Below are 53,997 nucleotides of genomic sequence, written 5' to 3' on the forward strand. Positions count from 1 at the left end.
AAACTTCCGCGGGAATTTGTTCTAGACCGCTCGCCCCCCTCTCTTCGCAAAGTCGGTAAAAATGAGGGAGGGGGGGTATCAAGGTAAGGGGGTATTTTATGGCCGGAAATGGAAACTCAGGGCGCCCCGGAATGCCGGTGGCGCTCAAAATTTTGCAGGGAAATAAGGGGCGGGAAAATATCGATGACCTGCTCGCCCAGGTAGCGCAGCCGGCTGTCCCGGTGGGCGCGCCGCCAAGGCCCGATGTCTTGTCTCCTGAAGCAATCGCCGAGTGGGACGAACTGATCCCCGCGCTGATTTCTCTGGGCATCGTTTCACAGCTCGACGCGATGGCGCTGGCCACCTACTGCCAGGCCGTTGCTGATTGGCGCCGCTACCAGCGTCTGATCACCAAGCGCAACGCTGAGTCCAATGACGAATTGGGCGGCGATATCCAGACCTTCAAGACCGGCGCGCAACAGATGCACGTCCTTCGGCAGCTCGCGAACGACGCGGAGAAGCGTGCCAATGCTGCCGGCGCCCAGTTCGGCATGTCGCCAATGTCCCGGCGCAACCTGAAAACTGCCCCGGCCCCGCAAGGTGATCTATTCCCAAATGCCCAACGAGACGCCGCAGAGAAGTACTTCAGCTGACGACCGCGTCACTTGCTTCGCCCACGCCGTCCTGGCTGGCGAAATCGTCGCCGGCCCCAACGTCCGTAACGCTTGTAAACGCCACCTTCGAGATCTTGAGCACGGACCGTCTCGCGGTTTGGTCTGGGATCTTGAGCGCGTCAACCGCGCTCTTGGCTTTTTCGAAGAGGTCCTTTGCCTCAACGGTGGCGACTACGAGGGCATGCCTTTCATGCTCGCGCCCTGGCAGGCGTTTGTCGTCGGCAGTTTGTTCGGCTGGATGACCATTGACGGTTATCGCCGCTTCAGACTCGGCTACATCGAGACAGGGAAAGGGTCGGGCAAAAGCCCGTTGGTTGCTGGCATCGGCCTTTATGGGTTGGTGGCCGACGGTGAGCAGCGTGCTGAAATCTACGCGGCTGCCACCAAACGCGACCAGGCGATGATCCTGTTTCGGGATGCCGTGTCGATGGTCGACATGTCGACGAAACTTCGCTCGCGACTTGTGCAGTCTGGTCGCGATGAAAAAGTCTGGAACCTGTTCTACCCGAACACCAACTCCTTTTTTCGGCCCATCAGTGCCGACGAAGGCAAATCCGGCCCGCGGCCGCACATTGGTTTGCTCGACGAGCTGCACGAGCACAAGACCGCTTCCACCGTGAACATGATGCGCGCCGGTACCAAGAACCGTCGCAAAGCTATGGTGGTGATGATCACCAACAGTGGCTCCGACAAGAAGACGGTCTGCGGTCAGTATCACGACCTGGGTGTGCGGATCTGCGCGGCCATCGAAGATGACGACAGTTTCTTCGCTTTCATCTGTTCGTTGGATGAGGGCGACGACCCGTTCAAGGACGAGGCCTGCTGGCCCAAGGTCAACCCCTCGCTGGACTACATCGCCGAAGGGCAAAGCGACGGCATCCCCGGTCGCAAGTACTTGCGTGAGCAGGTCCAGTCGGCCCGAGGGTTACCGGCTCAAGAGTCGGTGGTGCGCCGCCTCAACTTCTGCGAATGGACCCAAGCCGATGCCCCATGGATTTCTTGGGGCGTTTGGAAGCAAGCCGAAGAGCGCGTGCCAATGCGGCTACTGCGCAACCGCCGATGCGTCGGCGGGCTCGATCTAGCCAGCACCACGGACTTGACCGCATTCGTCCTGATCTTCTGGCCCGCCCCGCACGATCCGCACTGGCGTCTGCTGCCGTACTTCTGGATCCCGGACGACGACCTTCAAGGGCGCGAGGATCGCGACAAGGTGCCCTACGCGATGTGGGTTAAAGATGGGCACCTTGAAACGACCCCAGGCCGGGCCATCAGCAAGCTGCATGTGTTGCGGCGCTTAGTCACCATCTGTGCGTACTTCGATGTCGAGCGCATTGCCTATGACCGTTGGCGCATCGAAGACCTGCTGCAACTGATGTCCGAGTACGACATCTCGTTGCCGGAAATGGTCGGCTTCGGTCAGGGCTACAAGGACATGGGGCCGGCAGTCGATGAGTTTGAGCGCCGCTTGCTGGGCTTGGCCCCCGAACAGGAGGTGATCGACCTCGATCCCGCTGATTGGGAGGTCGTCGAAAGCGAGACAGTTGAAACCCTGCGTCACGACGGCAACCCGGTAATGACCTGGTGCGCCGGCAACGCGGTGATTGTTTCCGATCCAGCCAACAACCGTAAGGCCGACAAGGCCAAGGCGACGGGCCGGATCGACGGCATCGTCGCATCCATCATGGCCGTCGGCATCAGCAGCAAGGCAGCTGGGCAGAGCGGTAAATCCATCTACGACGAAGGGGCGGGTATATGAAATTGGTCATCCTTTCATGGCTGGCCGGTCTGCTGGGCTTCGGTCTGCTGGTGTGCGGCGTGGCAATGATCAGCATGCCGGCTGCCTGCATTGTCGCAGGCCTGGGCTTGATGGCCTGGTCATTCCTTGCCGATCGCGCATCCGCCGCACTGAAAGCCAAATCCAAACCCCAAGGAGGTTGAGCATGTTCTTTTCAAGCGCGCTCGGCGAGGGGCGCGGAAATCTGACAGAAACGGGCGGCGGCTTTTGGCGCGGTCTGCTGGGTGGTGGCCGCAACAGCACGGGCATGAGGGTCACGCCCGAGTCGGCGTTGGGCCTGCCGATCCTGCAAAACTGCGTCACGCTCCTGGCTGAAACCATGGGGCAACTGCCCTGCGAGATGTATCGCCGGCTGGACAACGGTCAGCGCGAAGCGGCCATCAATCATCCGGCGTATGACGTCCTTCGGTACCAGCCAAACGGATTTCAAACGCCGTATGAATACCGGGAGTGCACGCAAGGTGCTGCCGGTTTGCGGGGTAACGCTTACAGCTTCATTGACCGACGGGATGACGGCAACGTCGCGGCGCTCTGGCCGTTGTGCAACGACAAAGTGCAGGTGCTGAAGGGCGGCGACATGCTGCCGTATTACAGGATCAGCGGCGGGGAAGCGCTGCCGATGCGCATGATCCACCACGTGCGATGGTTCAGCACCAACCACTACGTGGGTCTATCGCCGATTGAAGTACATGCTGAATCGATAGGCTTGGCTCAAGCTGTGCGGCAGTACACCGGGAAAAGCTTCGCCAATGGGGCAACCGTCTCGGGGGTAATTCAGCGGCCGCACGAGGCGCCGGCAATCAAGGATCAGAACAGCATCGACAAGATCGTCGATCAGTGGGGGCAGAAGTTCGGCGGTATGGACAACGCAAAAAAAGTCGCCCTGCTGCAAGAAGGGATGACCTTCAAGCCCGTGTCGATGAGCAACGTGGATGCCGAGGTATTGGGCATTCTCAAAACCAGCGGTACCGACATCGCCCGGATCTACAAGATCCCGCTGCCCATGGTCAACGACCTGGAAAAGTCCAACTACAACACTCTTGAACAGCTGATGATTCAGTTCGTCGTGTTCGCCCTGTTGCCGTGGGTCAAGCGTCACGAGCAGTCGATGATGCGCGACTTTCTATTGCCTGCTGACCGGCGCGAGTACTTCATCGAATTCAACCTTTCCGGCCTTTTGCGCGGTGATCAGAAGAGTCGTTATGAGTCCTACGCCATCGGTCGCCAGTGGGGCTGGCTCAGCGTCAACGACATTCGCCGGCTGGAGAACATGCCTCCGGTTCCGGGCGGTGAGATCTATCTCCAACCGCTAAACATGGTGGACGCAGGCAAGGGCGTCCCTGACTTGACCAACCCTAACGTGCGAGCGCAGCTCGAACTGCAGCACGCTGAAATAGAGAGGATTCTCGCGCAATGAAAAACTACCTGCGAGCCTCCAGCCTGCTGTTCAATCAGCCGCTGTTGGTGATGCCTGACATGTTGGACCTCGGCGTCCGTTGGGCCAACCAGGCAATGAGCCTGAACATCGTCAACATCGGGGCCGTAGCAGGCGCCGGTCTCTGGTCTGACGATGGCCTGGACCGCATCGCCCAGCGCGAAGAAGAACGCCGCACAGCAATTGCGCGAACCGGTATTGAAGTGATTCCGGTCAGCGGCGTATTGGTCAGTCGCGGCAGCCACGTCAGTATGTGCGAGACGATGACCAGCTACGAAACGCTTCGGGCTCAGATTCGCAACGCTGTTGCGGATCCGATGGTCGAGCGCATCGTGTTGGACATCGACAGCCCTGGCGGTTCTGCCGTCGGCGCGTTCGAGCTGGCGGCCGACATTCGTGCCATGGCCCAGCAAAAGCCCATCACCGGCATCGTCAACTTCATGGCCTACAGCGGCGGCTACCTGATCGGTGCCGCCTGTAGCGAACTGGTGGTGAGCCAGACCAGTGGTGTCGGCTCTATCGGCGTCATCGCCAGTCACATGGACCGATCCAAGATGGAGGAGGGCATGGGCGTCAAGGTGACCACTGTGTTTGCTGGTGCCCATAAAAACGACCTCAGCCCTCACGAACCGTTGAGCGACCAGTCGCTCAAGTACCTCAACGACGTTGTGCAGGAGAGCTATCAGCTCTTCGTTAATGCGATCGCCGACTACCGCGGGCTCTCGGTGCAGCAGGTTATCGCCACCGAGGCTGGCTTGTATCGAGGGCAAGCCGGAATCACCGCGGGTCTCGCCGATCGCATGCAGAGCCCGCAACAGGCCGTCGATGATTTATCCAACTCGGTGGCAGTGAGCCGAGCCAACCGGCAGCAGGGCCGCCTTTCGGTCCGTGCAGCAGCAATGGATTTTCAAACCAAGATCTGACCGCGTTCGCGGCAGTCGTTCGAAGCCCGCCTTGTGCGGGTTTTTTTATGCCCAGGAGGCAACATGTCCCTCGTACTTCAATTGCGTAGCGAACGCGCCAAACTCAATGAGTCGCTTCAGGCTCTGGCAAAGCTTGAGTCTGGCGGTGAAACCCTCTCAGCTGAGCAGCTGACTCAATTCACCAGTCTGGAGGCTCAGTTCAATGCGCTGACTGACAAGATCAGTCGAGCGGAACAGGCCGAGAAAATGGCCGCCGCCAGTGCGGTCCCGGTAAACGAGTTGGCGAAAGGCCGTACTAACCATTCACCAGGTTACATTTCTGAGTCGGGTCCAGCTGGTGCACCAGGTGTGCGTATGGCTCAGATGGTCCGTTTGTTGGCCGCTGCGGGAGGCAATCAGCAGCAGGCCGCTCAAATGGCGGAACAAGGTGGTTTCTCCACTGATGTTGCCATGGCTCTGAGTACAGTGACGCCGGGTGCCGGCGGTGTATTGGTTCCTCAAAACTTTGCGACCGAGATCATTGAGGCTCTGCGCCCAATGTCGGTTGTGCGCAAGATGGGCACCCGAAGTCTGCCGTTGAACAACGGCAACCTGACCATGCCACGCATCACTGGCAACACCGTTGTGACCTACATCGGTACCGATACCGATATCCCGATCACTGGCATGACGTTCGCAGATACGAAGCTTTCCGCGAAAAAAGCGGCTGCGATTGTACCTATCTCAAATGACCTGATTGCCAACGCTGGCACCAGCCCGCGAACCGATGACATCGTTGTCAGCGACCTTGCGGTATCGATGGGACTCTCGGAAGACCTGCACTTTGTCCGGGCAGATGGCACGGGCTCGTTGCCCAAGGGCATGCGCTATTGGGCACAGGCATTCAACGTGTTGCCCGCTCCCGACACCGCTGGCATCACCCTGGAAAAAATTGACCTGTTCTGCGGCGGCATGATGCTTCGCATCGAAACGGCCAACGTGATGATGAAGGACTGCGGTTGGTTGATGCATCCGCGCGTGTTCCGTTGGTTGCAATCGCTGCGTGATGGCAACGGCAACAAGGCCTACCCGGAAATTGAACAGGGTCTGTTCAAGGGTTACCCGGTTGGTCTGAGCAACCAGATCCCGGTGAACCTTGGCGCGGGCAGCAACGAGACCGAATTCTACTTCGTCAACTTCGCCGACATGATGATCGGTGAGGACATGGACCTGACGATCTCGTTCAGTAGCGAGGCCTCGTACAAGGACTCCGAGGGGAACATGGTCAGCGCCTTCCAGCGTGACCAGACCCTGGTCAAGGTCATCGCCAAGCACGACTTCGGTCCGCGTCACGTGGAGTGCATCGTGGTCGCCGTCGCCGTGAAATGGGGCGCTGGCATGTAACTCTTTTGCCCCGCTTCGGCGGGGCTTTGCATATCTGAGGTTGAAGCGATGAGCGATAAAGTTGTTGTGCGGTTTCTGAAAGCCTGGCGCGGTTACTCGGCTGACGAGTTGGCCGGATTTGACCAAGAGGTTGCAGAAGGCCTGAAATCCAAGGGTTTTGCTGAGGCCTACGAAAAGCCAAAAGCCGGCAAGGCAGTGGCAGCCAAAACCGGTGGTGCAAAGGGAGCTGGTGAAACGGGCGCAGCAAACTCTTCCTCCGAGCCATCGGGTGCGGCGGAAACCGGTGCTGAAACTGGCAGCGATAACGCGGGTACCGATGACGACGCGAAGCCGTAAGTCATGGCCCGTCGAATCGAGTACTTCGGCGACCCTGCACTGACACTGGATCAGGTAGCTTTCCAGTGTCGGGTTGAACCGGAGGACATGGAGCCAGCGCTGATCGAGCAGATCATCATTCCCGGCGTCACTGCTCAGTGCGAATCGAAAACAGGTGCTGCAATTCGCGGTGCCGTTTACGAGGAGGAATGGCCAGCAGATCGGGTAAGTGGGCACGCCTTGGATGTGGGGCAGGCCAATGAGGTCGTCTCTATTTTCGCGCAACAATCAGACGGCACATGGTCCGAGGTGGTCGGACCGTTCGAACTGCGACAGGAGCAACGGGAGAGTTTTTTGTTCTTCCCCGCAGCTCGGCCCAGCGGTCGACTTCGCATTCGCTACAAGGCCGCGCTTGAGCTTGACCTTTATCCTGGTGTTCGCAACTGGCTGTTGATGGCTGCAGCGACAATTTACCGCCATCCGGAAATGTTTCTGGTGGGCCAGACCCTGGCCGAGCTGCCATCTACTTTTCTTGATCACCTGGTGGCCGAGGTCACCGTCCCGCCGAGGTTCTGAATATGGCGATGCGCGAGCCGAGCGCTGGTGAACTGGACCGGCGCATCACGTTGCGTTTGAGGTCGGACATTCCGGCGCCCGATCAGGGGCTCGATTCGTTGTTCACTGATCAGAAAAAACGGTGGGCAAAGATAGAGCCAGTCGGTACCGCCGTTTACGCCGCCGGGGTCCAGACCGATGTGAAGATCACTCACAGGGTGACCTTCTATTACCTGAAGGGTATTAGCGAGGCGCACGAAGTCGTTCACGGCGCAACGATTTACCGGGTGCGCAGGGTCGCGGACATGAACGGTAGTCGCCGATTCACCCTGCTTGAGGTTGAAGAACTCGGACCGGTGAAAGCCGCGGGAGGTATTTTTGTCTAACTCAGCTTCGATTGACGGCTACCTACACGTCGAGGGCTTCGACAAATTCGAGCGTGATGCCTTCGATAAGCGAAAAATCCGCGCTGCGATGCGTAAGGTCGGCCTGCTAGTCACGCAAAAGGCTCAGATGAACCTCGCGCTAGGGCATGGCCAGGATGGCTACCCGGTTAATCGTACCGGTGCCACTGTGGAGTCGATCAGCTTCAAGGTGTCCCGGTCGGGTTTTCTCGTTCGGATATCGCCTACTAAAACTTCGGCAATGGAAGCTTTCTATCCGGCCTACCTGCACTACGGCGTAAAGAAGGGCAAGAAGCTCGGAAAGTTGGCGCCCGGGAAGGGTAAGGGTAAATCGAATCGGCGTGCCCAGGGCGCGCGTGCCGCTGCTCTAGCCGAACGTGCGGCAGGTGAATGGAGAATCAAGCCTCGCGACAACTACATGGCAGATGCGCTGCAAGATTCGTCATCGCAGGTCGAGTTGATTTTGAAGGCTGGGTTCGCAGGAGCGTTGACGTGACTCCCCAAACCGCTTTGGGATAGGCTCACTGTTCTAACTACAGGGAGTTCCCTATGAAAGTGTTGACCTTACTCGCTCCTTTCGCCGTGTCGGCGCTGATGATGAATGCCAGCGCAGTCGAAGCTGCCGATAAGGCGCCAAGCGCTGCGATTGATCGCATTACGCTCATCTACCTGAACCACAAGATTTACCCGAATGGTTCTGTTCAGTGCGACTCGAAAGTGATTGGTGACCGCTCAATGATCGGATGCTGGAACGTCACGCTGAATGGCAAGAGTGCACCTCACATCTGGCTTTACGAGGCGGGTACCTTTAAGTCGGTGAATGGCAATGCTCGCCAAATGGCGGAGACAAAATTTTCCAACGAGTCCGATGTTGCAGTTATGAAGCTTCCGCTGCCAGCTGATATCGACATTGGGTCTGCTTTGGAAAGTTTCAAAAACGGCTAAAAGCCACCTCAAAAAAAGAACCTCGCTGATGCGGGGTTTTTTTATACCTGAGATTCGATCAATGAAATTGAACCCGATTGTTGCTCACCTACGAGCGACATGCCCCACCTTTGCCCGGCGCATTACCGGCGGCATTGATTGGGACGCCGTAGTGGAGAGTGCCCAGCTGGCCCTGCCCGCCGCCTATGTCATTGCTTCGGCAGACGCTGCGAGCCCGAGCAAAGCCCAGAACTCCGTCATCCAGGACATCACTGAGCAATTTGCTGTCGTTATTGTCCTGGACACCGGTGATGAGCGAGGCCAGCAAGACAATGATTTGTTGCATGACCTGCGGGCGGAGCTCTGGCGTGCGTTAGTTGGATGGTGCCCCGGACCCGACTACGACCCAATTGAATACGGCAAGGGAGCGCTGCTCCACATCAGTCGGGCGCGGGTGGTGTACCAGTTCACGTTCCTCTCGAGTTTCCAGCTCGGGCGGCACGGTGGCTACGGTGCTGGCGACCCAATCCCCCCCGCTGAAACCTGGCAAGAGCTGGTGCTTGATGGCTTGGCGCCGCTGGAAGGGGTGGATATGGACGTCGATTTTATCGACGTGTTTGTCGACCCGAACCTGTCCCCGAAAGGCCCTGACGGCCGTATCGAAATTAAAACCCGCGAGGATCTGCAACCGTGAAACGAATCTATCTGAAGCCGGTCGCCGGTCGGGCGTGCCCCGATCCCGACAAGGGTGGCGCCCTGCTGCCCGACAAAGGCGCGGACGTGCCGCACACCGTGTATTGGCAACGCCGGATTAGCGCGGGTGACGCGGTTCTGGCTGAGCCGGAAGACGTGCCGCTGGTCGAGACGCCGCCCGTGAAAAAGGGCGGCGCCAAAGCTGCCGCCGCTGCCAGCGCTGGGGGTGAGCAATGAGCGTCAGTTTTAACAATATCCCGTCTGATATCCGTGTCCCGCTGTTCTATGCCGAAGTCGATAACTCGATGGCCAACAGCGCCACGTCGACCCTGCGCCGGCTGATCGTCGGCCAGGTCAACGACGACGCCACCGACGACGATATCGGTCGCCTGGTGATGGTATCGCGCACTTCGCAAGCCATCGCCATAGCTGGTGCGGGCTCGATGTTGGCGGCCATGCACAAGCTGCACAAAGACATCGACGTGGCCGGCGAGGTGTGGTGTCTGCCGTTGCGGGTGACCACTGGTGTGTCAGCCAAGGCCACCGTTACCGTAACGGGCACCGCCACCCAAGCCGGTTTGCTTAACCTGTACGTGGCTGGCAAGCGCGTGCGCTCGATTGTGCCGGAGCAGGCGACCGCGACCGCCACGGCGGCGGCGCTGGCCACCGCGATCAATGAGGCGCGGGATCTGCCGGTTTCGGCGGTCGCGCTTGCCGGGGCGGTGACGCTGACCAGCAAGTTCAAGGGTGAGTTGGGCAACGACATTTCGTTGTCGCTGAATCGCCTGGGCCGCGTCAATGGCGAAATTACCCCGGCCGGCCTGACGGTGGCGGTCACGCCGATGGCTGACGGTGTCGGTACGCCGGATATGGCGGTGGCCTTGGCCGCCTTGGGCGACGAACCGTTCGAGTTCATTACCCAGCCATGGACGGATGCGTCCACCCTGGATGACTGGCGCGACGTGATGAACGACAGCACCGGCCGTTGGTCCTGGGCGAAACAGATTTACGGCCATGTCTACAGCGCCAAGCGCGGCAGCCTTGGCCAGTTGGCGGCGGCCGGGCGTTTGCGTAACGACCCGCACATCAGTATCGGCGGGATGGAGGCAAGCATTCCCCAGCCGGTCTGGGAAGTGGCGGCGCAGTTCGGTGCGCGTACGGCGGTGTTTATCAGCGCGGACCCGGCACGACCGACGCAAACGGGCGCCATGCCAGGGATCGACCCGGCGCCGTCGAGTGATCGCTTCCTGATCGATGAGGCACAAGCGTTGCTCGGCAGCGGTATCGCGACCTTCAACTATTCCGGCAGTTCGATGCGGATTCAGCGGGCCGTGACGACGTACCAGCGTAACGCCTATGACCAGCCTGATAACTCGTACATGGACAGCGAGCCGCTGCACCAGTCGGCGCACGTGCTGCGCTTCCTGCAAAACCGCATTACCAGCAAGTACGGCCGGCACAAGCTGGCCAATGACGGCACCAGCTTCGGCCCCGGCCAGGCCATCGTCACGCCGCTGGTGATTCGTGGCGAGCTGATCGCGGCCTATGGCGAGCTGGAGCGGATGGGCATCGTGGAGAACATGGAGCTGTTTAAGGCCAACCTGATCGTTGAGCGCGACGCGACCAACCCGAACCGCTTGAACGTGTTGTTTCCGCCGGATCTGGTCAATCAGTTGCGGGTGTTCGCGCTGCTGTATCAGTTCCGTTTGCAGTATTCCGAAGCGGCGTAAGCCGATCCAAGTAACAACTAAGCCCGCCCTGTGCGGGCTTTTTAGTGGGGGTTATTCATGGGCCAGAAAGTTGCTGGTACTTGTTACATCAAAGTGGACGGTGATCAGTTGGTGATTACCGGCGGCGTCGAAGTTCCGGCTTCGGACGTTAAGCGGGAAACCGTCGTCAAAGGTTACTTCAAGGAAGAGGACGTAACGCCTTTCGTCAAGGTGGATGCGATTAAAACCCCGGGCCTGGATCTTTCGAAGATTACCAAGGGTACTAACTTGACCGTAACCGCCGAGTTTAAAGACGGCAGTAGTTATGTGTTGAGCGGCGGTTATGCCGTAGACGACATCACCTTCACCGGTGATGACGGCAAGCTGAGTTTGAAATTTGAAGGCATTAGCGGGGATTGGCAGTAATGGAAAAGACAGAATTTAAACTCGCGGCCCCGATCCAGGCGCACGGCGAAGAAGTCAGCGTGTTGAACATCCGCCGCCCAACCGTGGCGGAGATTCGCGCGCTTAAGGTGCTGCCGTACACCCTCGGTGAAACCATGCTGCCGGTGCTGGACATGGAGGCCGCGTGTAAGTACCTGGCGATTTGCGCGGCGATTCCGGCCAGCTCGGTCAATCAGCTGGAGTTGTCCGACCTGAACACCCTGGCCTGGCAGGTGGTCGGTTTTTTCATGCCGAGCAATACGGAAGCCCCCACGACCTGATCGCGCTGGCTTATGACCTGGCGTACTTCTGGAAAACCGACCCTGAACTAATGATGGGTCGGCCTCTCGACGTGGTGTTTGAAAGTTACGACCACGCTTACAGGATCGTGCAAGAACAGCGGGTGGAATAATGGCCGATAAGTTTCAGTTAAAGGCGCTTATTACCGGCGTCGATAAACTGTCGCCCATGCTCCAGGGTGTTCGTAAAAATGCCATGGGGTTGCGTAAGCAACTTAATAGCACGGGCCTGGGCAACATCACGTTTATGGACGCTATTAAAGGCGGCGCTTTGGCGACCCCTTTTATTATGGGCGCCCAAGCGGCAATGGGCTTTGAAAGCGCCATGGCCGACGTTAAAAAAGTGGTCGACTTTAAAACGCCGGACCAGTTCAAGCAGATGAGCCAGGATGTTCTGGCGCTGTCTGAGCGGCTGCCGATGTCGGCCGAGGGTATCGCGGCCATTGTCGCGGCCGGTGGTCAGTCGGGCATTGCCCGCGACGAGCTGCAAGCGTTTGCCGAAGACGCAGTAAAAATGGGCGTGGCCTTCGACCAAACGGCCGAAGAATCCGGCTCGATGATGGCCAAGTGGCGAACCGCGTTTAAGTTGAGCCAGACGGATGTTGTCAGCCTGGCGGACAAGATCAACCAGTTGAGCAACACCGGAGCGGCCAGCACGGCGCAAATTTCCAAGATCGTTACGGCCATCGGCCCCCTGGGCGAAATAGCCGGGCTTAACGCTGGACAGATTGCGGCCATGGGTTCCGCCCTGGCGGGCGTGGGGATCGCAGAGGACGTCGCGGCGACGGGCATGAAAAACTTCGCCCTGACGCTGACGTCGGGCACGGCGGCGACCAAGGCGCAAAAGGAAGCGTTTAAGGCCTTGCGCCTGGATTCGGCGCAGATCGCCAAGGGCATGTCGACCGACTCCGAAGGCACCATTAACAAGGTGTTGAAGTCGATTGCGCATGTCGAAAAAAGCAAACAGGCCGCCGTTCTGACACAGCTGTTTGGCAAGGAATCGGTGGGGGCGATTGCGCCGCTGCTGACCAACTTGGACACCCTGCAAGCCAACTTCAAGATGGTCGGGGACCGTCAGCAATATGCCGGCTCGATGCAGAAAGAGTTTCAGTCGCGCTCGGAAACCACCGCCAACGCTGTGCAGCTGCTGAAAAACCGCGTCACCCGTTTGGGCATCGAGGTCGGTTCGGCATTGCTGCCACCGTTTAACGACTTCCTGAAAACGGTCGGGCCACTGATCACCAACGTGTCGAAGTTGGCCGGCGAACATCCGGGTTTGATCAAGGGTATTTTGGGCGCGGCGGTGGGCTTCACCGTGCTGCGCCTGGCGGTGATGGGCGGCACCGTGGCCATGACCATGTTCAACAACGTGACGAAGAAAAGCATTGTCGGCCTGGTGGTGCGCGGCATCGCCCTGGCGGCCGGCTTCCTGCTGGCCAATTGGTCGACGGTGGCGCCGTTTTTCCAGGCGGTGTGGGCCAAGATCGAAGCGCCTGCCATGCGGGTCTGGGGTTGGATGCAAGCGGCGTTCGAGTGGTCGCCGCTGGGCCAGGTCATCGAAAACTGGGAGCCCTTGAAAGCATTCTTCTTGCAGCTGTGGGAGCTGATCAAGGTGATGTCGGTGCCGTTCTTCGACTTCCTGGGCACGGTGTTCGACTGGTCGCCGATGGGCATGATCGTTAAGCACTGGTCGCCGATCACGGCCTTTTTTAAAGGCATCTGGGACAGCGTGCGGCCGTTCTTGGAACCGATCCTGAATTACTTCGGCGCTGGTGAAGGCGGCCCCGGGGTGATCGCCACGGCGACGGACAAGATCAAAGGGTGGACCGATCAACAACGCGACCTGAATGCCGGGGTGGGTGGCGGCGATGGCAGCTTTGTGCAGGCCGGTGCCGTGCAAAACGCCCAAGGGCTGCAAGCCCAGCGCAACCAAACCCAGGGCGGCGGGCTCGATCCGAAATCGCTGCTACGGGCGCCAGGCTCGCTTAACCAAATGGCGGCCGCTAATCAGCGCGCCAGTTTGGACGGCGCCCTGGTGATGCGGTTCGAGAACGCGCCGCCGGGTTTGAAAATGGAGTCGAGCCAAACCAATCAACCGGGCTTGCAAGTCAAGTCGCAGGTTGGTGTCCGCAGCTTATCGAAATAATAGGAACTCCCATGGCAGCGAAGACGTGGCGCGACGAGCTACAGCCGGCGTCGTTTCGGGGCGTGCCCTTTTGGGTCGACGACGACAGCGCCCCGGCTGGACGCCGGACCCAGCTACACGAGTACCCCCAGCGCAACAAACCGAAGGTAGAAGACCTGGGCGAAAAGACCCGGATCATTCAGTGGGCCGGCTTCGTCATTGGTGACGATTGCTTTTTTCAGCGTGACAACCTGCTGCACGCGCTGAACCAGCCCGGGGAAGGGATTCTGGTCCATCCCTGGTTTGGCCAGATGACCGTCACGGCGACCGATTGCAACGTGTCCCATCGTCGCCGCGACGGCGGCATGGTCATGTTTGATCTGACGTTTATCGAGGCGGGCGACAAGGGTTATCCGGCCGGCGTGCCGAACACAGCGCGGCAACTGGAGGACGAAAACGAAAGCCTGCTGGATTCGATTGTTGGCAAATACAAGGCAGCTATGGCCTTGGTCAACAAAGCGAAAATGAGCATCACCCAACTGCAAAACGGCATTGCCGGGGTGCAGATGGCGATTCAGCGGGAAATCAGCCAGATAACGGGCCTGGTCAGTTCCGTGGTGGCGCTGGCGGACATGGTGATGAATTTCCCCGACAACCTGTCGTCGATGTTGCGGGCGCAGTTTTCCAGCATGACCGGGGAGTTCGACCGTTTCAGTTCGTCCAAGCGCGAGGCCAGTAGCCAGGTCGAAAGCGCCCAGGCCATCGCCGCCTTGCCGCCGCCATCTGGTGGCGCGGCGACGGTGGCAGCGGTGCAGGCGACCCGGGATCTGGTGCGCGAAATCCTGATCGTCTACGCCGTGCGGGTGGTGTCGGCCATGCCGATCGTTCTGCCCCCAGCGGCGCTGCCGGGCGTGCCCACGGTGGCGCAGCAAACGGCGCTGCCCATCGAGCGCCCCGAGGTGCCGACCGCTGACGAGGTTCTGGCGCTGCGTGACGCCCTGGTGGCGGTGTTGTGGGAGGCGGCGCTAGTGGCGCCCTTTGAGCACTTCGAACGGCTGCAAAGCGTGCGCAAGCTCGTTAAGGAGCATTTGACCGCCGTGGCCCAGGCCAGCGTGCGCATGGTGGCGGTGACGCCTAAGCAAAGTTTGCCGGCGTTGGTGCTGGCCTATCAGCAGTTTGGCGACGCCACCCGCGCGGCCGAAATCGTTACGCGTAACAAAATCACGCACCCCGGTTTCTTGCCGCCGTTGCCGCTGCAAGTCGCCCAGGAGTAAGCCCCCATGCAAGACAACAATGCTGTGACGCTGAGCGTCAACGGCCTGGATTATGGCGGCTGGAAGAAAGTCAGCATCAGCGCCGGCATCGAGCGCCAGTGTCGAGACTTCACCCTCGACATCAGTTGGTCACCCGATGGCCCATCGACCATGGTGCCGGTGCCAATCAAGCAGGGCGACCGTGCCCAGGTGCGCATCGGCCAGGATCTGGTGTTGACCGGCTACGTCTTTGCTACGCCGATCCGCTATGACGCCAATCAAATTACCCGGGGCATGGGCGGGCGTTCCAAACCGGCGGATCTGGTCGACAGCGCGGCGATCAATCAGCCCGGGCAATGGAGCGGGCAAAGCATGCAGGCCATCGTCCAGGCGCTGGCGGGTGAGTACGGCATTCAGGTCATCAGCCAGGTGACCGAGACGTCGCAAATCTCCGAGCACACCATCGAGCCCGGCGAGACGGTGTTCGAATCCATCGACCGGCTGTTGACCCTGTCGCGCTTGCTGTCCACGGATGACGAATACGGGCGCCTGGTGATCATCGAGCCCGGCAGCGGCGGCCGCACCTTCGACCGTCTGGAGTTGGGCGAAAACGTGCTGGAAGGCTCGATGGGGGCGGACTTTTCCGGGGTGTTTTCGGAATACCGCGTGGTCGGCCAGCGCAAACGCAAGGACGACGAAGACGGCGCCGAGGCGTCCGAGGTGCAGGCCCGTGTCACCGACCCCAGGTCGCCGCGTAAGCGGGTGCTGCTTATTCAGGAGAGCGGCCAAATGACCACCGAGCTGGCCGAGGCGCGGGCCAACTGGGAGCGCGGCAACCGCATCGGCAAAGCCTTGATGGTGCAGTACACCGTCCAGGGCTGGCGGCAATCGAACGGCGCGCTGTGGAAGGTCAACACCATCGTGCGCGTGGTGGATGCGCTGCTGGGCCTGGACCGGGACATGTTGATCAGCGAAATCGAATACAGCCTGGACGAAGGCGGCACGCTGTCGCACATCACGGTCGGCCCGATTGAGGCCTTTCTACCCGAACCGAAAGACCCGCACAAAGCCCGCAAGCTCAAGAAGGGCGGCAAGGCGGACAACTTCGAATACCTGATCCCGGCTGACTGGAAACCCGAATAATGAACCTGAAAAATCTGCTGTCACGCGGCGTTGTGGTGCTGGTCAATGCGGCCAGCAAAATGCAAGGGATGCAGGTCAAGTTGCTGGCCAACGAAGTCAAAGACGGCATGGAGCACTTCGAGGCCTACGGCTTCACGTCCAACCCGCTGCCCGGCGCCGAGGTGCTGGCGGCGTTCTTCGGCGGCGACCGTTCCCACGGGGTGATTCTCTGTGCCGGCGACCGCCGGTTTCGCCTGCAAGGCATGGAGTCGGGCGAGGTCGCCTTGTACACCGACGAGGGCGACAAGATCCACCTTAAGCGCAATCGGGTGATCGAGGTCGAAACCGTGACGTTCAAGGTCAAGGCGACGGAGGCGGTCGAGTTCGATACGCCTGTGATTCGCACCACCGGGCGGATTGAATCGGATGACGATCAGGTGGCCGGTGGCATCAGCCAGATGCAGCACGGACACGACGGGGTCGAGCACGGCGACGACGTCAGCGGCCCGCCCGTGGCGGCTGCACCATGACCCTGATCAATGAAGACCTGACCGAAAGCGCCTGGCGCCGCGCGGCCGTCGTCAGCTTGTTGACCTGGCGCCGGGCCGGGCCGGATGACCCGCTGGACGACGGCGAGCTGTACGGCTGGTGGGGGGACAGTTACCCGAGCGTCACCAATGACCGCATTGGCTCGCGCCTGTACCTGTTGCGCCGTCGTTCGCTGACCGCGCAAACCGAACGTGACGCCCAAACCTACGCCCGTGAGGCGCTGAAATGGATGCTCGACGACGGCCGCGTCACTGACGTGGCGATCACCACCGAGCGCACCACCGACCGCCTGAACATGCGGGTGCTGCTGACCTTTCGCGATGGCGCCACGCTCGAACTTTTCCTCGACGATCTTTGGCAGGTGATCCATGCCGTTTAATACCCCTTCACTGCCGGCGCTGATCACGCGCGCCCAGGGCGATCTGGCGGGCTCCAGCGCCTTGCTGCGCTCCGACGCCGAGGTATTGGCTCGTGTCAACGGCGCCGCCGCTTATGGCCGCTATGGGCATCAGGCCTACATTGCCGAACAGATCCTGCCGGACACGGCCGACGAGAACACGCTGCGTCGTATGGCGCGGGCGCGCCTCAAGCGTGACCAGTTGCCGGCGGTGTCCGCGCAAGGTCCGGCCGGGTTTATCGGCTCGGCCGGCCGGGTGCTCGATGCCGGCACCTTGTTGCGCCGCGATGACGGCCAGCAGTTCCGCGTGCTGTTACCCGTAACGCTGACCGGTTCGGCCGGCGTTGCCCAACTCCAGGCGGTCACGCCCGGCCAGGCCGGCAACACGCCGGCCGGCACCACGCTGCGCACGGTGTCGCCGGTCCTGGGCGTCTCCGACACCTTTACCGTGCAAGCGCCTGGCCTGACCGCCGGCAGCGAACAAGAAAGCCTCGAAGCGTTGCGCGCGCGGGTGGTTCGTTCCTATCGGCTGGTGCCGCATGGCGGCAACAAAACCGATTACGAAACCTGGGCGTTGGAGGTGCCCGGAGTGACGCGTGCCTGGCTAATCCGGCGCTGGGCTGGTCCTGGCACGGTGGCGGTGTTCATCGCCCGGGACGGCGATATCGACCCCATCCCATCACCCGAAGCGCTGCAACAGGCTTTCGACTACATCGAAAGCGAATGTCCGGTCACGGCCGAGCTGTACGTGTTGCCGCCGGTCGAGAAGCCGGTGCAATACGAAATCAAGCTGACCCCCGACAGCGGCGTCGTCAGGTCGGCCGTGGAGGCGGCGCTGGTGGATCTGCATCAGCGCGAATCTGACCTCGGTGTCGGCCTGCTGCTGACACACATCCGCGAAGCGATCAGCGGCGCGGCCGGCGAGAAGGATCACCAGTTATTGAACCTGTTCGAGGACGTGCCGGCGGCGCGCAATGAGCTGCTGACCTTTGGGGGCATCCTGTGGAGATAAGAGCCGCAAGTGACTATTACGCGCAACTGGTGGCCCTGTTGCCGCCGGGGCCGGCGTGGGACGTGGAACTGCTGCCGGAACTGCGCGACGTGCTGTTAGGCACCGCCCAGGAGCTGGCTCGCGAGGATCTGCGTTTGTCCGATCTGTTTAACGAGATGTTTCCCGACACGGTGCGCGAACTGGTGCCGGACTGGGAGCGGGTGATGGATCTGCCCGACCCGTGCTTGGGTGAAAACCCGGCGTTTGAGGATCGCCAGTTAGCGGTGCGCCGGCGCCTGGTCGAGGTCGGCGGGCAAAGCCGGGCGTTCTTTATCCAGTTGGCCATTAGTCAGGGTTACCCCGAGGCGAGCATTACCGAGCGTCGCGCGCCGAGGTTCGGCCGCTCACGCTTCGGTCGCGCGCACTTCGGCACTTGGTCGGCACAGTTTATGTGGACGCTCAACACTGGCCCGCGCCGCCGCCTGGGCCGTCGCTTTGGCGCCAGTTTTTGGGGGGAGCGCTTTGGGATGAACCCGAACGGCGCGCTCGAGTGCGTGATTCGCCGGGCAGCCCCGGCGCACGCGCTGGAATTTATCAATTATGGGGAAGGTGTGTAGATGGATTATCCGAAAAGTGTGCCCGGCGTTGGCTTGGTCGACGGCAAGTTTATTGATGAAAACACCACGACCGGACAGGTCGGCTCGCTGATCCCGTGCGGTTGGGGTAATGCGGTCACGGACGAGCTGTTGAACGTGATCCGTGCCGGCGGTGAAGAGCCGGTCGAGGGCGAACATGACCAACTGGTGGCGGCCATTCGCGCCATTGTGCTGGACACCATTCCCGAAGAGGAGATTCGCACCACGCTGGCCGCGTACGGCATCACCGACGCGTACACCAAGGCGGTGACCTACACCAAAACCGAGATTGAAGACCTGCTGAAAAACCTGTCGGCGCTGCCGGTGGGGGCCATGGTGCCGTTTCCTAAAGGCACGGTGCCGACGGGTTTCCTTGAGGTGGATGGTAGCGTGCAGAGCAGTGCCACCTATCCAGACTTGTCGGCCTACCTGGGGACCACTTACAACATCGGCGGCGAAGGTGCTGGCAATTTCCGTTTGCCGGACTCGCGCGGTGAGTTCTTCCGGGGCTGGGACCATGGGCGCGGGGTCGATGCTGGTCGCGCGCTGGGCTCTTATCAGCTCGACGCAATGCAAGGCCACTGGCACGAGAACTGGTACGCGGTTGGTGGGCGGAGTGGCGCGACCTTTAGTGACGGCTTCGACGTCCCGGCTGACACCAAGGACAATCGTGGGGCCAATTACACGCGAGCGCGAAACCCTATTTCGGATGGCGTGAATGGTGCTCCGCGCACGGCCTCAGAAACCCGCCCGCGAAACGTGGCGGTGATGTGGTGCATCAAGGCCTGGAACGCTCCGGTCAATCAGGGGAGCATCGACATCGCGGCGTTGGCAGCGTTGGCGGCTCAGGCAACCGAAATCAATCAAGGGACGGCCAAGGTCGCCACGGCGGCGCAAATGCTCGACAGCGCCAACGATGTGGTGATGGCGACGCCGAAAAAGCTGCGTTTGGGGTTTGCCGCGAGCCTGACGCCTAACGGTTACATGGTCTTCCCGTCGTGGCTGGGCGGCCTTGTGGTTCAGTGGGGGCTGTCGGCGTCTATTCCTGACGACTCGAAGATCACCGTGCCATTCAATCTTCAATTTCCCACGGAGGCATTCGCGGTGATTGTAAGTAACCAGCAGCCTACGGTTGTAAACGGGGCTTGGGTTGGGTTTGTCGATACGATCTCGCCCAGCTCTTTTGTCGCCGGGGCAGATGATGTGGGCAGCTCAACGGGCACGCCGATCAAGGTGTTTTGGGTAGCGTTTGGCCGATAAGGGGAAAGGCAATATATGAAAAGGTTCTATAGCCAATCTACGGGATGCACTTACTTAAGTGGAATTAGTCCTGAGATGCCAGAAGATGCAGTAGAAATCAGTGAGTCGGTTTTCCTCAGTGTGATTGCGCGTCCGGTGCCGGGTAAAGTTCGCGCGCACGATGCAGCAGGGCAGCCGTTGTTAATTGATCCGCCCGGGCTGACAGCTGAGCAAATTGCCGCCAATGAGCGCACCTGGCGGAACGCTGAAGTGGCCTCGATGGTTTGGTTGCGCGACCGCCATCGTGATCAGCTCGAAATCAGCGCCAACACAACGCTGACGGCTGAGCAGTTCACGGAGCTGCTGGTGTACATGCAGGCCCTGCGCGACTGGCCTCAGTCGCCAGACTTTCCTGAGAACCAGCACCGGCCAACGCCGCCGGTGTGGATCGCCGAACAGCCCCAATAAACGCCCCGCACTGACGGGGCGTTTTCTTTTCTGAAGTCTCGAAATCAATCCGTGGAAACCCATATAAACCCGCCATACGGCGGATATTGCCTGGAGAAAAGTAATGTCAGTTACCGCCAAGGACCGTGACATCCTCGCTCGCACACTGTGGGGGGAGGCGCGCGGCGAAAGCCTGTCCGGTCAAATCGCCGTTGCGTGGACCATTCGCAACCGCGTAAACGACGGCAAGGATAATTCGTGGTGGGGCGAAGGCTATGCCGGGGTCTGCCAGAAGCCGTACCAATTCAGTTGCTGGAACCGGAACGATCCGAACTACGCCTACCTGACCGGTGCCAGGTCGATACCGTTCCGTGAGTTCGCCCAAGCGCAGATCGCTGCCGATCAGGTGATGTCTGGCAAGGTGCCGGACCCTACCGGCGGCGCCACGCACTACTACGCGACGACCATGCCGGAGCCGCCGAACTGGGTGAAGGGCGCCAAGGAAACGCTGAAGCTAGGTCGCCACGTGTTCTTCAAGGACGTGCCATGACTCCCGGCGCACTGAAGGCGACACTGGCCGTTGTGTTGGTGTTGTTACTGATCACCGCCGGCGGTGTCTGGAAGGTGCAGGACTGGCGCTACGGCAAGCAGCTCGCAGAACAGGACCTGCTGCATCAGGACGATCTGACCGTGATCGGCAATACAGCTGCCGCCCGAGTCCGCGCCGATCAGGATAAGCGGCTCGCTCTTGAGCAGCGACTTTCAGTCAGCGACCAAACCCACCACAAGGAACTGAGCGATGCTCAAGCCAACCAGGCTCGCCTGCGCGATCGCCTTGCCACTTCTGATCTGCGGCTGTCAGTCCTTCTCGACGCTACGGATTCAGCCAATGCCTGTTCAGTGCCAGCCGGTACCGCAGCCGGCGGCGTGGTTCATGGAGGAGCGCGAGCCCGACTTGACCCGGCGCATGCTCAACGAATTGTCGCCATCACCGATGCCGGCGATCAAGGACTGATCGCGCTCAGGGCGTGCCAGGCTTACGTCAGAGAAGTTAATCGCTGACGGGCTTGCCCACTTGTAACTTGCGAATGGTCCTTTCCTTCTGGGACAAGACGAGCGTTAGGCTTTGGATCTCGCCCAGTTGCACTGTGGTTTCGGCTTCGCGGTTTGCCAGCCAGGTGCGAGCTCTCTTCAAGTCCTCTGACAGCTGGTCGTTCATTTGGACGAGACCTGAGATGTTTTCCTTCGCTGCGCGCAGCTCCCGCTTCAGGGCCTGTATGTCTTCCTCGAGCATGCTCGCGTAATGCTTGATGGTTTCGAGCCTGTTTGGCGAGCCCAGCCAGTCGCTAGTGTCTTCGATTTCGTACTGGTCCACGTTCGCGCCTCATTTGTACTGTTTTTATATACAGTAATCGAGATGCGTAGGATGGGCGAGGGTAGGGCGACGAATAGCGGTAGGGAGAAATGCAGATGGGGCAAAAATGGGGCAAACCGTACGCCAACCAATGCCTTTTAATGCAAAGTGAACGTTGAGAGTGAGTTGTCAAATATGCCCTACACCTCTTGCTATCCGGGGGTGTAGGGCTTTTTTGCGTTAGTACTCCAGCACAATTGGCGTATGGCCGATTTCATGCGACGCTGCAAAGGATAGGCGATGGTTGCTCGCTACAGTGTCACTTATCAGCGCGGCAGTTCAGGTACAAGCGGCAATTGGGTGAATTTGGGCCGCTTTTATAGAGTTTATTTGGGGGGAGGTTTTTTAATTTTGAATAAAGAATGGAGAGATATCGAAAAGCTCGCTCGTGCAATAGAGCAATCTGTTTCGCCAGGTGCTAGCGTACAGCATAATGTAAACTTGCCTCATGTGGACTCTATATCTGGCGCTACATCGCAATGTGATATTGTTATTACGGAGGGTGGTGGTGCGCGCACGTTTACAACAATTGTTGAAGTTCAAAGTAGAAATGTAAAAGTTAAAGTTGGTGAATTCCTCGGATGGCTGGGAAAGAGGAAGCTTGTTGGGGCGGATAAGCTCGTTTGTGTTTCTAGAAAAGGATTTTCTTCGACCATTAAAGAGCTAGCGGCAAAGGAGGGTAAAGTTGTTGTGCTGGTGATGTTGCATGAACTTGATCCGTCGTCGCTGCCAATGAATTTCATCAGTTTTCACCTTCAGTATAGGCACTTCATTTTGCGCGATGTATTGAATATCCGCGCCGGGATTAGTCGGGTGGACCTTGATAGTCTGGGCATCCGCGAAAGGTTCTACGAGCAAAGGCAGCGGCAGAGCAGGGCTGATGCGAAAGAATGGTCCCTTGATGGGATATCAGTTATAACATTAGAAGCGCTAATCAGAGAGTCTGTCGATTACAAAGAAGATTTTAGTGGGGTTTCCAGATTAAAAATTGAGTTTGATTCGGAGGTTCCTCTTTATACTTTCTTCGAAGGCGCATTTATAAGGGCGGCTATCGATGTGGAGTTTGATTATCTCAATCGTTTCTATTCCGTTCCAATGTCTACTTTAGCGTACGAACAATTAGAGCACGGCGTATTGGGTTGGGTTATGGTTGGCGATCTAAAAACAGACTATGGAGATTTGGCAGTTAAAATTCCAATTTATCAAGACAAAGATGGCATCTACAGTATGAAAGATGAGGATGTCATCGTTAGTGGAATGGAAGGCGTAAGGATGCACGTTTCCCAGGCTAGCTCTGAGGTGTCCTGGTGCAGTTAAAACTGGTTGCGTTTGCAAGATACGCGAATGTCCTGGCGACAACGTATGCAAATCACAACTGGTTATGTGCGGGCGCTGAAGAGATGGGTGGTACGAAAGAGGTACGCGCGGAACGTACGTAGTCTGTAAGCCTTTGTTTGTAAGGCTTTCAGGATTAGATGGTCCAATCCATCATCGGACAGTCCCTTGGGCTTGTCCGCTGTGGGGGGTTGGCATAATGATGTTTTATTTAAGCCAAGTAGAGAAATTAAAGATAGGCAGTTTCGAAGACAGTGCAGATATTGCGATCGCCTGGCCGACGCTAGTAGGAGTAATGCACCAAAGCTCATTAGTGCGATACAACTCTACCATTTCGAGAAAGGTAGGTGCTTCCTCTCCGAGCTGTATCTTTAGACTTTCCGTATTGGGATGCTCGAATTGGTGGTATGCCTTTCTGAGCACTTCATAGGGATCAGTTATGGTGACGTTTATGTATGAGCAAGCTCCAGCATATTGTACGTGTTGCTTTTGCGAATACGATAGGCCTCCGCAGCGTTCTAACAGCGGTTTTAGCTGTTGTGCGGGACCCTCGAGAACGGTGAGGTGGGGAATGTTAGAAAATACAACTGACTGGATAAAGAAAGTTAGTGATAGCATAGATATATGCTGGGCCGTAAGCTTGGGGACTACCTGTACTGCTTCAGATAAAACTATATCCTTAAAAGGGCTGGCCTGGGCCGAGACCCTCTCAGTAACGAGCGTGCACAGTACTTCAGTGTTTGCAGCTTCTCCACGGCGGGCAGCAGCAAGAACGGCATCGTTCAAACAAGCCTGTACGTCAGGATCTCGAAATTTGTTAGGATCGATCTGGGCCGAGGCGTCGATGATCCGTTGTTCAAGCTCCGCCGCGAATTGCCGCACTCGCTCTTCGGCGGCAGCTTTTGCCTCTGCTCGAAGTGCTGGAAAATTATTCTCAACTAGCAGCTGACATAGTTCCCGCACTTCGGTGAAGGACATGCCCATATGGACGTCGCGTGCAGCTTGCACTGCAATCGCGCCGCTACCAACATTCTGATCCTGCTTTGGGCCAAGCATAAGTTTCCTCACTTATTGATATTAGCGTCTCGGCCAGCTTGTATGGCAGTCGAGTTTGGACCTACATGTTGTGATTGACTCACATCTGTTTTCTTTTCCAAAACGAACGATCCTAGCAAGGTGCCCAGCGTCACAATGGCCGCAGTCACAGAGTCGAAACCAGGCTTCATGATCGCCCAAGCGAGGCAGGCAATGAATGCGATAAACAAAACCAGTTTGGCAATGAAGCGCATCTGAAAAATCCTATGTGAGGTGTCCATTCGAGATTCTATGGGGGTGCTTTAGAAAGACAAGAGCAAAAAGCTGGGCGCAAGCTTTGGGGCTGAGTTTTTTGAGTAGTACTCAGCAGGTTTAGGGCATATTTAGGGCAAATCAGGGGCCGCATCAGGCCGCAAGAGGCCAAGCTATCAGCCTTCTAGCTCCTGTTTTATAGGCCTATGGCGGCCTACAAATCATGTGGAACGGGTTCGAATCCCTATCTCTCCGCCATTACATAGAAAAAGCCCCGTAGCTGAACAAGCTACGGGGCTTTTTCGTTTCTGTAGATTTTTCAGGGCGTTTTTAGGGACGTCTACACGTACGTATCAGGCGTCGGTATTCACCGGTGGCCACCTCGTCAGCACCTTGTGTACATCATCCACGACGGCCTTGCTCATGGCGGTCAGGTAATGCGCTGCCCAAGCATGTCTGTCTGTGTCCTTGGCGTAAGCCGCATCGACAGTCAACAGCTTGGCTAGGTACAGAAGGTCAGATGCTTGCGCCAAGGCTTTCCCGACAGGTACGCCGGAATTTACGCGGAATAACGGCTGGTTGGAGCAATAGTGGAACGGTGTGAGGCCAATGGTCGTCAGCTCGGGTTTGTCACTCATTTGTCACCTCCTTCAATGAGGCGGCGGGTGAAGCTGAGCGGTGGAGTGGTAAGCGACTTGGGATTGCGTAGAGGGGAAGGACGGGTATCAAGTGTATTTGCTGAGTGCATGTCTAGCTCCTTGACCTAAAGAGCTGCCACTTTCGTTCCAAGCGAATGGGTGGCAGCTGCGCGCAGGTTGGAAACCGGGAGTCAAGGAGACCGGCACGCCCGAGGGCGTCCCACGCACAGCCGCCATAGCACAAGTTTTACGGGCGTAAAAAAACGCCGCCGCTTGTGATTGGCGCTGTTGCGTAACTCCGGGTTTCCAAGCCCGATCACTGGAATTCCAGCGACGTCTTGAGAGTATCCCGCTGAAACTGACGTCATCAAGGCGCTAACTTACTGAAACACGCAGCAGAAGCACGTTCGTACGCAACTCCCGGATTTTGCCTACAACTGCGCCGAGAGTCACCCCGATATTCTTATGGCCTTACAAAAAACAGCTGAATCCTGAATGTGAAAACGCCGCTTCCCTGTGTCTAGAAAGGCGGCGTTTTTTTACTTTTTTTGAGGGTTGAGCTCGAGCATCGGCACAGCCCTGCACGGGCGCGGCGCTCGGGCTTTCCTTGAACAAGCAGGAATTATCCCGTGAACGTGAATCTTACGGCTGCGAGTGACCCAGTTTCCTCTTGATCAGCTCATAGACGTCTTTGTGGGTGGAGTTATGCAGGGTTTTGTCCTTGCAGGCCGATGCCAGGAACGTTTTGACCTCTTCCTTTGCATGAGGGTAAAGACCTGCGACGTAGTCGGCTTCATGGGGCTGGGTGCAGTTGAAGTGTGTGTCGTCTTTTGCTTTATCTCTAGCCATTGCAGAGGCTCCTTTTGAGTTCGCATGATTGTCGATGGTCAGGGCCTTTTTGCCCCGCACGGCGCAGAGCTTAGGGGCTAAGCGTGATGCCGCCAGGGGCTTGGACAAATCAGGAAGGGGCTGTCAGACGATGCCGGAGTCTGCCGCAGGATTAAACAAAAAATCCCTGCAAGCTTAAATCTGCAGGGATTCTGGCTGACCATCTCATCAAGCCCCATAGCTGATTAAGCTACGGGGCTTTTTCGTTTCCGGCGTTTTGTTTTGGGGGATTTTTGGGGGAAGAACGCGGCCATCGCGTCGAGGAACACAGCAATGCAACACGACATCCCGTGAACCAAGCTCATTGTCTATCCTGCAATACAGAGCAACTGATCGAATGACAGGTGATGTCATGAACAGATGGCGGCGTCTTTGGTTGTCTGTGAAGCTGATAGCAGCCGCTGCGGCCTGTGTGGCTGTGGCTGTTCAGGCTTTTCAATACATGCTGGAAAGCCAGGACGCCGTGCAAATTCATCCTTTGAGCATTTTGGTTGTCGGGCTGATCTTTGGATTTATCAGCTATGGATTGCTTTCGCTGATTGAAAGAGGTGTACAGCGGCTTTTAGCCCGTTCTGACACTGTCGCCCCAGAGCCTCGGGCAGAGCTTGAGAGCGATGTGGAGCTGGGCGCTGATCAACCGCTGACCCTGCAAGCTGATGCCTCGACTCATCAGAAAAATCTGTGAACGGACCTCAAAACGAAGGCGGCGTAATCACCCAAGTCACCACCGCATCCACATCCTCGGGATTCCCGTAACGATGCGGCTCCTGACTGGAAAAACTGAAACTGTCCCCCCTCACTCTGCTGCAATCGGCTGGACGTTACATAGAAAAGCCCCGTAGATGAAAATCTGCGGGGCTTTTTGGTTCTCGGGGGAGTGAGGGGTTAACGCTTAGTTGCGAATACGATGTTCCGTAAACGCGTAGTCCTCTTGGCAGTCGGCGGTAGGATCTGTGACGGTGTTTACGTAGTGAATGGTGTTCCCATCCAGTATTTTGTACTCATAGATTTCCGGAGTCCGGACACCGTCCGTTTTCATTTCATTCTTGCCATTCGCCGCAGACCAGGAACCTCGCTCGGTTTGAATGGGTTGGGTCCGTTGCGCGTCTCGGAAGAAGGTGATCGAGAAGCGACCATTGGGCTCGAAATTCGTATTCCAGGACAGGAACTGGCATTTGCCGTGTTCTTCGCGCATTCCTTGCCATGAGCCTACGAGGGATGGGGCCGTGGAGGGACTGTTCGACGTACATGCACTGAGTGCTGTGGTCAGAATGATGAGAGTAAACGTGATGCCCCGGTGCATGTACAACTCCATTTGATGATTCAGAAAACTGCATTCTACTGAGCGGATTTCCAGGGAACTCCGGACGCGAAGACAGCTGTTTGGTCGTGCTTGGATTCTACGGAAGGAACACCGTCAGCGGCGTTGCTGCGTCGGATTCGGTCGCCTCCCGGCGTAAGAAAGATATACCGTTTCACGAGAAAAGTTACTTGCCCGAGTCAGTCTGTTTACTCAACCCCGAATCCATTTGCCGGCCTGAACATTCAAGGTTTTCCTTCGTAATATCCCCTGACACTGAAACTCCCCACCGCAAAACATCCTCATCTACTCTGGTTTCGCAGGGCACGGACCTGCGGTTATCAACCATCGCAAGGAGCGAAAAATGTATTTTGAGATTTACAGGCAAACCCGCGGCACCCTCCAGACTGGCAAAGGTCAATGGCGGTGGCGCTTGAGGGCGGGGAACCATGAAACGATTGCCAGCGGCGAGGCGTACATCAACAAGGCGGATTGCGCGCATGCCATCAGCCTGATCAAGGGGACTCACGATCACATCCCGGTGAAGGAAATCTGAACCCCAAGTGGTGAAGCTGCTCAGTGAGGGCAGCTTCTTTGCAGGCAACCTTGCGCTCGGATCAAACGCAGACTGCTTGAGTCGCATAGACGCCGCTTGCGACAGCTACCTAAACTGTCGGCAGATTTGGGGACTGGGGGCATTGGATGAATCGCAACGAACTTCGCAAGGCGGATATCAACCTGATGGTGGTGTTCGAAACCTTGATGCTTGAACGCAACGTCACCCGGGTGGCGGAGAAGTTGTTTCTCGGGCAGCCAACCATCAGTTCGGCGCTCAACCGCTTGCGCACGATGTTCAACGATCCGCTGTTCATTCGCGTCGGTCATCGCATGGAGCCGACCGCCAGGGCCGAGGAGCTGATTCAGTACCTGTCGCCAGCGCTGGATTCGCTGTCGGTGGCCCTGAGCCTGACCCGTGATTTCGACCCTGCCAGCAGCACCATGACCTTCCGCATCGGGCTGTCGGACGATGTCGAATTTGGCCTTCTGCCACCGTTGTTGCGTGCCCTGCGCCAGGAAGCGCCGAAGGTGGTTTTTGTGGTGCAGCATGTGGATTACTGGCGGATTCCCGATTTATTGGCCTCCGGCGATATCACCGTTGGTATCAGCCAGACCCGCGGTCTTCCGGCCAATGCCAAGCGCAAATTGCTGCGGCACATCCAGCCCAGCATCTTGCGCGCCGATGCGTCCGCCACGCCGCTGACCCTCGATGAATATTGTTCGCGTCCTCACGTGCTGGTGTCCCACACCGCCAATGTCAGTGGCTACGCCGATGAGTGGCTGGCGGAGATTGGTCGCACACGCCAGGTGGTTTTATCCGTGCCGCAATACAGCTCGTTGCCAGCCTTGCTGGCCGGAACCGATCTGATCGCCAGCCTGCCGGATTACGCCGCCGAGGCGATGGCGGCGTCCGGCCAGCTGTTCACGGAGCCCTTTCCGTTCAAGACCCCGACTCTGGACCTGTCCATGGTTTGGCTCAGCCACGTCGACACCGACCCTGCCGAACGCTGGCTGCGCTCGCGACTGGAGGCGTTCATGAGTGAGCGCTTCGAGTCGCCGCCGCTCCAGTGAACAGGGCAACTCTGTGATATACATACGACCTTTGCGCCAATCTCAAGGAGCCACGTCATGCCCCACCTGCACATGGAATACACCGCCAACCTGCCCGGGCTGAATGCCGATTTGGCCCTGATCCGGCTGAACAATTCGCTGGTGGCTTCCGGTCAGTTTGCTGCCGAATACGACATCAAGAGTCGCGCGGTAAAGGTCGAGACGTTCAAGGTCGGCACGGCATTGGCTGAGCGGGCGTTCGTGCATGTGAAGCTGGCGTTGTTGAGTGGTCGCTCGCCAGCGATCAAAAAACAGTTGGCCGAAAGCCTGCTGGCTGTGGTGCAGGAACTGTGTGAGTGGCCAACGGGCGTGGAAGTCCAGTTGGCCGTGGAAATCCTCGACATCGATCGAGAGTCCTACAGCAAAGTCGCCATCAACAACTGAGTCTCAGGTCATTTCCTGCTCGGTGCAGGCCTGCACCACCTGCTCACGCAACCAGGCATTGGCGCAGTCTTCATCGGCACTTTGACTCCACTGCATGTCGAGGGTGAACCCCGGCAGACCGTTGGGCGCTTCGCAGTGATTGAAGATGGCCTCGCTGGCCAGCAACTGCTGGATGCGCCGGGGCAGGGTGACGATGAAGTCGGTGCCGGTGATCATTTTCAGCGCCGCGCTGTAGCTGTTGGATCGCGCGACGATCTGCCGTTTTTGCGCTTGCTGCGCCAACCAGCCGTCGACCATGTTGGTGTTGGACGTCCAGGGTGTCGGAAACACATGACGGCGTTCGGTAAAGGCTTGCAGGCTTAAACGCGGCTCCAGCGGTGTGGCGCGTTTATCGAAGACACAGACCAGATCATCTTCCAGCAGCATCCGGGATTTGAAGTCGGTGTGATTGCGATGAAAGTTCGGGCCGAAGCCAATCACCAGGTCGAGGCTGCCGTCGCGCAGTTCCTCGGCCGGGATGTCGGTTTCGAACTTGTGCATGTTGACCAGCACCGGCCAGTCGGCGAAATCGAAACGTTTCAACAGGCGCGGCAGGATCAGTTGCTCGAAGTATTCCGGTGCGCAAATGTTGAAGGTGACCGGTTGCAAGCTGGGGTCGAACGTCGGTGCACCGGCGTGACAGAGGTTGATGCTTTCCAGAATTTTCAGCACGTGGGCGTACATGGTGCTGGCTTTGTAGGTGGGCCGCATACCGGCGCGGGTATTGATGAACAACTCGTCTTCGAAACCGGTGCGCAGCTTTTTCAGGCAATAACTGACGGTCGACTGGCTGACGCAGAGTGTTTCGGACACGCCGGTGACGCTGCTTTGTTCGTACACGGCGATAAACACCATGAGGTCTTGCATGTCGAGTTTTCTAAGCAAGTTACTGTTCAGCATCCATTCGTCTCGCTGTGATCCGTGCGCTGATTGAGCGCAAACTCGTGCGAACGATCCTAACGGAACGATGGTGCCAGGAGAATGGCTTGTAGGAAGTTTCGCCAATAGTTGTGAGGCAGTGCCGGCGACCTTCAGCGCTGAACAGAGGCAGGCAGGGTGCGGCGGCTGGACATCAACAGCGCCAGCATGCCGATGCCGACGAGCACTGCACCGATGATTTCCAGCGGCAGCGGCGGCTGACGCCACCAGAGCCAATGAAACAGTGTGATGCACAGCGTGCTCAGGTAAATGTAGGAAATGACCGACGACGGGGCGATGACGCCGATGGCCCGGTGTAGCAGCCAGAAGGTCGCCAGTGTGGCGAACAGCGCCAGGTAGATCAGCCAAACGAAGTCGTTCACTGTCAGTAAGGACGCCGATCGCCAGCCACCGCTGAAGCCACAGAACGCCAGCAGGAACAGCGCGCCGAACAGCATGTTCCAGAAGGTCATGCCCACCGGGCCGCGACCTTTGAGGCTGCCGGCCTTGAGCCGCTGGCTCAAGGGAGAGTAGAGCGCCATCGCCAGGCAACCGGTCCCATACACCGACACCGCATAGAGCGAAGGCAACTCGCCTGGCCCCGCACCTTTGAGCACCAGCAATACCGCGCCGGCAGCCGCCATCAGCATGGGAACGACGCGTTGCCGCAGGCGGCTGTCGGGCATCAACACGGCTTCGAAAAACAGGGTCAGCAGTGGCACCAGAGTGAACATTGTCCCGGTGTTGACGGCGGAGGTGTAGCGCAGCGCCTCGAACAATGAGCCGAAGTACACCGCCAGCAACAAGCCGAGTACGGCATGGCCGAGCAGACCGTTGCGGGTCATGGCGAGGTCGCCCTTGAACAGCAGCAACGGCAAAAACACCAGGGCGCAAAACAGCAGGCGTAAACCGGTCAGCAAGACCGGGTCGATGGCCTGGCTGACCTGCGCCGCCGCGGAAAACGAAGCGGCAATCAACAGGGCCCAGAGCAGCATGCCGAGGTGAGCGGTGGCGAAACCGGCGTGTTTCATGATGTCCGTTCCGGGTCAGTGAATGTGGCGGGCGTAGTGCCGTGGGTTAAAGCGCAGGGCCATCAGCAGCATCAGCGCCATGACGCCCGTAAGCGACCACCAGGCCCATTCGAAACTGCCGAGTTGATCGCGGATCATCCCGGCGATCAGTGGCGAGAGACCGGCGATCAGGTAGCCGATGCCTTGAACGAAGGCGGTCAATGCGCCCGCACGTTGTGGATTGTCCAGGTGATCCAGCGACACGATCAGGCTCATGGGGAACAATCCGCCGATGCCCAGCCCCAGCAGGCACGGCCACAACAGACTCAGGTGTTGCGGGCTGAGGATCAGCCCGCAGAAACCGGCCATGATCAGCGCCAGCAACACCACCAGCACCAGGCGTCGGTCACGGCTGCGGTTGGCGATCGCCGGCGTCAGCAGGCCCGACAACACCTCCATGGCCGTCAGAAAACCCAGCAACAAACCAGCGTTTTGTTCGCTCCAGCCTTTTTCCACGTAGTACGGCGCCAGCCAGGCCAGCACACAGGTGTAGGACGCCGTGCCCAGACCAAAGAAGATCGCGAGTAACCAGGCGCGGGAATTGGCGAAGAACGAACCGTTTCGCTGCGCTTGAGCGGCCGGTATCGGTATTCCCGAGCGTTGGGCTAGCCAGAACAACAACGCCAGCAGCGCCAGCACCGCCCAGATCGCCAGGCCCATTCGCCAACTGCCGGTACGCGTCATCACCAGCGGCGCGAAGGACGCGGCAATCGCTGCGCCACCCATGATCGACGTGACGTACAAGCCCATGCACACGGAGACGTTGTCACTGAAACGGGACTTGATCAGCACGGGCATCAGCGCCTGGATCAGCGCAATACCGACGCCTGCCAGCACGGCACTGAGGATCAGTTCGGCCGCGGAGTCGAGGAACAGGCGCGACACCGTCGCCAGGCCGATGATCAGCAACGACACCACTACCGTGCGTTGTTCGCCGAGCCATCGGCTGACGCTGAGGCCGAAGAACATCGCCAGTCCCATGGCCATCACCGGCAGCATGGTCAGCAGCGAGGCCAGGCTGTAACTCAACGGGATATCGCCGCGAATGGCCGACAGCAAAGGGCCGACCGCCGCCATGGAGGGGCGCAGGTTCAGGGCGACGAGAATGATGCTGACCATCAGCCAGAGGGCAGGGCGGGAAGTGGCACGGACGTTTTCCATCGATGGACCCTTGAATGACAAGGGCCCGATTAGGCGCGCGAGCCCTGGTGGCCGCAAATCAGAAAGTCCGGGGCGGTATTTAAAAATCAAATACCTCTGCCGCAACACAGAACAAATGCGGGCTTGCTCGCGAAGGCGCAGTATCAGCCACCATTACTATCGACTGGCGCGCCGCCTTCGCGAGCAAGCCCACTCCCACACGGGTTTCAGGGCGGCTCGCAGAATGTTTAGCCATTTCGCAACCAAAGTTCTTCAAATCCCGATTTAACGACTTATCCAGCCATGTGACGCTGCTGCTCACCTGTTTACTGCGGTCTTCTCTATGGACGGTTGTCCGGTCGCACTTCCTTCTGAACTCGCCTTCTGGGCGTTGTGGCATTGCCGCCACGCGCGCCCGCCGGATTCCCGCCTTTCCCGTTGATTGTTCTTACAGGTCCCGCGCTGTGCGCCGGATCAAAATGGCAGCGCGTGCGCGTTTGCCTGACGCGCAAACAAGAGAATTCCTATGAGTTGTGCCACGACATCCTTCGCCACGAAGCAAGAAGCCCTGACCTTTCTTGAACAGAATCCGGATATCGAGATGTTCGAGTTGTTCATCCTCGACAACAACGGCGTGCCAAGGGGCAAGTTGTTGCATCGCGATGAACTGCTGGCGGTGTATGAAAGTGGCCGGCCTTTGCCAAGTACCATTCTGGGCCTGACCATCAACGGGGATGACGTGGAAAACTCCGGGCTGGTGTGGGACGTGGGCGATATCGATTGCCGGGCCTACCCGATCAGCGGCAGTTTGACGCGCATGCCGTGGCGATTGATTCCGACGGCGGCGGTGCAGGTCAGCATGCACCCGAAGGAGGGCATGCCGGCGACCATCGCCGATCCGCGCCACCTGTTGGCGAAGGTGATCGAAGGCTTGCAGGCGGACGGTTATTACCCGGTGATGGCGGCGGAACTGGAGTTCTACCTGCTGGATCAGCAACGCGACAGCAACGGTCGGCCGCAACCGGCGCGAGACGTTGACGGCGGACGCCCGCGCAGCACTCAGGTCTACGGTTTGCGCGAACTGGAGCAGATCGAGCCGTTCCTGGCCGACCTGTACAGCGCCTGCAAACTCCAGGGCATTCCGGCGCGCACGGCGATTTCCGAATACGCGCCGGGGCAAGTGGAAATCACCCTCGAACATCGTACCGACGCCTTGCAGGCGATGGATGAAGCCGTGCGCTACAAACGGCTGGTCAAGGGTGTGGCGCACAAACACGGGATGACGGCGTGCTTCATGGCCAAGCCTTTCGACGACCTGGCCGGCACCGGCATGCATATGCACGTCAGCCTTGCGGACAAGGACGGCAACAACCTGTTCGCCAGCGAAGCCACGGACGGTACGCCGCTGCTCAAACAGGCGGTTGGCGGCATGCTCAGTACCTTGCTCGATTCGTTGCTGCTGTTCTGTCCGAACGCCAACTCGTACCGTCGTTTCCAGACCAACAGCTACGCGCCGCTGGCCGCCACCTGGGGCGTGGACAATCGCACCGTGAGTTTGCGCGTACCAGGCGGGCCGGCGTTCTCGCGGCACATCGAACATCGCATTTGCGGCGCCGACGCTAACCCGTACCTGGCGGCTGCGGCGATCCTGGCCGGCATTCATCGGGGCATTCGCGAACAACTGGACCCGGGGGCGCCGGTCGAAGGCAATGGTTACGCCCAGGCCACGGAACTGTTGCCCACTGACTGGCTGACCACTTTGCGCGCGCTGGAAGGTTCGAGCTGGGCGCGGGATGCGTTTGGCAGTGAGTTTCTGGGTGTTTACCTCGCGGTGAAGCGGGCCGAGTATCGGCAGTTCATGGGCGAAGTCGGTGAACAGGATTGGCGTTGGTACCTGAACCTGGCCTGAACCATTCTCAAATACAACTTAAGTTTCGACCCCGCACTGGAAGCCAACTAATCGTTGGCTTCTTTTTCACGAAAAATTGATGGTTGGCTGCCTAAAGTTAGTGCTGTCGCGGTAAATGGAATTTTCACATTTGCCGGCGGCGCATCTTTTCAGGAACAGCCAATTACCATGTTGAAGATTAAAGCCGTGCGCCCGGAGTGGGTGACGTTGTTTGCCAGTGCCTTTTTGTTGGCCGGCTTCAATTTAGTGCTCTGGCAACACCTGTTTGAAATCACCGCGTCCGACGGCAAAGGCATCGTCATGCGTGTGGCTTTCGGCTTGATGATTCTGGCTGCCTTCAACCTGGTGCTGACGCTGCTGGCGTTCCGGCCCTTAATGAAACCTGTGCTCACGCTGGTCTTTATGATCAGTGCGGGTGTTGCGTACTTCATGAGCCAATACGGTGTGCTGATGGACACCGGCATGTTGCGTAATTTTGCGCAAACCAATGCAACGGAAGTGCGCGACTTACTCTCGGTAAAGTTGCTTGTTTATATTGTTTTGCTCGGCGTGTTGCCCTCGTGGTTGTTGTGGAACATACCAGTTGGTTACCGCCGCTGGCATCGCGAACTGTTAAGTAAGGCTTTGGTCGGTGTTGCGTCGGTAGCGGTAATCGGTGGTGTGGCACTGGTTAACTATCAAGGCCTCGCGTCGTTGTTTCGCAATCACCACGAGTTACGTTTGATGGTAGTGCCCAGCAACTATATCGGTGCCTCCTTTGGCTACCTGCGCGAACAAGTCGCTTCGGCACAGCAACCCTTCGTCAAGATTGGTGAAGACGCCCAGAGAAACCCTGCCTGGCAAGCCCACGACCGCAAATCCCTGACCGTGCTGGTGGTGGGTGAGAGTGCCCGGGCCGAGAACTTTGGTGTGCTGGGCTATGACCGCGACACCACGCCAAAACTGGACAAGGAGGCGGGCCTGATTGCCTTCACTGATGTGCATTCCTGCGGTACGGAAACAGCCGTCTCGGTGCCGTGCATGTTCTCCAACATGGGCCGCAAGGATTACAACGCGAGCAAGGCAAAGAATGAAGAAGGCCTGCTGGATGTGCTCAAGCGGGCGGGGCTGGACGTCGTCTGGCGCGATAACCAGTCAGGCTGCAAAGGCACTTGCGACCGCGTCACCCTCGATGATGTCAGCAACCTGAAGGACCCGACACTCTGCGCCAACAGTGAATGCCGCGATGAAATCCTTCTGCAGGGTTTGCAGCACTTCATCGACACCCTGGATAAAGACACCGTGCTGGTGTTGCACCAGATGGGCAGTCACGGTCCGGAGTACTTCAAGCGTTACCCGAAAGAGTACGAGCGATTTACCCCGGTTTGCGAAAGCAATGCGCTGAACAATTGCAGTCGCGAAAGTATCGTCAATGGTTACGACAACACGCTGGTGTACACCGACCATGTGCTGTCGACGCTGATCGATCTGTTGCGCAGCAACCAGGACAAAGTCGATACCGCGATGCTGTATCTGTCGGACCACGGCGAGTCCCTGGGCGAATACAACCTGTTCCTTCACGGCACGCCTTACATGATGGCGCCCGATCAACAGAAGCATGTCGCCATGCTGGCCTGGTTCTCCGACAGCTATCAGAAGTCTTTCTCGGTAGACACCCATTGCCTGCAACTGAGCCGTGACAAACCGTTGAGCCAGGACAACCTGTTCCATTCGATGCTCGGTTTGCTGGAGGTCAACAGTAAGGTCTACAACCATGACCTGGACATGTTTGCCGGCTGCCGCGGTGCGGTGATTGACGGTGTCCTGGCCAAAGAGTGAGGGCCACGACCTTTTTTTCACGTATCGGCCGTTAACCTGCAGCCCGGCAGATTTTTCCTACAAGAGCCCCTTACATGTCCGCTCAACCCCCTTCCGCCATCGAGCTTGAGTTCGCCCGGCGTCACGATCAGGAACACGCCCGCGTCTGCCTGCAGCCGCACCCGCGTGGCCTTGCCGGGCGCCTGGCGTTCTGGCGTGACGAGCAACTGGTGCGCAGCGCGCTCAAGGTGGCCGGCGAGCCAGGGCTGATTCTCGACGTCACCTGCGGGGCCGGGCGCTACTGGCCGGTGCTGGCCGAACATGCAAATCGAGTGATTCTGGCGTCCGACCCGTCGCAGGATATGCTCGATCACGCGCCGACCCATCACCCGCAACATTTGCTGAAACGGGTCAAGACCTTTCAGAGCTCGGCATTCGCCATCGGTTTGTCGGCGAATGCAGTGGACTGCATTTTTTGCATGCAACTGTTTCAGCACATCGCCAGTCCCGAGCATCGCTCGGCCATGCTGGGGGAATTCCACCGGGTCAGCCGCGATACGGTGATTGTGGCGGTGCGGATCGATACCGGTTTCAAGCGCCGGCGACCGGATACACCAGGCGTTCAAGCCCGGACGCTGGCCAGTAAGGCCGAAGTGGAAGCCGAGTTCAAACAGGCGGGTTTTCGCTTGCTTAGCCATCAAGACTTCCTGCCCGGTTGTGCACCTTTGCGCGTCTACGTGCTGCGTAAGGCCAGATAACCTCCCCCCGTCAGACAATTCTTGCTATCAGGCAGGTGTTTTCGCTAAAGCTCTTGTTCAGTGGAGGCGCGGAAATCGCCGGGGGCGATATATACTGCGCGCCATTCTTCAAGGGAGAGCCGTGTGGCCATCGATATTCACTGGATTCGCGACAACGATAGCCTCGGCCGGTTTTGCGCCGAATGGCAGCAGCTGCCCTACGTTGCCCTCGACACCGAATTCATGCGGGTCGACACCTTTTATCCGATCGCGGGCCTGCTGCAGATCGGCGATGGCGTACGCGCTTACCTGATTGACCCGCTGACCATCGACAACTGGCAGCCCCTGGCCGCGTTGCTGGAGAACCCGGCCGTGGTCAAAGTCGTGCATGCGTGCAGCGAAGACCTCGAAGTGTTGCTGCGCCTGACCGGCAGCCTGCCGGCGCCGTTGTTTGACACCCAACTGGCCGCTGCTTACCTGAACCTCGGTTTCTCCATGGGCTATTCGCGGCTGGTGCAGGAAGTGCTGGGCATCGACTTGCCCAAGGGCGAGACCCGTTCCGACTGGCTGCAACGTCCACTGTCCGACACCCAGATCAGTTACGCCGCCGAAGATGCCTTGCACCTGGCGGAAGTTTTCGTACAGCTTCGTCCGAAACTGTCTGACGACAAATACGCCTGGGTCCTGGAAGACGGCGCCGAGCTGGTGGCCAACCTGCGCCGCGAAGTTGATCCGTACGAGGTCTATCGCGAAGCCAAACTGGCCTGGAAGCTCTCCCGCGCTCAACTCGCCGTCCTGCGTGAACTCTGTGCCTGGCGCGAACATGAAGCCCGCGCCCGTGACCTGCCGCGTAATCGAATCATCCGTGAGCACTCTCTGTGGCCGCTGGCGCGGACGCAACCGGACAACCTCGGCGCGCTGGCGAAGATCGAAGACATGCACCCGCGTACCGTGCGTCAGGACGGCGAATTTCTGCTTGATCTGATCAAGCGCTCTGGCAGTGTGTCGCCTGATCAATGGCCGCCTGCCGTGCCCGAGCCGTTGCCGGTGGATGCTGCAGCGCTGATCAAACAGTTGCGTGCACTCGGTCAGGCCGAAGCCGAGCGCCTGAACATTGCGCCGGAGCTGATGCTGCGCAAGAAAACCCTGGAAGCACTGCTCAAGAGCGGCTTCCCCAACGGTCCCTACCAATTGCCTGATTCGCTGCGTGGCTGGCGCCGCGAATTGATGGGCCAGGCGCTGCTCGACAGCCTGGCCACCGCCGGAGAACAGCCTTGAAACGTATTTGCTCCATTTATCGAAGCCTGAAGAAAAACGAGATGTACCTCTATGTGCTCAAAAGCGATGCACTGGAGCGCGTCCCGGAAAGTCTGATGGCCGCTTTCGGCAAACCGCACCACGCGTTCGACCTGGTGCTGACCCCCGAGCGCAAGCTGTCGCGCGAGGACATCACCGTGGTGCTGGAAAATCTCGAGAAGCAGGGTTACCACCTGCAAATGCCGCCGGCCGAAGACGAATACATCGAACATTTGCCGGAAGAACTGTTGCGACGCAACGATCCGATGTAGTCGGCAGACAGGCTCTGTTCAGAGTCTGCGTGAAACACTGGAATGATTTTGGCGATGACCGCGATGAGGGATCGATACTCTCTCGGCGGCCGTCTGCACTGCTTTTGAAAGGTTTGAACCATGCGCGTTCTGATTGCTGAACACGACCACGCTGTATATGCCCAACTGTTGCGCCAGGCGGCGCCTGATCTGGAAGTGCTGACCAGCGGCGACTCCGCTGAACTGGCCAGCCAGGCCGCCGATTGCCCGATCTGGCTGGGGCAGCCGGACCTTCTGGCGACCCTGTTGCGTCAGGGGCACCAGCCACAATGGTTGCAATCGACCTGGGCCGGCATCACGCCGCTGCTGGCCGACGGCCTGCCACGCCACTATCGCCTGACCCGCGCGGTGGGGATTTTCGGTCAAGTCATGGCCGAATACGTGTTGACCTACATGCTCGGCCACGAGCGCGAAGTCTTGCCGCGCCTGGTCAGTCAGGTCGAGCGTAAATGGGACAGCCGCCAGGGCCAAAGCCTGGCGGGGCGCAAGGTGCTGATCGTCGGCACCGGCGACATCGGTCAGACCGTGGCGCAGTTTCTGCTGCCGTTTGGCGTTGAGTTGTATGGCATCGCCAGCGAAGCTCGCGAGCAGGCACCGTTTGTCGAAGTGGGCGCGTTGGCGGACTTGCCGCGCCTGGTCGGTGAAGTGGATTACGTGATCAATCTGCTGCCGAATACACCGACGACCCACGACTTGTACGACGCGGCGCTGTTCAAGCAGTTCAAGCCGACCGGGTTGTTCATCAATGTCGGGCGCGGCGTGGCGGTGGTCGATGCGGATCTGGTGGAAGCCTTGAAGGAAGGGCATCTGGCAGGCGCGGTGATCGACGTCTGCCGTCAGGAGCCGCTGCCGCAACGTCACCCGTTCTGGACGGCCTGGGGCTTGCTGCTGACCGGGCACAGTTCGGCACCGACTTCGCCTGCGATGATGGTGAAGCTGTTTGTCGAGAATGTGCGGGCGTATCAGGCGGGCGAAGCGTTGCGCGGGGAAGTGGATTTCAATCGCGGGTATTGAACCCAACATTGACTTGAATAGTGTGCAAAACCTGTGGGAGCGGGCTTGCTCGCGAAGGCGGTGTATCAGTCGATACAAATGGAGACTGATACACCGCCTTCGCGAGCAAGCCCGCTTCCACATCGATTTTGCGGTGTGGCTTAGAGGGTGAAGTCGCCTTCAGCTGCGAGTTCGCTCAACGGACGACGCGGGCTCGGTTCTTCACGTGCCTGCAGGTAATCCGCCAGGGTTGCTTTATCCCCCAGCTTGCCCACCGCAATCGCCGCGTGCAGGGCGTAACCTTCCGGAATGTTCAGCTCCTTGCGGGTCAGCTCCTGGTCGAAACCGGCCATGCCGTGGGTGTGCCAGCCGCTGAGGCTCGCTTGCAACGCCAGGTGGCCCCAGGCCGAACCGGTGTCGAAAGTGTGCCACAGGGCCGGGGTTTCTTCGGTGGCGCCTGGCACCGCGAAGGTGGTTTTCGAGATCACGATCACCAGCGCCGAGGCGTGTTGCGCCCAGCTGCGGTTGAATTCGTTCAGCAAACCCAGGTAGCGCTCCCAGTTCGGCGTATCGCGGCGCGCGTAGAGAAAACGCCAAGGCTGCGAGTTGTAGGCCGATGGCGCCCAGCGTGCGGCTTCGAAAAAGCTCAGCAGGGTTTCTTCTGGAATAGCTTCGCCGGTGAAGGCGCGGGGTGACCAGCGATCGGTGAATTGCGGGTGGATGGCGTAATCGGCAACGCGTGGATTGGCACTCATGCAGAGATTCCTTGCGACATGTGAGTCAGAGGGTCGAGTAAAAAACCGGCGGCGCAGTTGGCTGGGCGATGAGGTTTTTCGTGAGCCTGGCACTTCATCTGAATGCAACGCCGTTGGGCGTTAATGGCACGCAGGTCTGGCTCCTTGCGACTGGCAAAGCTACTTGGCGGCGCAATAACTGACAAGTCCCGTTCTACCGGCAGTCGCCAATGCTTGGCCCGCGGGCCGCTGCACACTAGACTGGCGGCCTTTTCACCACCTGATGTTGATGCTTGAGCCATGGCCGCCAAAGTCGAACCGTTCTGGATACGCAAAACCCTCGATCAACTCGATCAGGAGGAATGGGAATCGCTGTGCGACGGTTGTGGTTTGTGCTGCCTGCAAAAACTCGAGGACGAAGAGGACAACAGCGTTTACTACACGCGCATCGCGTGCAAGTTGCTGGACCTGAAAACCTGCCAGTGCAGCGATTATCCTAACCGCCGCGAGTTCGTGCCGGATTGCATCCAGCTCACGCCGGGCAAGGCCGATGAGTTCAAATGGCTGCCGCCGACCTGCGGTTATCGCCTGGTCAGCGAGGGCAAGGATTTGCCACTTTGGCACCACTTGGTGTGCGGTGATCGCGACGCCGTGCATCACGAACGCATTTCCCAGTCCGGGCGCATGCTCGCCGAAGGCAGCGTGGCCGAAGAGGATTGGGAAGACCATCTGATTTTCCGCGCAGGTTAGTTTTACAAAGGAGTGTGTATGGCTGTGGGATTGCGGCTGGCGCTGGCCGTCGGGCTGTTGGCCCTGAGCTCGCCCGTGTGGGCGGCGAAGAAGGTCGATCTGGATTACCACGTGCGCCTGTTGCCGCAAAGCGATCAGGCTGAAGTGCGCCTGACCCTGGCCCAGGGATCGGCGGTGCGCAGCCTGGATTTCGACCTCGGCGACGGCAGCGACTACAGCGACTTCAAGGCCGACGGCCAATGGCAGCTCACGCCGGGTAAACCGGCCCGTGGTGTCTGGCGCCCGGCCGCCGACAAGGCCAGCCTGACTTACCGTGTGCGCATCAGCCATGGCCGCAAGAAGGGCAGCTTCGACACGCGCATGACGCCGGGTTGGGCATTGATGCGTGGCGACGATCTGGTGCCTGCCGCCAAACTCGATCAGCAGGATGGCATCGAGCTGGTTTCACGCCTGGAATTCGAATTGCCCTCCGGCTGGAAAAGCGTCGAAACCGCCTGGCCACGGATCGGCAAGAACAAGTTCCGCATCGATAACGTCTCCCGCCTGTTCGACCGGCCTACCGGCTGGATGCTTGCCGGCCAGCTCGGCACACGCCGCACCCGATTGGGGGAAACCGAAGTCACCGTCGCCTCGCCCCAAGGCCAGGGCATGCGCCGCATGGACGTGCTGACGCTGCTGACGTTCGTCTGGCCGCAGGTGCAGGACGTGTTCCCGCGTCATCCCGCCAAGTTGCTGATTGTCGGTGCCAACGACCCGATGTGGCGGGGCAGCCTGGCCGCACGCGAATCGATCTATCTGAATACGCGTCTGCCTTTGGTCAGCGAAAGCGGCAGCAGTGCGCTGGTGCGTGAATTGGTCCAGGTGCTCGGGCGCGTCAATGACAAGCAGCGCAGTGACTGGATCAGCGAAGGGCTCGCCGAGTATTACGCGATCGAACTGGTGCGCCGCGCCGGGGGGATGAGTGATGAGCGGTATGAAAATCTGCAGCAGAAGCTGGCCAAAGAGGGCCAGAAGGTCACGACCTTGCGTGGTGAGCAGGTCAGCCCCGCGCAGATCGGTAAAGCGGTCTTGTTGCTGAGAGAGCTGGATCAGGAAATTCGTATTAAAACCCGCAACAAGCGATCGCTGGATGATGTGTTGCGTGGGGCGATGCATCTGGAGAGTGTGGATACCAAGGCGTTTGTTCAACTGGCCGAGAGTGTTATTGGCGAGTCATCCAAGGTCCTCGATAGCGGGTTGCTTCAGTAATACCGCAATCGCCGGCAGGCCGGCTCCTACAGGGGAACGCATTTCAACTGTAGGAGCCGGCTTGCTGGCGAAGGGGCCCTGAGCCTCAACCCATCTTCTGGATCAAACCCCGGTTTTAGGCGACTTCAGCGAATCATTCCCGGTGACGGTCGCGGTTTTGGTCGCCGCCTCGGCATTCGCCTTCAGCCGACCCAACTCTTCCCCGGCACGTTCGATTTTCGCCCGCACGTTGTTCATGTCCTGACGGCTCTTTTCCAGCAGGCTCTTGGCCGAACTGTGGCCGGTAATGCCACGGGCCAGCGCCACGCCGCCGATGGCCACCTGGATCAATCCGAATACACCGCCGCGACGCAGGCCTTTGCCGACCATGACCACGCCACCGGCCAGAGAGCCGATGCGCTCCCAACCCTGAACGTTCTGATCGGGATGGGTCTGGAACGGGGTGGATTCGATGCGCTCTACGCGTTTGAGTTCGCTCATGATCTGTCTCCTGGCGGGAATGACTGCTTCAAGAATAGATAATTAAGCTGACTGCCGAGGCGGGCGGCTTGTTCCATCGGATGTGTGTCGATTCAGCGGAATTTCGGGCCGGAGCGGGTGTTGAGTCCCTTGGCCATGCGGTCATAGAGCACGACGTTGACCGTGGCGGCGAGGTTCATGCAACCGGTGGTCGGGATGTAGACGACGTCTTCGCACCAGTCGCGAATCTCTTTATCCAGAGAACCGTCTTCCGGGCCGAAGATGTAGAGCGCGCGATCCGGGTGGGTGTATTCCGGCAGCGAGCGGGCACCCTCGACCAGTTCCACAGCGACCGGTACGCAACCCAGCGGCAGGATTTTTTTCAGGTCGTCGATGCCGATCAGCGGGATGTCGTAGTGGACGCGCTTGGTGTCGGTGACGAAGTCGGCGGCGCGGTCATAACGCTTGCCGGTGTAGAACACGGACGCCACGTTGTAGCAGCCGGCGGCGCGCATGACCGAGCCGACGTTTTCCGGTGATTTGGGGTTGAACAAACCAATGCAGCTGTACCGTTTGTCTGCCACGAGCGGGGTGCCTTCGGGGAAAAAACGGCGATTATACGGGGATTGGGGGAGGGGGTGTCTGGTTTGAGATTGGTGGTGTCTGGGCTACCGCTTTCGTGAGCAAGCCCGCTCCCACATTTGATCGCGGTCGTACACATAACCTGTGTTCACTGAAGATCGAATGTGGGAGCGGGCTTGCTCGCGAAGAGGCCGGGTCAGTCGCTGAAGACTATTCGTCTTTCTTCATCAAACCGGCCAACGCCGCAAACGGGTTATGCGTCGCCTTGGCAATCTTCGGCGTGCTCAACGAGCCCTCATCGAAATACTGCTGATCGGTGTACCGCGAGTGCTCATTGTCATGGCAATACAGGCACAACAGTTCCCAGTTCGATCCATCCTGCGGATTGTTGTCGTGGTTGTGGTCGCGGTGGTGCACGGTCAGTTCGCTCAGGCGCTTGCCGGAAAACTCGCGGGCGCAGCGGCCGCACACGTGCGGGTACATTTTCAGGGCTTTGTCGCGGTAACCCATTTCCTTGTCGCGCTGGTTGTCGGCGAGGATGCGGTCCAGCTTCGAGGTGTTGGTCGGCGTTGACGAACTCATGGGTTCACCTTTGTAAAAGACTAATGACGGTTATGTACGAAGTTTAGCTCAGCCCTTGAGCTTCTCGGCAATCCAGATGGTGTGGCGGGTGCCCTTGTTGCCATGGGCGAAGACCTGGACTTCCTCGGCCTTGAAGCCGGCTTTCTTCAGTTTGTCGGAAAACTGCTTGTCGGCGCTGGCCGACCAGACGGCCAACACGCCTTTTGGCCGCAGGGCTTTGGCGCAGGCGCCAAGGCCGCCGTCGGAGTAGAGCCAGCTATTGGCCCTCTGGGTCAGGCCTTCGGGGCCATTGTCGACGTCAAGCATGATCGCGTCGAAACCTTGCGGCTCGGCTTGCAGCACCTTGGCCACGTCTTCCATGCGGATCACCGTGCGCTTATCAAGCAACGGGTTGCCGGATTTCTCGCCCAATGGCCCGCGATTCCACTCAACCACGCCGGGCACCAGTTCAGCGACCACCACTTCTGCGGACTTGCCCAAATGCTTGAGGGCCGAGGCGAGGGTGAAACCCATGCCCAGGCCACCGATCAGCACCCGCGAATTCGGCCGTCCAGCCACTTTGCGGCACGGAATTTCTGCCAATGCATCTTCGGAGCCATGCATGCGGGTGTTCATCAGCTGTCCGCCGTCGCCGCCCTGGATCTTGATGACGAAATCCTCACCGTATTCGAACAGGCACAGGGCACCGCCGTTTTCAGGGATGGGGGCGGTGTCGAGCAGAACGAAACGTTTCATGGGGCTCTCTTGAGAAGGATGGGCAGAGGGGAGGCAAACGAACGCAGTTGGGAGTAGCCTGCAAACAGACAACAAGGCTAACGGAGCCATTGATGAAGCGCACCATTCTAACGGTCATTGCCTTGGCCGCGCTCTCGATAACTGCAGTGCAGGCCCAGCAGTTGCAAACGATTCCGACCAGCCCGGCGCCGCTGCCCGGTTCACCCGGCACCGCGACACCGACCCCGTACCCGCAGATCACCCCCAACAGCGTGCCCAAGGCCGGGCCCGGCAGTGGCGGGCCGCCGCTGTTGCCACCGATCGAAGTGCCCAGCCCGCCCAAGGACCAGCCCTTGCCGGGGTTGGAGGATAACCGCACGAAGATCAAGTCGCCGGGCGGTTAGACCTGTTGCGAGAGCAGTTGCCCGTCGGCCATGCGCAGACGTTTAGACAGCGAAACGGCAAGGGCGCGGATGATCTTGGCGGCGATTTTCGGCGCGTCGTTGAGCATTTTTTCCAGCGAGTCCTTGCCCAGGTTCAGCAGCTGGCAATTGCTCGCCGCCACGCAACTGGCGGAACGTCGCTCGCCATCAAGCACGGCCATTTCGCCGAATGCGCGACCGCTGCGCAAGGTGGCCATGGTCACCCGTTGCCCGTCGCTGTTGGTTTTCTGCACCGCCACCTGGCCGGTGTGGATGATGCACATGAAGCTGCCGGCATCGCCTTCGTGGAAAATCTCTTCGCCTTCGGCCACGGTGCTGATGCTGAAGTAGCCTGAGGCCGCAGCGAAGTCGGCGGGCAGCAGTTGATCGAACAGGCCGCAGTCCATCAGCCAGTCACGGATTTCGTTGTTTAACAGGGTCGGTTCTGACATGTCGTCACGGTCTTTTTTCTTGTGTCTGGTTCCGGTTTTTCGGGATGTCCTCAATCCCTTGCGGGAGCGGGCTTGCTCGCGAAGGCGGTGGAACAGCCAACATTGATGTTGAATGTGCTGGCCTCTTCGCGAGCAAGCCCGCTCCCACATTGGAATTGTGTGGGAGTAGACCCGGTGTCTGGTCTTAAGACCGACATGTCAGGCCAAGTTCCTCAGGCAATCCCCAAAACCTCGAAAACAAATGCGTATTCGAGTGCTACGTCACGTAATCCCTGATAACGACCGCTCATCCCGCCATGCCCGGCGCCCAGTTCGGTCTTGAGCAGCAGCGGGTTGGTGTCGGTTTTGGTTGCGCGCAATTTCGCTACCCACTTCGCCGCTTCCCAATACTGCACGCGACTGTCGTTGTAGCCGGCGATTACCAACGTCGCCGGATAAGCCTGTGCAGTGACGTTTTCGTACGGGGCATAGGCCTTGATCCGATCATAAACGTCCGGCTCTTCAGGATTGCCCCACTCGTCGTATTCGGTAACGGTCAACGGCAGATCCGGGTCGAGCATGGTGTTCAGCACGTCGACGAACGGCACTTCGGCAATGGCCGCGCCGAACAGCTCCGGACGCATGTTGAGCACCGCGCCAATCAGCAAACCGCCAGCACTGCCACCGCTGATCGCGAGTTGCTTTGAGGTGGTGAAGCCGTTGGCGATCAGGTGCTCGGCACAGGCGATGAAGTCGCTGAAGGTGTTGTGCTTGTGTTCCTGTTTGCCGGCGCGATACCAGGCTTCACCCAGTTCGCCGCCGCCACGCACGTGGGCGATGGCAAACGCCACGCCGCGATCCAGCAGACTCAGGCGCGCATGAGAGAACCACGGGTCGAGGCTTTCGCCGTAGGCGCCGTAGCCGTACAGATAAAGTGGCGTCGGCTTACCAAGGGCTTCGCGTTTGACGACCAGGCTGATCGGCACTTGCGTACCGTCCGGCGCTGTCGCCCAAAGGCGCTGGCTGACGTAGGCGTCGGCGTCGAACGGGCCGAGCACCGGGGTTTCCTTCAACACTTTCTGTTCGCCGCTGACCAGTTCCAGTTGGCGGATCTGCGCCGGACGGTTCAGCGCTTCGTAACGCAAGCGGATGCGGTCGCTGACAAATTCCAGGCTGTTTTGCACGTGCAGGCTGTAGGCCGCATCCGGCAACTGCACGCGGTAGCTCGGCAAGCCTTGCGGGTGGACTTCGATGATCGGCAAGCCACCTTCACGCAGGCTGAGGCTCATGGCTCCGGCGTTGAGGCTCATGCCGTCGATCATCGTGGTGTCGCTGTGGGGAATCAGGTTCTGCCAGTCGGCTTCCGTCGGTGCGATGCCAGTATCGACAGCCGTGTACAAGGCAAAGTTGATGCCGTCGCGGTTGGTGCGAATGAACCAGGTCCATTGTCCATCGAGGACGCCATGATCAACGTCGTACTCATGGTCTTCAACCCTCGGCGCGATGCAGGTAAACGCCTGTTGCGGCTGGCACGCGTCGAGTACCCAGACTTCGCTGGTGGTCTTGCTGCCCAGCGCCAGCAGCAATTGCTGCTCCGAACTCGAGCGATAGCAATGCATGAAGAAGCGGCCGTCCGTCTCGTGGAACACTTCTTCGGCCGCCGTGCCGTCCAGTCGGTAGCGGAACAGTTTGTGCGGGCGGTGGGTGTCGTCCAGTTCGCCGAAGAACAGCGTCAGGCTGTCATTGGCCCAGGTCATGCTGCCGTCGCAGTCCGCGAATTCCAGTTCGCTGACGCGGCCGCTGGATAATTCCTTCACGAACAGGGTGTAAATCTCATCGCCCGTGGAGTCGATGCTGTAGGCGAGACGCTGATGGTCCGGGCTGATGCTGAACGCACCCAGGGAAAAGAAACCGCCGTTGGCCAGTTCGTTCGGGTCCAGCAGCAGTTGTTCGTGGGCTTCATCGAGCTGCAGGCTGTCGTCGGCCGGACGCGGGCAGCGGTAGTGTCGGGCGTATTCGTCGCCAGCCGTGGTGCGGGTGTAATACAGATACGGGCCCCACGGGGAGGGCAGCGACAGGTCGGTTTCGAGAATCCGGCCCTTGATCTCTTCGAACAGGGTTTCGCGCAGCCCTGCCTGATCGGCGGTTTGCGCTTCCTGGTAGCTGTTTTCAGCCTTGAGGTAATCGAGCACCGCGTCGGTGTCGCGTTCCTGCAGCCAGGCATACGGGTCAGGACCTTCAGCCTTGCGGGCAATCGGGGCGCTGGTGATGTTGGCGGATACGGGCATGAAGGGCTCTCGGACGATGTACGGAATTGGGGCTTCGCAGGGTGCAGGAAAAATCCTGATGCCTTACACAGTTCCCTGTGGGAGCGGCGCATTCAACATTTCTGTTGTCTGACCCGCCGCTTTCGCGAGCGGGCCCGCTCCCACAGGTCCGGAGTGTTGACCGACTGGCATTGGGACAAGCCTGATGTGCGAAAAGTCGTTACTATAAGCGCCTCTTTGCCTGCCTTGCCATGGACACCATGACCGAGAACGACTATCTGATCGCTTGGGGCCTCTACGCCTTCGCCGCTTTAGGCTGCCTGTTGGTCTGGATGCGCATGACCCGCTGGATGTGGCGCTGGCTGCGCGAGCCGTTGCGGCTGCTGGTCGCCGTGTTGCTGTTCAGTCCGACGATCATCGATCCGGTGAAGGAAAAGGTCGCCCCTGCCATCGCCATTACCGCCCTGGACCTCGCGTTCAAGGTGGGCAACAACGCTTGGCGGGCGGTCTCCGACCTGCTCATGTACGGCATGATCGCCTTCGGCATTTATCTGGTGTTCGTCGCGATCCGCTTCCCGATCGAACGTGCCGCCAATGCGCGCAAGGAACGGACGGCGGCTGCCAAGGCGGCGGCCAAGGCCGACGATCCTGAAGAGGATCATCCCTTCGGCGGTGCCGGTGATGACCGTTATGGTCGCCCGCCGGTCCCGAGCAACCCTCAGCGTATGCGCGTAGAACCGCGTTTGTAACCTTGCCCCTGCCTTACAGAGAGTCCGAGCATGTGTGAGTTATTGGGCATGAGCGCCAATGTGCCGACCGATATCGTGTTCAGCTTCACCGGGCTGATGCAGCGCGGCGGCCGTACCGGTCCGCACCGTGACGGTTGGGGCATCGCGTTCTATGAGGGCCGTGGCCTGCGGTTGTTCCAGGACCCGGCGGCCAGCAGTGAGTCGGAAGTCGCGAACCTGGTGCAGCGCTATCCGATCAAGAGCGAGGTGGTGATCGGGCACATCCGCCAGGCCAACGTCGGCAAGGTCTGCCTGTCCAACACCCATCCGTTCGTTCGCGAGCTGTGGGGGCGCAACTGGTGTTTCGCCCACAACGGCCAGCTCGCGGATTTTCAAGCGATCACAAGCTTTTACCGCCCGGTCGGCGATACCGACAGCGAAGCGGCCTTTTGCGATTTGCTCAATCGTGTGCGCGCAGCGTTTCCGGAACCGGTAGAGATCGAAGCGCTTTTGCCCGATCTGGTGGCCGCCTGCGCCGAATACCGCAGCAAAGGTGTGTTCAATTGCCTGCTCAGCGATGGCGATTGGCTGTTCTGTTACTGCTCGACCAAACTGGCGCAGATTACCCGCCGTGCACCGTTCGGCCCGGCGCGCTTGAAAGATGTCGATGTGATCGTCGACTTCCAGGCCGAAACCACGCCCAACGATGTGGTCACGGTGATCGCCACCGAACCCCTGACCGAAAACGAAACCTGGACCCGCTACGAACCGGGCCAATGGAGCCTGTGGCGACGTGGTGAATGCGTCAGCCAGGGCAAGACTGAATAAAGGACGCTCCCATGTTGCTCAGTTATCTACGGCTGGTGTTGTTCGCGGCGGGCCTGTTGATCGGTGTCCAGGTGCCGGGGTTCATCAACGACTACGCCAAGCGGGTCGAAGCCCACCTGATCGAGGCGCAGGCCGGCCTGAGCGGTTTCCAGGGCACCGCCAATCAATTCTTCAAGGGTGACATGCAGGCCCTGGTCGCCCATTACCGCGCCAGCGAAGACCCGATTTTTCGCAGCGATGCCGACAGCCTGAGCAACCTGCTCACCCGTCAACTGGCCCTCGATAAGCAATACCAAGCCATGCAAGGCCCGTGGTACATCCGTTTCCTGCAGGTTGTACTGGCCGCCGACCCGGATATCCGCAAGGAAGCCTGGAACGGCTACAGCTACCAGATCCTGCTGACACCGGAAGCGATGATCTGGGGCATGAGCGGCGCGTTGTTATTGTCGTTCGGGATTGAATGCCTGTTCCGGCTGATCGACTGGGTGGTGCTGGGTGGCAAGCGCCTGCGCCAGAGCCGGCCGATTGAAGAGCGGGATTTGCGCGGGCTCTAAGCGAAAGATCAAAAGATCGCAGCCTGCGGCAGCGCCTACATTGGGATGATGTACACCCTGTAGGAGCTGCCGCAGGCTGCGATCTTTTGATTTAGCTAACCGAAGGTTTGCTCAGAACGATGTAGCGCTCACCCACCTTGCGCGCATACCCCGCCAGCACGTGCTGACACAACGCCACAATCTCCTCGACCCATTCCGCCCCGGTTCGCCACGACACCACCACCTGCAAATCCGGCGGGCGCTGATCGATGGCCAGCAAGGTCAGTTCCCCCCGCGCCAGTTCCTCGGCTACCAGCACCGGTGGCAACGCGCCTATGCCGAAACCGTCTCGCAGCAACCGGGTAATCGCCGACACCGAGTTCACGCAGTTAAGCCGCGGCGTCATGACGCCATTGGCCTGCATCAGTGCGAGAGCTTCCTGGTGCGGATGTGAGTTTTCGAATACGTGATGATCCGCTCCCGCGCCAGATCGGCCACGCCGGAATACTCGCGGTTGTAGATCGAGTTGCTGGCCGCGATCCAGCCCATCGGGTGACTGGCCAGTTCCAGGCTGCGCACACTTTCCTGGCGTAGCAGATCGGTTTGCAGGATCAGGTCGAGAAAGCCTTTTTGCAGCTGGTCGCAGAGGTTGTGCGAGGTATCGGCCACCAGCTCGATTTCCACCAGCGGATAGTGATCCGTCATCTGCGCCACCAACGGGCTCAGCCAGGTATGAATCACCGTGTCCATGACGCCGATCCGCACCCGTCCCACCTTGCTTGATCGGGTTTCGATCGACGGCTTGAGCGCCTGCATGGTGTCCATCATTTGCTCGGCGTATTCGAGCACTTTCAAGCCTTCGGGCGTCAGGCTCACGCCGCGCGAATCACGCAGGAACAGCTTCACCCCGAGTTCGCCTTCGAGCACGGCGATGCGGCTGGAGATCGATGCCTGGGTAGTGAACAGCTTGTCCGCGGTCAGGCGAAAACTCTTGAGTCGGGCGACCCGGCTACTACGCAATCACGTCCTGGCTTCCGACTTTTCTGAAAAACGAGCGCGGTTTGAGCGTACTCGGCACGGGTGGTTATCTGGCGATGGTGATCGTCGGTTCCTACGGGCTGTTTCCCTCGCGGATTTGCGGCTCGGGCCAGGGCTTTTGCTACAACATCGGCCGGGCGCTGGCGGCGTTGTTCGCGCTGTTGATCGGCTTGCTTAGCCAGAAGGTGCCACTGAGTGTCGGCATCGGAGCGTTTGCGGCGGTGTCCTACGGGGTGGTGATTCTTGCGGCGTTGAGTTTGCCGGAAACCCGTGGCAAACAACTGGATGCGCAGTAATCTGCCCACATCTGAAAAGAATAAAACCTACAGGAGTGTTCACCGTGAGCCGCCTGCTATTGAACTGCGACATCGGCGAGAGTTTCGGCAACTGGACCATGGGTCTGGACGCCGAGGTCATGCCCTTCATCGACTGCGCCAACATCGCCTGCGGCTTTCACGCCGGCGACCCGAGCATCATGCGCAAGACCGTCAGCCTGGCCCTGAGCAATGGCGTACGGATTGGCGCGCATCCGGCGTATCAGGATCTGGTGGGCTTCGGCCGTCGTTCCATGGCGTATGCCGCCCAGGAACTTCAGGACATTCTGCATTATCAGATCGGCGCTCTCGACGGTCTTTGCCGGGCGCAAGGCGGGCGTGTCAGCTACGTCAAACCTCACGGCGCGATGTACAACGACATGATGGCCAACCCGGCGCAATTGCGCGCCGTCCTGCAAGCCGTGGCGTCTTATGACAAGACTTTGCCGCTGATGCTGATGGCGACTCGCGACAACAGTGCCGCACAGCGATTGGGCGATGAGTACGGTGTGACGCTGTGGTTCGAAGCCTTCGCCGATCGCGCCTACGACAGCGCCGGCATGCTGGTCTCGCGACAACTGCCGGGCGCGGTGCATCACGATCCGGAAAAAATCATTGAACAGGCGCTGACCATCGCCCGTGGCGACAACCTTACCGCCAGCGACGGCAGCGCCTTGCATTTGCAGGCCAACACCTTGTGCGTGCACGGCGACAACGCCAGTTCGGTGGCCGCGGTACGGCGGATTCGCGATGCCCTCGATCAGCAGAGCGCACCATGAATCCTCGGGTGGAAGTGGTGGCGCTGGATTGCCTGAGGGTGCGCCGGTTTTTGAACCGCTAAAAGCATCGCGAGCAAGCCCGCTCCCACATGGATTTCCGTCGTACACAAATTATGTGTGTGCTGGAGATCAACTGTGAGGAGCGGGCTTGCTCGCGAAGAGGCCTTCACAGACAACGAACAACTCTACTTGGAAAGAAACCGCATCCCTTCCTCCAACCCCCGCAATGTCAGCGGGTACATCTGGTCATCAATCAAATCCCGCACGATATTGGTCGACGACGTATAGCCCCAGGTATCTTTCGGATACGGGTTAATCCAGATGAGCTTCTTGTACTTTTCCTTGAACCGCTGCATCCACACGTACCCGGCTTCTTCGTTCCAGTGCTCGACGCTGCCGCCGGCCTGGGTGATCTCATAGGGCGCCATGGCGGCGTCACCGATGAAGATCACTTTGTAGTCGGCGCCGTACTTGTGCAGCAAGTCCTGGGTCGAGGTGCGCTCGGAGGTACGGCGCATGTTGTTCTTCCACACCGACTCGTAAATGAAGTTGTGGAAGTAGAAGTACTCAAGATGCTTGAACTCGGTTTTGCAGGCCGAGAACAACTCTTCGCAGATCTTCACGTGCGCATCCATCGAGCCGCCGATGTCGAACAGCAGCAAGAGCTTGACGGTGTTGCGCCGTTCCGGCCGCATCTGGATGTTCAGTAACCCGGCATCTTTAGCGGTGTGATCGATGGTGCCATCGATGTCGAGCTCTTCCGCCGCACCCTGACGGGCGAATTTACGCAGCCGGCGCAGGGCAACCTTGATGTTGCGCGTGCCCAGTTCCACCGAATCGTCGAGGTTTTTGTATTCGCGTTGATCCCAGACCTTGACCGCCTTGCCCTGCCGCTTGCCGGCATCGCCGACCCGAATGCCTTCCGGGTTGAAGCCCCCTGAGCCGAACGGGCTGGTGCCGCCGGTGCCAATCCATTTGTTGCCGCCGGCGTGGCGTTCTTTCTGTTCTTCGAGGCGTTTCTTGAACTCTTCGATCAGCTTGTCCAGGCCACCAAGGGACTGGATCGCCGCGCGCTCTTCTTCCGTCAGTGAACGCTCGAATTCCTTGCGCAACCAGTCTTCGGGAATCAAGGCCTGAAGGTGGTCGTCGAGTTTTTCCAGGCCATTGAAGTAAGCACCGAAGGCTCGGTCGAACTTGTCGAAATGCTTTTCGTCCTTCACCAGGATCGTCCGGGACAGGTAATAGAACTCGTCCATGTCGGCGAAGGTCACGCGCTGTTTCAGCGCGTTGATCAGGTCCAGCAGCTCGCGCACCGAGACCGGCACCTTGGCTGCACGCATTTCATTGAACAGGTTGAGCAGCATGGCATCAGCCTCTTAGCGGGTGCCGCGACGGCTCATGAACGCCAGACGCTCAAGCAATTGCACGTCCTGTTCGTTCTTGACCAAAGCACCGGCCAGCGGCGGGATCGCCTTGGTCGGATCGCGTTCGCGCAGCACGGCTTCGCCGATGTTGTCGGCCATCAGCAGCTTCAGCCAGTCCACCAGTTCGGAGGTCGATGGCTTTTTCTTCAGGCCCGGCACCTTGCGCACGTCGAAGAATACGTCCAGCGCTTCGCTGACCAGGTCTTTCTTGATGTCCGGGTAGTGCACATCGACGATCCGCTGCATCGTGACGCGATCCGGGAAGGCAATGTAGTGGAAGAAACAGCGGCGCAGGAAAGCGTCCGGCAGCTCTTTTTCGTTGTTGGAGGTAATGATGATGATCGGGCGCTTCTTGGCCTTGATGGTCTCGTCGATCTCGTAAACGTAGAACTCCATCTTGTCGAGTTCTTGCAGCAGGTCGTTCGGGAACTCGATGTCGGCCTTGTCGATTTCGTCGATCAGCAGAATCACCCGCTCTTCAGACTCGAAAGCCTCCCAGAGCTTGCCCTTTTTCAGGTAATTGCGAACGTCGTGGACCTTTTCCGTGCCCAGCTGCGAATCGCGCAGGCGGCTGACCGCGTCGTACTCGTACAGGCCCTGATGCGCCTTGGTGGTGGATTTGATATGCCAAGTGATCAGCTTGGCGCCGAAGGACTCCGCCAGCTGTTCGGCCAGCATGGTCTTGCCGGTGCCTGGCTCGCCCTTGACCAGCAGCGGACGCTCCAGGGTGATGGCGGCGTTGACCGCCAG

At 59.1% G+C, this 53,997-nt stretch carries 63 protein-coding genes and 3 pseudogenes (1 of these 66 running past the window's edge); 46 read left to right on the forward strand and 20 right to left on the reverse strand.

What is annotated here, in order from left to right; all coding sequences use genetic code 11:
• The first annotated feature begins 131 nt into the window (after positions 1-131).
• The 27 genes from FBY04_RS09110 to FBY04_RS09245 all read left to right on the forward strand — a co-directional run bounded on the left by FBY04_RS09110 (position 132) and on the right by FBY04_RS09245 (position 21,352).
• The gene (locus FBY04_RS09110; RefSeq protein WP_178118269.1) at positions 132-632 is read left to right on the forward strand and encodes a phage terminase small subunit P27 family; all 501 of its coding nucleotides are present in this window, start codon (positions 132-134) and stop codon (positions 630-632) included.
• Positions 595-2,409, forward strand: a complete 1,815-nt coding sequence (locus FBY04_RS09115; RefSeq protein WP_145315030.1) for a terminase large subunit — start codon at positions 595-597, stop codon at positions 2,407-2,409. The genes FBY04_RS09110 and FBY04_RS09115 overlap by 38 nt, the downstream gene beginning before the upstream one ends.
• The gene (locus FBY04_RS09120) at positions 2,406-2,591 is read left to right on the forward strand and encodes a hypothetical protein (protein WP_145315031.1); all 186 of its coding nucleotides are present in this window, start codon (positions 2,406-2,408) and stop codon (positions 2,589-2,591) included. Before FBY04_RS09115 ends, FBY04_RS09120 begins: the two co-directional genes overlap by 4 nt.
• Positions 2,592-2,593: 2 nt before the next feature.
• Entirely contained in the window at positions 2,594-3,865 is a 1,272-nt protein-coding gene (locus tag FBY04_RS09125) for a phage portal protein (RefSeq protein WP_145315032.1), read from the forward strand.
• Positions 3,862-4,806, forward strand: coding sequence for a S49 family peptidase (locus FBY04_RS09130; RefSeq protein ID WP_145315033.1), 945 nt, complete (start codon positions 3,862-3,864; stop codon positions 4,804-4,806). The genes FBY04_RS09125 and FBY04_RS09130 overlap by 4 nt, the downstream gene beginning before the upstream one ends.
• Before the next feature lie 63 nt (positions 4,807-4,869).
• Positions 4,870-6,189, forward strand: coding sequence for a phage major capsid protein (locus FBY04_RS09135; protein ID WP_145315034.1), 1,320 nt, complete (start codon positions 4,870-4,872; stop codon positions 6,187-6,189).
• A gap of 48 nt (positions 6,190-6,237) precedes the next feature.
• A complete protein-coding gene (locus tag FBY04_RS09140; RefSeq protein ID WP_178118270.1) occupies positions 6,238-6,525 on the forward strand; it encodes a hypothetical protein in 288 nt (95 codons plus the stop codon).
• A 3-nt stretch (positions 6,526-6,528) separates the two neighbouring features.
• The gene (locus tag FBY04_RS09145; protein WP_145315035.1) at positions 6,529-7,080 is read left to right on the forward strand and encodes a hypothetical protein; all 552 of its coding nucleotides are present in this window, start codon (positions 6,529-6,531) and stop codon (positions 7,078-7,080) included.
• Positions 7,081-7,082: 2 nt separating this feature from the next.
• Positions 7,083-7,445: a phage head closure protein gene (locus tag FBY04_RS09150; RefSeq protein WP_145315036.1), complete on the forward strand. Its 363-nt coding sequence runs from the start codon at positions 7,083-7,085 to the stop codon at positions 7,443-7,445.
• Positions 7,438-7,959 carry a hypothetical protein gene (locus FBY04_RS09155; protein ID WP_145315037.1) on the forward strand — a complete coding sequence of 174 codons (522 nt, stop codon included), beginning with the start codon at positions 7,438-7,440 and terminating at the stop codon, positions 7,957-7,959. Before FBY04_RS09150 ends, FBY04_RS09155 begins: the two co-directional genes overlap by 8 nt.
• Before the next feature lie 53 nt (positions 7,960-8,012).
• The gene (locus FBY04_RS09160; RefSeq protein ID WP_145315038.1) at positions 8,013-8,408 is read left to right on the forward strand and encodes a hypothetical protein; all 396 of its coding nucleotides are present in this window, start codon (positions 8,013-8,015) and stop codon (positions 8,406-8,408) included.
• Between the two features lie 61 nt (positions 8,409-8,469).
• The gene (locus tag FBY04_RS09165) at positions 8,470-9,081 is read left to right on the forward strand and encodes a hypothetical protein (RefSeq protein WP_145315039.1); all 612 of its coding nucleotides are present in this window, start codon (positions 8,470-8,472) and stop codon (positions 9,079-9,081) included.
• Complete coding sequence (locus FBY04_RS09170; RefSeq protein WP_256666821.1) at positions 9,078-9,317, forward strand: DUF2635 domain-containing protein; 240 nt, start codon at positions 9,078-9,080, stop codon at positions 9,315-9,317. Before FBY04_RS09165 ends, FBY04_RS09170 begins: the two co-directional genes overlap by 4 nt.
• Entirely contained in the window at positions 9,314-10,810 is a 1,497-nt protein-coding gene (locus FBY04_RS09175; RefSeq protein WP_145315040.1) for a phage tail sheath subtilisin-like domain-containing protein, read from the forward strand. Before FBY04_RS09170 ends, FBY04_RS09175 begins: the two co-directional genes overlap by 4 nt.
• Before the next feature lie 57 nt (positions 10,811-10,867).
• Positions 10,868-11,215: a phage tail tube protein gene (locus FBY04_RS09180; RefSeq protein WP_145315041.1), complete on the forward strand. Its 348-nt coding sequence runs from the start codon at positions 10,868-10,870 to the stop codon at positions 11,213-11,215.
• On the forward strand, positions 11,215-11,514 hold the full coding sequence (locus FBY04_RS09185) for a phage tail assembly protein (RefSeq protein ID WP_145315042.1): 300 nt from the start codon (positions 11,215-11,217) through the stop codon (positions 11,512-11,514). The genes FBY04_RS09180 and FBY04_RS09185 overlap by 1 nt, the downstream gene beginning before the upstream one ends.
• 130 nt (positions 11,515-11,644) lie before the next feature.
• Positions 11,645-13,678, forward strand: coding sequence for a phage tail tape measure protein (locus FBY04_RS09195; protein ID WP_145315044.1), 2,034 nt, complete (start codon positions 11,645-11,647; stop codon positions 13,676-13,678).
• 11 nt (positions 13,679-13,689) lie between these two features.
• A complete protein-coding gene (locus tag FBY04_RS09200; protein ID WP_145315045.1) occupies positions 13,690-14,931 on the forward strand; it encodes a DNA circularization protein in 1,242 nt (413 codons plus the stop codon).
• A gap of 6 nt (positions 14,932-14,937) precedes the next feature.
• Positions 14,938-16,053, forward strand: a complete 1,116-nt coding sequence (locus FBY04_RS09205; RefSeq protein WP_145315046.1) for a phage baseplate assembly protein — start codon at positions 14,938-14,940, stop codon at positions 16,051-16,053.
• Complete coding sequence (locus FBY04_RS09210; protein WP_145315047.1) at positions 16,053-16,562, forward strand: phage baseplate assembly protein V; 510 nt, start codon at positions 16,053-16,055, stop codon at positions 16,560-16,562. Before FBY04_RS09205 ends, FBY04_RS09210 begins: the two co-directional genes overlap by 1 nt.
• Positions 16,563-16,564: 2 nt before the next feature.
• On the forward strand, positions 16,565-16,960 hold the full coding sequence (locus tag FBY04_RS09215; RefSeq protein ID WP_371927732.1) for a phage GP46 family protein: 396 nt from the start codon (positions 16,565-16,567) through the stop codon (positions 16,958-16,960).
• On the forward strand, positions 16,950-17,990 hold the full coding sequence (locus FBY04_RS09220) for a baseplate J/gp47 family protein (protein ID WP_145315049.1): 1,041 nt from the start codon (positions 16,950-16,952) through the stop codon (positions 17,988-17,990). The genes FBY04_RS09215 and FBY04_RS09220 overlap by 11 nt, the downstream gene beginning before the upstream one ends.
• On the forward strand, positions 17,981-18,586 hold the full coding sequence (locus FBY04_RS09225) for a YmfQ family protein (RefSeq protein ID WP_145315050.1): 606 nt from the start codon (positions 17,981-17,983) through the stop codon (positions 18,584-18,586). The genes FBY04_RS09220 and FBY04_RS09225 overlap by 10 nt, the downstream gene beginning before the upstream one ends.
• Positions 18,587-19,864 carry a phage tail protein gene (locus FBY04_RS09230; protein WP_145315051.1) on the forward strand — a complete coding sequence of 426 codons (1,278 nt, stop codon included), beginning with the start codon at positions 18,587-18,589 and terminating at the stop codon, positions 19,862-19,864.
• Between the two features lie 15 nt (positions 19,865-19,879).
• Positions 19,880-20,311, forward strand: coding sequence for a phage tail assembly chaperone (locus FBY04_RS09235; RefSeq protein WP_256666822.1), 432 nt, complete (start codon positions 19,880-19,882; stop codon positions 20,309-20,311).
• 103 nt (positions 20,312-20,414) lie between these two features.
• Positions 20,415-20,840: a cell wall hydrolase gene (locus FBY04_RS09240; RefSeq protein WP_145315052.1), complete on the forward strand. Its 426-nt coding sequence runs from the start codon at positions 20,415-20,417 to the stop codon at positions 20,838-20,840.
• Complete coding sequence (locus FBY04_RS09245) at positions 20,837-21,352, forward strand: lysis system i-spanin subunit Rz (RefSeq protein ID WP_145315053.1); 516 nt, start codon at positions 20,837-20,839, stop codon at positions 21,350-21,352. Before FBY04_RS09240 ends, FBY04_RS09245 begins: the two co-directional genes overlap by 4 nt.
• Here FBY04_RS09245 and FBY04_RS09250 read toward each other — a convergent pair.
• Positions 21,342-21,665: a hypothetical protein gene (locus FBY04_RS09250; protein WP_145315054.1), complete on the reverse strand. Its 324-nt coding sequence runs from the start codon at positions 21,663-21,665 to the stop codon at positions 21,342-21,344. The two genes, FBY04_RS09245 and FBY04_RS09250, sit on opposite strands and share 11 nt — an antisense overlap.
• Before the next feature lie 279 nt (positions 21,666-21,944).
• On the opposite strand from FBY04_RS09250, the gene FBY04_RS09255 reads away from it, so the two are divergent.
• Positions 21,945-23,021, forward strand: a complete 1,077-nt coding sequence (locus FBY04_RS09255; protein ID WP_145315055.1) for a hypothetical protein — start codon at positions 21,945-21,947, stop codon at positions 23,019-23,021.
• A gap of 225 nt (positions 23,022-23,246) precedes the next feature.
• Here FBY04_RS09255 and FBY04_RS09260 read toward each other — a convergent pair whose 3' ends face one another.
• From FBY04_RS09260 to FBY04_RS09275, 4 genes are all read right to left on the reverse strand, one after another.
• Entirely contained in the window at positions 23,247-24,095 is an 849-nt protein-coding gene (locus FBY04_RS09260) for an LPO_1073/Vpar_1526 family protein (protein WP_145315056.1), read from the reverse strand.
• 8 nt (positions 24,096-24,103) lie between these two features.
• The gene (locus tag FBY04_RS09265; protein WP_145315057.1) at positions 24,104-24,328 is read right to left on the reverse strand and encodes a hypothetical protein; all 225 of its coding nucleotides are present in this window, start codon (positions 24,326-24,328) and stop codon (positions 24,104-24,106) included.
• A gap of 351 nt (positions 24,329-24,679) precedes the next feature.
• Complete coding sequence (locus FBY04_RS09270; protein ID WP_017336977.1) at positions 24,680-24,964, reverse strand: DUF3077 domain-containing protein; 285 nt, start codon at positions 24,962-24,964, stop codon at positions 24,680-24,682.
• Between the two features lie 642 nt (positions 24,965-25,606).
• Complete coding sequence (locus tag FBY04_RS09275; RefSeq protein ID WP_017336978.1) at positions 25,607-25,813, reverse strand: hypothetical protein; 207 nt, start codon at positions 25,811-25,813, stop codon at positions 25,607-25,609.
• A 391-nt stretch (positions 25,814-26,204) separates the two neighbouring features.
• Between FBY04_RS09275 and FBY04_RS09280 the strand changes: the two genes are divergently transcribed.
• Positions 26,205-26,537, forward strand: a complete 333-nt coding sequence (locus FBY04_RS09280; RefSeq protein ID WP_145315058.1) for a hypothetical protein — start codon at positions 26,205-26,207, stop codon at positions 26,535-26,537.
• Positions 26,538-26,544: 7 nt separating this feature from the next.
• On the opposite strand, the pseudogene FBY04_RS32645 reads toward FBY04_RS09280, so the two are convergent.
• Positions 26,545-26,646 (reverse strand): annotated as a pseudogene (locus FBY04_RS32645) (cupin domain-containing protein); the annotation flags it as partial.
• A 98-nt stretch (positions 26,647-26,744) separates the two neighbouring features.
• Positions 26,745-27,155 carry a hypothetical protein gene (locus tag FBY04_RS09290; protein WP_145315059.1) on the reverse strand — a complete coding sequence of 137 codons (411 nt, stop codon included), beginning with the start codon at positions 27,153-27,155 and terminating at the stop codon, positions 26,745-26,747.
• A 361-nt stretch (positions 27,156-27,516) separates the two neighbouring features.
• On the opposite strand from FBY04_RS09290, the gene FBY04_RS09295 reads away from it, so the two are divergent.
• The 3 genes from FBY04_RS09295 (at position 27,517) to FBY04_RS09305 (ending at position 29,204) form a co-directional block, all read left to right on the forward strand.
• Positions 27,517-27,708, forward strand: coding sequence for a DUF1508 domain-containing protein (locus tag FBY04_RS09295; protein WP_145315060.1), 192 nt, complete (start codon positions 27,517-27,519; stop codon positions 27,706-27,708).
• Positions 27,709-27,854: 146 nt separating this feature from the next.
• Complete coding sequence (locus FBY04_RS09300) at positions 27,855-28,781, forward strand: LysR substrate-binding domain-containing protein (RefSeq protein ID WP_084322675.1); 927 nt, start codon at positions 27,855-27,857, stop codon at positions 28,779-28,781.
• 57 nt (positions 28,782-28,838) lie between these two features.
• The gene (locus tag FBY04_RS09305) at positions 28,839-29,204 is read left to right on the forward strand and encodes a 5-carboxymethyl-2-hydroxymuconate Delta-isomerase (RefSeq protein WP_084322676.1); all 366 of its coding nucleotides are present in this window, start codon (positions 28,839-28,841) and stop codon (positions 29,202-29,204) included.
• A 3-nt stretch (positions 29,205-29,207) separates the two neighbouring features.
• Here the strand turns inward: FBY04_RS09305 and FBY04_RS09310 are convergent, their stop codons facing one another.
• The 3 genes from FBY04_RS09310 to FBY04_RS09320 all read right to left on the reverse strand — a co-directional run bounded on the left by FBY04_RS09310 (position 29,208) and on the right by FBY04_RS09320 (position 32,392).
• Positions 29,208-30,143 carry a LysR family transcriptional regulator gene (locus FBY04_RS09310; protein ID WP_084322677.1) on the reverse strand — a complete coding sequence of 312 codons (936 nt, stop codon included), beginning with the start codon at positions 30,141-30,143 and terminating at the stop codon, positions 29,208-29,210.
• A 131-nt stretch (positions 30,144-30,274) separates the two neighbouring features.
• On the reverse strand, positions 30,275-31,192 hold the full coding sequence (locus FBY04_RS09315) for a DMT family transporter (RefSeq protein WP_145315061.1): 918 nt from the start codon (positions 31,190-31,192) through the stop codon (positions 30,275-30,277).
• A gap of 15 nt (positions 31,193-31,207) precedes the next feature.
• Positions 31,208-32,392 (reverse strand): cyanate transporter, encoded by a 1,185-nt coding sequence (locus FBY04_RS09320; RefSeq protein ID WP_145315062.1) that lies wholly within the window; start codon positions 32,390-32,392, stop codon positions 31,208-31,210.
• A gap of 505 nt (positions 32,393-32,897) precedes the next feature.
• Between FBY04_RS09320 and FBY04_RS09325 the strand changes: the two genes are divergently transcribed.
• The 6 genes from FBY04_RS09325 (at position 32,898) to FBY04_RS09350 (ending at position 39,435) form a co-directional block, all read left to right on the forward strand.
• The gene (locus tag FBY04_RS09325; protein WP_145315063.1) at positions 32,898-34,280 is read left to right on the forward strand and encodes a glutamine synthetase family protein; all 1,383 of its coding nucleotides are present in this window, start codon (positions 32,898-32,900) and stop codon (positions 34,278-34,280) included.
• 168 nt (positions 34,281-34,448) lie between these two features.
• Positions 34,449-36,098: a phosphoethanolamine transferase gene (locus FBY04_RS09330; RefSeq protein ID WP_145315064.1), complete on the forward strand. Its 1,650-nt coding sequence runs from the start codon at positions 34,449-34,451 to the stop codon at positions 36,096-36,098.
• 74 nt (positions 36,099-36,172) lie between these two features.
• Complete coding sequence (locus FBY04_RS09335) at positions 36,173-36,835, forward strand: class I SAM-dependent methyltransferase (RefSeq protein ID WP_084323253.1); 663 nt, start codon at positions 36,173-36,175, stop codon at positions 36,833-36,835.
• A gap of 123 nt (positions 36,836-36,958) precedes the next feature.
• A complete protein-coding gene (rnd, locus tag FBY04_RS09340; RefSeq protein ID WP_084323254.1) occupies positions 36,959-38,092 on the forward strand; it encodes a ribonuclease D in 1,134 nt (377 codons plus the stop codon).
• Positions 38,089-38,382, forward strand: a complete 294-nt coding sequence (locus FBY04_RS09345; protein ID WP_007898694.1) for a YcgL domain-containing protein — start codon at positions 38,089-38,091, stop codon at positions 38,380-38,382. Before rnd ends, FBY04_RS09345 begins: the two co-directional genes overlap by 4 nt.
• 120 nt (positions 38,383-38,502) lie before the next feature.
• Complete coding sequence (locus FBY04_RS09350; protein ID WP_084323255.1) at positions 38,503-39,435, forward strand: D-2-hydroxyacid dehydrogenase; 933 nt, start codon at positions 38,503-38,505, stop codon at positions 39,433-39,435.
• Positions 39,436-39,575: 140 nt separating this feature from the next.
• Here the strand turns inward: FBY04_RS09350 and FBY04_RS09355 are convergent, their stop codons facing one another.
• Entirely contained in the window at positions 39,576-40,169 is a 594-nt protein-coding gene (locus FBY04_RS09355; protein ID WP_084323256.1) for a nitroreductase family protein, read from the reverse strand.
• Positions 40,170-40,448: 279 nt separating this feature from the next.
• On the opposite strand from FBY04_RS09355, the gene FBY04_RS09360 reads away from it, so the two are divergent.
• Entirely contained in the window at positions 40,449-40,898 is a 450-nt protein-coding gene (locus tag FBY04_RS09360; protein WP_145315065.1) for a YcgN family cysteine cluster protein, read from the forward strand.
• A gap of 18 nt (positions 40,899-40,916) precedes the next feature.
• Positions 40,917-42,146: a hypothetical protein gene (locus tag FBY04_RS09365; protein WP_145315066.1), complete on the forward strand. Its 1,230-nt coding sequence runs from the start codon at positions 40,917-40,919 to the stop codon at positions 42,144-42,146.
• A 102-nt stretch (positions 42,147-42,248) separates the two neighbouring features.
• Here FBY04_RS09365 and FBY04_RS09370 read toward each other — a convergent pair whose 3' ends face one another.
• The 4 genes from FBY04_RS09370 to FBY04_RS09385 form a co-directional block, all read right to left on the reverse strand.
• On the reverse strand, positions 42,249-42,626 hold the full coding sequence (locus FBY04_RS09370) for a DUF2892 domain-containing protein (RefSeq protein WP_145315067.1): 378 nt from the start codon (positions 42,624-42,626) through the stop codon (positions 42,249-42,251).
• Between the two features lie 92 nt (positions 42,627-42,718).
• Positions 42,719-43,189 (reverse strand): RNA methyltransferase, encoded by a 471-nt coding sequence (locus FBY04_RS09375; RefSeq protein WP_017336996.1) that lies wholly within the window; start codon positions 43,187-43,189, stop codon positions 42,719-42,721.
• 208 nt (positions 43,190-43,397) lie between these two features.
• Entirely contained in the window at positions 43,398-43,769 is a 372-nt protein-coding gene (locus FBY04_RS09380) for a YajD family HNH nuclease (RefSeq protein WP_084323260.1), read from the reverse strand.
• 48 nt (positions 43,770-43,817) lie between these two features.
• On the reverse strand, positions 43,818-44,504 hold the full coding sequence (locus FBY04_RS09385; RefSeq protein ID WP_145315068.1) for a spermidine synthase: 687 nt from the start codon (positions 44,502-44,504) through the stop codon (positions 43,818-43,820).
• A 92-nt stretch (positions 44,505-44,596) separates the two neighbouring features.
• On the opposite strand from FBY04_RS09385, the gene FBY04_RS09390 reads away from it, so the two are divergent.
• Positions 44,597-44,887: a hypothetical protein gene (locus tag FBY04_RS09390; protein ID WP_084323262.1), complete on the forward strand. Its 291-nt coding sequence runs from the start codon at positions 44,597-44,599 to the stop codon at positions 44,885-44,887.
• Here FBY04_RS09390 and FBY04_RS09395 read toward each other — a convergent pair.
• Together FBY04_RS09395 and FBY04_RS09400 are read right to left on the reverse strand one after the other, a co-directional pair.
• Entirely contained in the window at positions 44,884-45,357 is a 474-nt protein-coding gene (locus FBY04_RS09395) for a cyclic nucleotide-binding domain-containing protein (RefSeq protein WP_084323263.1), read from the reverse strand. The genes FBY04_RS09390 and FBY04_RS09395 overlap by 4 nt on opposite strands.
• Before the next feature lie 212 nt (positions 45,358-45,569).
• Complete coding sequence (locus FBY04_RS09400) at positions 45,570-47,624, reverse strand: S9 family peptidase (protein ID WP_145315069.1); 2,055 nt, start codon at positions 47,622-47,624, stop codon at positions 45,570-45,572.
• A gap of 230 nt (positions 47,625-47,854) precedes the next feature.
• Here FBY04_RS09400 and FBY04_RS09405 point away from each other — a divergent pair, with 230 nt between their 5' ends.
• Genes FBY04_RS09405 through FBY04_RS09415 form a run of 3 tightly spaced genes read left to right on the forward strand, consistent with a single transcriptional unit; the run spans position 47,855 to position 49,713 of the window.
• Positions 47,855-48,352: an MFS transporter gene (locus FBY04_RS09405; RefSeq protein ID WP_145315070.1), complete on the forward strand. Its 498-nt coding sequence runs from the start codon at positions 47,855-47,857 to the stop codon at positions 48,350-48,352.
• A 30-nt stretch (positions 48,353-48,382) separates the two neighbouring features.
• Entirely contained in the window at positions 48,383-49,159 is a 777-nt protein-coding gene (locus FBY04_RS09410; RefSeq protein ID WP_145315071.1) for a class II glutamine amidotransferase, read from the forward strand.
• Positions 49,160-49,170: 11 nt separating this feature from the next.
• Complete coding sequence (locus FBY04_RS09415) at positions 49,171-49,713, forward strand: DUF2937 family protein (RefSeq protein WP_084323267.1); 543 nt, start codon at positions 49,171-49,173, stop codon at positions 49,711-49,713.
• A gap of 91 nt (positions 49,714-49,804) precedes the next feature.
• On the opposite strand, the pseudogene FBY04_RS09420 reads toward FBY04_RS09415, so the two are convergent.
• A pseudogene (locus FBY04_RS09420) lies at positions 49,805-50,712 on the reverse strand (LysR family transcriptional regulator).
• On the opposite strand from FBY04_RS09420, the pseudogene FBY04_RS09425 reads away from it, so the two are divergent.
• Both FBY04_RS09425 and FBY04_RS09430 read left to right on the forward strand, forming a co-directional pair.
• Positions 50,700-51,026, forward strand: a pseudogene (locus FBY04_RS09425) (MFS transporter); the annotation flags it as partial. The pseudogenes FBY04_RS09420 and FBY04_RS09425 overlap by 13 nt on opposite strands.
• 44 nt (positions 51,027-51,070) lie before the next feature.
• Entirely contained in the window at positions 51,071-51,823 is a 753-nt protein-coding gene (locus tag FBY04_RS09430; RefSeq protein ID WP_084323268.1) for a 5-oxoprolinase subunit PxpA, read from the forward strand.
• 185 nt (positions 51,824-52,008) lie between these two features.
• Here the strand turns inward: FBY04_RS09430 and FBY04_RS09435 are convergent, their stop codons facing one another.
• Both FBY04_RS09435 and FBY04_RS09440 read right to left on the reverse strand, forming a co-directional pair.
• Positions 52,009-53,187 carry a VWA domain-containing protein gene (locus FBY04_RS09435; protein ID WP_084323269.1) on the reverse strand — a complete coding sequence of 393 codons (1,179 nt, stop codon included), beginning with the start codon at positions 53,185-53,187 and terminating at the stop codon, positions 52,009-52,011.
• Positions 53,188-53,199: 12 nt separating this feature from the next.
• Positions 53,200-53,997 carry the 3' portion of a MoxR family ATPase gene (locus tag FBY04_RS09440; RefSeq protein ID WP_007984829.1) on the reverse strand. Its footprint extends 48 nt past the window's final position, so 798 of the gene's 846 nt are visible here — the last part of the coding sequence; its start codon lies off the right edge, out of view; the stop codon is at positions 53,200-53,202.

Origin of the sequence: Pseudomonas sp. SJZ080 (genome assembly GCF_007828295.1) — a bacterium.
In the GTDB taxonomy this organism is placed as follows: Bacteria; Pseudomonadota; Gammaproteobacteria; order Pseudomonadales; family Pseudomonadaceae; genus Aquipseudomonas; species Aquipseudomonas migulae_A.

Excerpts from the sequence above, each read along its gene's own strand:
- FBY04_RS09255 (WP_145315055.1), top strand. The coding sequence starts at position 21,945 with ATGGTTGCTCGCTACAGTGTCACTTATCAGCGCGGCAGTTCAGGTACA.
- FBY04_RS09265 (WP_145315057.1), bottom strand. The coding sequence starts at position 24,328 with ATGCGCTTCATTGCCAAACTGGTTTTGTTTATCGCATTCATTGCCTGC.
- FBY04_RS09205 (WP_145315046.1), top strand. The coding sequence starts at position 14,938 with ATGCAAGACAACAATGCTGTGACGCTGAGCGTCAACGGCCTGGATTAT.
- FBY04_RS09210 (WP_145315047.1), top strand. The coding sequence starts at position 16,053 with ATGAACCTGAAAAATCTGCTGTCACGCGGCGTTGTGGTGCTGGTCAAT.
- FBY04_RS09235 (WP_256666822.1), top strand. The coding sequence starts at position 19,880 with ATGAAAAGGTTCTATAGCCAATCTACGGGATGCACTTACTTAAGTGGA.
- FBY04_RS09140 (WP_178118270.1), top strand. The coding sequence starts at position 6,238 with ATGAGCGATAAAGTTGTTGTGCGGTTTCTGAAAGCCTGGCGCGGTTAC.
- FBY04_RS09385 (WP_145315068.1), bottom strand. The coding sequence starts at position 44,504 with ATGAAACGTTTCGTTCTGCTCGACACCGCCCCCATCCCTGAAAACGGC.
- FBY04_RS09390 (WP_084323262.1), top strand. The coding sequence starts at position 44,597 with ATGAAGCGCACCATTCTAACGGTCATTGCCTTGGCCGCGCTCTCGATA.
- FBY04_RS09320 (WP_145315062.1), bottom strand. The coding sequence starts at position 32,392 with ATGGAAAACGTCCGTGCCACTTCCCGCCCTGCCCTCTGGCTGATGGTC.
- FBY04_RS09135 (WP_145315034.1), top strand. The coding sequence starts at position 4,870 with ATGTCCCTCGTACTTCAATTGCGTAGCGAACGCGCCAAACTCAATGAG.
- FBY04_RS09175 (WP_145315040.1), top strand. The coding sequence starts at position 9,314 with ATGAGCGTCAGTTTTAACAATATCCCGTCTGATATCCGTGTCCCGCTG.
- FBY04_RS09415 (WP_084323267.1), top strand. The coding sequence starts at position 49,171 with ATGTTGCTCAGTTATCTACGGCTGGTGTTGTTCGCGGCGGGCCTGTTG.
- FBY04_RS09355 (WP_084323256.1), bottom strand. The coding sequence starts at position 40,169 with ATGAGTGCCAATCCACGCGTTGCCGATTACGCCATCCACCCGCAATTC.
- FBY04_RS09370 (WP_145315067.1), bottom strand. The coding sequence starts at position 42,626 with ATGAGCGAACTCAAACGCGTAGAGCGCATCGAATCCACCCCGTTCCAG.
- FBY04_RS09180 (WP_145315041.1), top strand. The coding sequence starts at position 10,868 with ATGGGCCAGAAAGTTGCTGGTACTTGTTACATCAAAGTGGACGGTGAT.
- FBY04_RS09245 (WP_145315053.1), top strand. The coding sequence starts at position 20,837 with ATGACTCCCGGCGCACTGAAGGCGACACTGGCCGTTGTGTTGGTGTTG.
- FBY04_RS09360 (WP_145315065.1), top strand. The coding sequence starts at position 40,449 with ATGGCCGCCAAAGTCGAACCGTTCTGGATACGCAAAACCCTCGATCAA.
- FBY04_RS09435 (WP_084323269.1), bottom strand. The coding sequence starts at position 53,187 with ATGCTGCTCAACCTGTTCAATGAAATGCGTGCAGCCAAGGTGCCGGTC.
- FBY04_RS09110 (WP_178118269.1), top strand. The coding sequence starts at position 132 with ATGCCGGTGGCGCTCAAAATTTTGCAGGGAAATAAGGGGCGGGAAAAT.
- FBY04_RS09115 (WP_145315030.1), top strand. The coding sequence starts at position 595 with ATGCCCAACGAGACGCCGCAGAGAAGTACTTCAGCTGACGACCGCGTC.
- FBY04_RS09240 (WP_145315052.1), top strand. The coding sequence starts at position 20,415 with ATGTCAGTTACCGCCAAGGACCGTGACATCCTCGCTCGCACACTGTGG.
- FBY04_RS09195 (WP_145315044.1), top strand. The coding sequence starts at position 11,645 with ATGGCCGATAAGTTTCAGTTAAAGGCGCTTATTACCGGCGTCGATAAA.
- FBY04_RS09300 (WP_084322675.1), top strand. The coding sequence starts at position 27,855 with ATGAATCGCAACGAACTTCGCAAGGCGGATATCAACCTGATGGTGGTG.
- FBY04_RS09290 (WP_145315059.1), bottom strand. The coding sequence starts at position 27,155 with ATGCACCGGGGCATCACGTTTACTCTCATCATTCTGACCACAGCACTC.
- FBY04_RS09310 (WP_084322677.1), bottom strand. The coding sequence starts at position 30,143 with ATGCTGAACAGTAACTTGCTTAGAAAACTCGACATGCAAGACCTCATG.
- FBY04_RS09230 (WP_145315051.1), top strand. The coding sequence starts at position 18,587 with ATGGATTATCCGAAAAGTGTGCCCGGCGTTGGCTTGGTCGACGGCAAG.
- FBY04_RS09405 (WP_145315070.1), top strand. The coding sequence starts at position 47,855 with ATGGACACCATGACCGAGAACGACTATCTGATCGCTTGGGGCCTCTAC.
- FBY04_RS09395 (WP_084323263.1), bottom strand. The coding sequence starts at position 45,357 with ATGTCAGAACCGACCCTGTTAAACAACGAAATCCGTGACTGGCTGATG.
- FBY04_RS09275 (WP_017336978.1), bottom strand. The coding sequence starts at position 25,813 with ATGGCTAGAGATAAAGCAAAAGACGACACACACTTCAACTGCACCCAG.
- FBY04_RS09330 (WP_145315064.1), top strand. The coding sequence starts at position 34,449 with ATGTTGAAGATTAAAGCCGTGCGCCCGGAGTGGGTGACGTTGTTTGCC.
- FBY04_RS09325 (WP_145315063.1), top strand. The coding sequence starts at position 32,898 with ATGAGTTGTGCCACGACATCCTTCGCCACGAAGCAAGAAGCCCTGACC.
- FBY04_RS09350 (WP_084323255.1), top strand. The coding sequence starts at position 38,503 with ATGCGCGTTCTGATTGCTGAACACGACCACGCTGTATATGCCCAACTG.
- FBY04_RS09270 (WP_017336977.1), bottom strand. The coding sequence starts at position 24,964 with ATGAGTGACAAACCCGAGCTGACGACCATTGGCCTCACACCGTTCCAC.
- FBY04_RS09365 (WP_145315066.1), top strand. The coding sequence starts at position 40,917 with ATGGCTGTGGGATTGCGGCTGGCGCTGGCCGTCGGGCTGTTGGCCCTG.
- FBY04_RS09125 (WP_145315032.1), top strand. The coding sequence starts at position 2,594 with ATGTTCTTTTCAAGCGCGCTCGGCGAGGGGCGCGGAAATCTGACAGAA.
- FBY04_RS09260 (WP_145315056.1), bottom strand. The coding sequence starts at position 24,095 with ATGCTTGGCCCAAAGCAGGATCAGAATGTTGGTAGCGGCGCGATTGCA.
- FBY04_RS09305 (WP_084322676.1), top strand. The coding sequence starts at position 28,839 with ATGCCCCACCTGCACATGGAATACACCGCCAACCTGCCCGGGCTGAAT.
- FBY04_RS09120 (WP_145315031.1), top strand. The coding sequence starts at position 2,406 with ATGAAATTGGTCATCCTTTCATGGCTGGCCGGTCTGCTGGGCTTCGGT.
- FBY04_RS09160 (WP_145315038.1), top strand. The coding sequence starts at position 8,013 with ATGAAAGTGTTGACCTTACTCGCTCCTTTCGCCGTGTCGGCGCTGATG.
- FBY04_RS09315 (WP_145315061.1), bottom strand. The coding sequence starts at position 31,192 with ATGAAACACGCCGGTTTCGCCACCGCTCACCTCGGCATGCTGCTCTGG.
- FBY04_RS09185 (WP_145315042.1), top strand. The coding sequence starts at position 11,215 with ATGGAAAAGACAGAATTTAAACTCGCGGCCCCGATCCAGGCGCACGGC.
- FBY04_RS09130 (WP_145315033.1), top strand. The coding sequence starts at position 3,862 with ATGAAAAACTACCTGCGAGCCTCCAGCCTGCTGTTCAATCAGCCGCTG.
- FBY04_RS09280 (WP_145315058.1), top strand. The coding sequence starts at position 26,205 with ATGAACAGATGGCGGCGTCTTTGGTTGTCTGTGAAGCTGATAGCAGCC.
- FBY04_RS09335 (WP_084323253.1), top strand. The coding sequence starts at position 36,173 with ATGTCCGCTCAACCCCCTTCCGCCATCGAGCTTGAGTTCGCCCGGCGT.
- FBY04_RS09200 (WP_145315045.1), top strand. The coding sequence starts at position 13,690 with ATGGCAGCGAAGACGTGGCGCGACGAGCTACAGCCGGCGTCGTTTCGG.
- FBY04_RS09220 (WP_145315049.1), top strand. The coding sequence starts at position 16,950 with ATGCCGTTTAATACCCCTTCACTGCCGGCGCTGATCACGCGCGCCCAG.
- FBY04_RS09145 (WP_145315035.1), top strand. The coding sequence starts at position 6,529 with ATGGCCCGTCGAATCGAGTACTTCGGCGACCCTGCACTGACACTGGAT.
- FBY04_RS09380 (WP_084323260.1), bottom strand. The coding sequence starts at position 43,769 with ATGAGTTCGTCAACGCCGACCAACACCTCGAAGCTGGACCGCATCCTC.
- FBY04_RS09295 (WP_145315060.1), top strand. The coding sequence starts at position 27,517 with ATGTATTTTGAGATTTACAGGCAAACCCGCGGCACCCTCCAGACTGGC.
- FBY04_RS09165 (WP_145315039.1), top strand. The coding sequence starts at position 8,470 with ATGAAATTGAACCCGATTGTTGCTCACCTACGAGCGACATGCCCCACC.
- FBY04_RS09400 (WP_145315069.1), bottom strand. The coding sequence starts at position 47,624 with ATGCCCGTATCCGCCAACATCACCAGCGCCCCGATTGCCCGCAAGGCT.
- FBY04_RS09150 (WP_145315036.1), top strand. The coding sequence starts at position 7,083 with ATGGCGATGCGCGAGCCGAGCGCTGGTGAACTGGACCGGCGCATCACG.
- FBY04_RS09410 (WP_145315071.1), top strand. The coding sequence starts at position 48,383 with ATGTGTGAGTTATTGGGCATGAGCGCCAATGTGCCGACCGATATCGTG.